Origin of the sequence: Mycobacterium sp. E2327 (assembly GCF_001672675.1) — a bacterium.
In the GTDB taxonomy this organism is placed as follows: domain Bacteria; phylum Actinomycetota; class Actinomycetes; order Mycobacteriales; family Mycobacteriaceae; genus Mycobacterium.
In genome coordinates, this window is record NZ_LZKE01000031.1 from 1 (window position 1) to 56608 (window position 56608).

Annotated in this window: 55 protein-coding genes, 2 tRNA genes and 2 pseudogenes; 33 read left to right on the forward strand and 26 right to left on the reverse strand. The window is 68.6% G+C overall.

Annotated features, from left to right (window positions below):
• Window positions 1-159 (reverse strand): annotated as a pseudogene (locus tag A5712_RS31745) (hypothetical protein); the annotation flags it as partial.
• Window positions 145-516, reverse strand: a pseudogene (locus A5712_RS31750) (PE family protein); the annotation flags it as partial. The pseudogenes A5712_RS31745 and A5712_RS31750, both read right to left, overlap by 15 nt.
• A 303-nt stretch (window positions 517-819) precedes the next feature.
• On the opposite strand from A5712_RS31750, the gene A5712_RS04130 reads away from it, so the two are divergent.
• The 10 genes from A5712_RS04130 to A5712_RS04175 all read left to right on the forward strand — a co-directional run bounded on the left by A5712_RS04130 (window position 820) and on the right by A5712_RS04175 (window position 11190).
• A complete protein-coding gene (locus A5712_RS04130; RefSeq protein ID WP_068187240.1) occupies window positions 820-1203 on the forward strand; it encodes a hypothetical protein in 384 nt (127 codons plus the stop codon).
• A 128-nt stretch (window positions 1204-1331) separates the two neighbouring features.
• Window positions 1332-1742, forward strand: a complete 411-nt coding sequence (locus A5712_RS04135; protein ID WP_068101726.1) for a hypothetical protein — start codon at window positions 1332-1334, stop codon at window positions 1740-1742.
• Between the two features lie 170 nt (window positions 1743-1912).
• Complete coding sequence (locus A5712_RS04140; RefSeq protein ID WP_156766406.1) at window positions 1913-2560, forward strand: sensor domain-containing protein; 648 nt, start codon at window positions 1913-1915, stop codon at window positions 2558-2560.
• Between the two features lie 167 nt (window positions 2561-2727).
• On the forward strand, window positions 2728-3996 hold the full coding sequence (gene egtA, locus A5712_RS04145) for an ergothioneine biosynthesis glutamate--cysteine ligase EgtA (RefSeq protein WP_068101731.1): 1269 nt from the start codon (window positions 2728-2730) through the stop codon (window positions 3994-3996).
• Window positions 3993-5288 (forward strand): ergothioneine biosynthesis protein EgtB, encoded by a 1296-nt coding sequence (gene egtB, locus A5712_RS04150; protein ID WP_068101734.1) that lies wholly within the window; start codon window positions 3993-3995, stop codon window positions 5286-5288. Before egtA ends, egtB begins: the two co-directional genes overlap by 4 nt.
• Window positions 5288-5986, forward strand: coding sequence for an ergothioneine biosynthesis protein EgtC (gene egtC / locus A5712_RS04155; protein WP_068101737.1), 699 nt, complete (start codon window positions 5288-5290; stop codon window positions 5984-5986). Before egtB ends, egtC begins: the two co-directional genes overlap by 1 nt.
• Window positions 5983-6948: an L-histidine N(alpha)-methyltransferase gene (egtD, locus tag A5712_RS04160; protein WP_068101740.1), complete on the forward strand. Its 966-nt coding sequence runs from the start codon at window positions 5983-5985 to the stop codon at window positions 6946-6948. Before egtC ends, egtD begins: the two co-directional genes overlap by 4 nt.
• Window positions 6945-8087, forward strand: a complete 1143-nt coding sequence (egtE, locus tag A5712_RS04165) for an ergothioneine biosynthesis PLP-dependent enzyme EgtE (RefSeq protein WP_068101743.1) — start codon at window positions 6945-6947, stop codon at window positions 8085-8087. The genes egtD and egtE overlap by 4 nt, the downstream gene beginning before the upstream one ends.
• Window positions 8088-8382: 295 nt before the next feature.
• Window positions 8383-9792: a PE family protein gene (locus A5712_RS04170; RefSeq protein WP_068101746.1), complete on the forward strand. Its 1410-nt coding sequence runs from the start codon at window positions 8383-8385 to the stop codon at window positions 9790-9792.
• 279 nt (window positions 9793-10071) lie between these two features.
• Window positions 10072-11190 carry a PE family protein gene (locus A5712_RS04175; RefSeq protein WP_068101749.1) on the forward strand — a complete coding sequence of 373 codons (1119 nt, stop codon included), beginning with the start codon at window positions 10072-10074 and terminating at the stop codon, window positions 11188-11190.
• Window positions 11191-11214: 24 nt separating this feature from the next.
• On the opposite strand, the gene A5712_RS04180 is transcribed toward A5712_RS04175, so the two are convergent.
• Both A5712_RS04180 and A5712_RS04185 read right to left on the reverse strand, forming a co-directional pair.
• On the reverse strand, window positions 11215-11904 hold the full coding sequence (locus A5712_RS04180; protein ID WP_068101752.1) for a methyltransferase domain-containing protein: 690 nt from the start codon (window positions 11902-11904) through the stop codon (window positions 11215-11217).
• A gap of 7 nt (window positions 11905-11911) precedes the next feature.
• Window positions 11912-13384, reverse strand: a complete 1473-nt coding sequence (locus A5712_RS04185; protein WP_068101754.1) for a glutamate--cysteine ligase — start codon at window positions 13382-13384, stop codon at window positions 11912-11914.
• A gap of 124 nt (window positions 13385-13508) precedes the next feature.
• Here A5712_RS04185 and glpK point away from each other — a divergent pair, with 124 nt between their 5' ends.
• Window positions 13509-15035, forward strand: coding sequence for a glycerol kinase GlpK (gene glpK, locus A5712_RS04190; protein ID WP_068101757.1), 1527 nt, complete (start codon window positions 13509-13511; stop codon window positions 15033-15035).
• An 84-nt stretch (window positions 15036-15119) separates the two neighbouring features.
• Here the strand turns inward: glpK and A5712_RS04195 are convergent, their stop codons facing one another.
• Complete coding sequence (locus A5712_RS04195; protein WP_068101759.1) at window positions 15120-15821, reverse strand: PadR family transcriptional regulator; 702 nt, start codon at window positions 15819-15821, stop codon at window positions 15120-15122.
• Window positions 15822-16032: 211 nt separating this feature from the next.
• On the opposite strand from A5712_RS04195, the gene A5712_RS04200 reads away from it, so the two are divergent.
• Entirely contained in the window at window positions 16033-16422 is a 390-nt protein-coding gene (locus tag A5712_RS04200) for a hypothetical protein (RefSeq protein WP_068101762.1), read from the forward strand.
• Here A5712_RS04200 and A5712_RS04205 read toward each other — a convergent pair.
• Complete coding sequence (locus A5712_RS04205; RefSeq protein WP_068101765.1) at window positions 16419-17276, reverse strand: RDD family protein; 858 nt, start codon at window positions 17274-17276, stop codon at window positions 16419-16421. The genes A5712_RS04200 and A5712_RS04205 overlap by 4 nt on opposite strands.
• A gap of 36 nt (window positions 17277-17312) precedes the next feature.
• On the opposite strand from A5712_RS04205, the gene A5712_RS04210 reads away from it, so the two are divergent.
• Window positions 17313-18305, forward strand: a complete 993-nt coding sequence (locus tag A5712_RS04210) for a stage II sporulation protein M (RefSeq protein ID WP_068101768.1) — start codon at window positions 17313-17315, stop codon at window positions 18303-18305.
• Between the two features lie 12 nt (window positions 18306-18317).
• Here the strand turns inward: A5712_RS04210 and A5712_RS04215 are convergent, their stop codons facing one another.
• The 5 genes from A5712_RS04215 to A5712_RS04235 are packed head-to-tail and all read right to left on the reverse strand — an operon-like array spanning window position 18318 to window position 23603.
• The gene (locus A5712_RS04215; protein ID WP_068101771.1) at window positions 18318-19640 is read right to left on the reverse strand and encodes a DUF58 domain-containing protein; all 1323 of its coding nucleotides are present in this window, start codon (window positions 19638-19640) and stop codon (window positions 18318-18320) included.
• The gene (locus A5712_RS04220) at window positions 19640-20710 is read right to left on the reverse strand and encodes an AAA family ATPase (protein ID WP_369830359.1); all 1071 of its coding nucleotides are present in this window, start codon (window positions 20708-20710) and stop codon (window positions 19640-19642) included. The genes A5712_RS04215 and A5712_RS04220 overlap by 1 nt, the downstream gene beginning before the upstream one ends.
• Window positions 20605-21747 carry a DUF4350 domain-containing protein gene (locus tag A5712_RS04225; RefSeq protein WP_068101777.1) on the reverse strand — a complete coding sequence of 381 codons (1143 nt, stop codon included), beginning with the start codon at window positions 21745-21747 and terminating at the stop codon, window positions 20605-20607. The genes A5712_RS04220 and A5712_RS04225 overlap by 106 nt, the downstream gene beginning before the upstream one ends.
• Window positions 21744-22397, reverse strand: a complete 654-nt coding sequence (locus A5712_RS04230; RefSeq protein ID WP_068101780.1) for a DUF4129 domain-containing protein — start codon at window positions 22395-22397, stop codon at window positions 21744-21746. Before A5712_RS04230 ends, A5712_RS04225 begins: the two co-directional genes overlap by 4 nt.
• A 12-nt stretch (window positions 22398-22409) precedes the next feature.
• A complete protein-coding gene (locus A5712_RS04235; protein WP_068101783.1) occupies window positions 22410-23603 on the reverse strand; it encodes a hypothetical protein in 1194 nt (397 codons plus the stop codon).
• Between the two features lie 121 nt (window positions 23604-23724).
• Between A5712_RS04235 and A5712_RS04240 the strand changes: the two genes are divergently transcribed.
• Together A5712_RS04240 and A5712_RS04245 are read left to right on the forward strand one after the other, a co-directional pair.
• Window positions 23725-24189 carry a GatB/YqeY domain-containing protein gene (locus A5712_RS04240; protein WP_068101786.1) on the forward strand — a complete coding sequence of 155 codons (465 nt, stop codon included), beginning with the start codon at window positions 23725-23727 and terminating at the stop codon, window positions 24187-24189.
• A 79-nt stretch (window positions 24190-24268) separates the two neighbouring features.
• The gene (locus tag A5712_RS04245; RefSeq protein WP_068101789.1) at window positions 24269-26443 is read left to right on the forward strand and encodes an FUSC family protein; all 2175 of its coding nucleotides are present in this window, start codon (window positions 24269-24271) and stop codon (window positions 26441-26443) included.
• Here the strand turns inward: A5712_RS04245 and A5712_RS04250 are convergent, their stop codons facing one another.
• The 3 genes from A5712_RS04250 to A5712_RS04260 all read right to left on the reverse strand — a co-directional run bounded on the left by A5712_RS04250 (window position 26444) and on the right by A5712_RS04260 (window position 29528).
• On the reverse strand, window positions 26444-28138 hold the full coding sequence (locus A5712_RS04250) for a selenocysteine-specific translation elongation factor (protein ID WP_068101792.1): 1695 nt from the start codon (window positions 28136-28138) through the stop codon (window positions 26444-26446). It abuts the gene before it with no gap.
• Window positions 28126-29415, reverse strand: coding sequence for an L-seryl-tRNA(Sec) selenium transferase (gene selA / locus A5712_RS04255; RefSeq protein ID WP_068101795.1), 1290 nt, complete (start codon window positions 29413-29415; stop codon window positions 28126-28128). Before selA ends, A5712_RS04250 begins: the two co-directional genes overlap by 13 nt.
• Window positions 29416-29433: 18 nt before the next feature.
• A tRNA-Sec gene (locus A5712_RS04260) sits at window positions 29434-29528 on the reverse strand.
• Window positions 29529-29547: 19 nt separating this feature from the next.
• Here A5712_RS04260 and selD point away from each other — a divergent pair.
• The 10 genes from selD (at window position 29548) to A5712_RS04315 (ending at window position 40881) form a co-directional block, all read left to right on the forward strand.
• On the forward strand, window positions 29548-30549 hold the full coding sequence (selD, locus tag A5712_RS04265) for a selenide, water dikinase SelD (protein ID WP_369830358.1): 1002 nt from the start codon (window positions 29548-29550) through the stop codon (window positions 30547-30549).
• 57 nt (window positions 30550-30606) lie between these two features.
• A complete protein-coding gene (gene fdh, locus A5712_RS04275) occupies window positions 30607-33906 on the forward strand; it encodes a formate dehydrogenase (protein ID WP_231981972.1) in 3300 nt (1099 codons plus the stop codon).
• The gene (locus A5712_RS04280; protein ID WP_068101863.1) at window positions 33881-34843 is read left to right on the forward strand and encodes a 4Fe-4S dicluster domain-containing protein; all 963 of its coding nucleotides are present in this window, start codon (window positions 33881-33883) and stop codon (window positions 34841-34843) included. Before fdh ends, A5712_RS04280 begins: the two co-directional genes overlap by 26 nt.
• Entirely contained in the window at window positions 34840-35925 is a 1086-nt protein-coding gene (nrfD, locus tag A5712_RS04285) for an NrfD/PsrC family molybdoenzyme membrane anchor subunit (RefSeq protein ID WP_068101804.1), read from the forward strand. Before A5712_RS04280 ends, nrfD begins: the two co-directional genes overlap by 4 nt.
• A 126-nt stretch (window positions 35926-36051) precedes the next feature.
• Entirely contained in the window at window positions 36052-37038 is a 987-nt protein-coding gene (locus tag A5712_RS04290; RefSeq protein ID WP_068101807.1) for an LLM class F420-dependent oxidoreductase, read from the forward strand.
• Window positions 37039-37216: 178 nt separating this feature from the next.
• Window positions 37217-38161, forward strand: coding sequence for an SRPBCC family protein (locus A5712_RS04295; RefSeq protein ID WP_068101811.1), 945 nt, complete (start codon window positions 37217-37219; stop codon window positions 38159-38161).
• The gene (locus A5712_RS04300; RefSeq protein ID WP_068101814.1) at window positions 38158-39327 is read left to right on the forward strand and encodes a zinc-dependent alcohol dehydrogenase; all 1170 of its coding nucleotides are present in this window, start codon (window positions 38158-38160) and stop codon (window positions 39325-39327) included. Before A5712_RS04295 ends, A5712_RS04300 begins: the two co-directional genes overlap by 4 nt.
• A 13-nt stretch (window positions 39328-39340) precedes the next feature.
• A complete protein-coding gene (locus A5712_RS04305; protein WP_068101818.1) occupies window positions 39341-39895 on the forward strand; it encodes a type 1 glutamine amidotransferase domain-containing protein in 555 nt (184 codons plus the stop codon).
• Window positions 39896-39994: 99 nt separating this feature from the next.
• Entirely contained in the window at window positions 39995-40684 is a 690-nt protein-coding gene (locus tag A5712_RS04310) for a HemK2/MTQ2 family protein methyltransferase (protein WP_068101866.1), read from the forward strand.
• A complete protein-coding gene (locus tag A5712_RS04315) occupies window positions 40681-40881 on the forward strand; it encodes a CDGSH iron-sulfur domain-containing protein (protein WP_068101821.1) in 201 nt (66 codons plus the stop codon). The genes A5712_RS04310 and A5712_RS04315 overlap by 4 nt, the downstream gene beginning before the upstream one ends.
• Here the strand turns inward: A5712_RS04315 and A5712_RS04320 are convergent.
• The 6 genes from A5712_RS04320 to A5712_RS04345 are packed head-to-tail and all read right to left on the reverse strand — an operon-like array spanning window position 40878 to window position 46478.
• Window positions 40878-41897, reverse strand: a complete 1020-nt coding sequence (locus A5712_RS04320; RefSeq protein ID WP_068101823.1) for an iron-containing redox enzyme family protein — start codon at window positions 41895-41897, stop codon at window positions 40878-40880. The genes A5712_RS04315 and A5712_RS04320 overlap by 4 nt on opposite strands.
• A 43-nt stretch (window positions 41898-41940) precedes the next feature.
• Entirely contained in the window at window positions 41941-44157 is a 2217-nt protein-coding gene (locus tag A5712_RS04325) for a SpoIIE family protein phosphatase (protein ID WP_068101826.1), read from the reverse strand.
• Window positions 44154-44726 carry a SpoIIE family protein phosphatase gene (locus A5712_RS04330; protein ID WP_082973261.1) on the reverse strand — a complete coding sequence of 191 codons (573 nt, stop codon included), beginning with the start codon at window positions 44724-44726 and terminating at the stop codon, window positions 44154-44156. The genes A5712_RS04325 and A5712_RS04330 overlap by 4 nt, the downstream gene beginning before the upstream one ends.
• Before the next feature lie 46 nt (window positions 44727-44772).
• Window positions 44773-45183 (reverse strand): anti-sigma regulatory factor, encoded by a 411-nt coding sequence (locus tag A5712_RS04335; RefSeq protein WP_068101868.1) that lies wholly within the window; start codon window positions 45181-45183, stop codon window positions 44773-44775.
• The gene (locus A5712_RS04340; protein WP_067157499.1) at window positions 45173-45562 is read right to left on the reverse strand and encodes an STAS domain-containing protein; all 390 of its coding nucleotides are present in this window, start codon (window positions 45560-45562) and stop codon (window positions 45173-45175) included. The genes A5712_RS04335 and A5712_RS04340 overlap by 11 nt, the downstream gene beginning before the upstream one ends.
• A 22-nt stretch (window positions 45563-45584) precedes the next feature.
• Window positions 45585-46478: an STAS domain-containing protein gene (locus tag A5712_RS04345; RefSeq protein ID WP_068101831.1), complete on the reverse strand. Its 894-nt coding sequence runs from the start codon at window positions 46476-46478 to the stop codon at window positions 45585-45587.
• Window positions 46479-46633: 155 nt separating this feature from the next.
• Here A5712_RS04345 and A5712_RS04350 point away from each other — a divergent pair, with 155 nt between their 5' ends.
• Window positions 46634-47002: an STAS domain-containing protein gene (locus A5712_RS04350; protein ID WP_231981968.1), complete on the forward strand. Its 369-nt coding sequence runs from the start codon at window positions 46634-46636 to the stop codon at window positions 47000-47002.
• Between the two features lie 15 nt (window positions 47003-47017).
• Here A5712_RS04350 and A5712_RS04355 read toward each other — a convergent pair whose 3' ends face one another.
• Genes A5712_RS04355 through A5712_RS04365 form a run of 3 tightly spaced genes read right to left on the reverse strand, consistent with a single transcriptional unit; the run spans window position 47018 to window position 49907 of the window.
• Entirely contained in the window at window positions 47018-48022 is a 1005-nt protein-coding gene (locus A5712_RS04355) for a hypothetical protein (protein WP_068101833.1), read from the reverse strand.
• Window positions 48019-49335, reverse strand: a complete 1317-nt coding sequence (locus tag A5712_RS04360; protein ID WP_068101836.1) for a peroxidase — start codon at window positions 49333-49335, stop codon at window positions 48019-48021. Before A5712_RS04360 ends, A5712_RS04355 begins: the two co-directional genes overlap by 4 nt.
• Window positions 49336-49346: 11 nt before the next feature.
• On the reverse strand, window positions 49347-49907 hold the full coding sequence (locus A5712_RS04365) for a hypothetical protein (RefSeq protein WP_068101872.1): 561 nt from the start codon (window positions 49905-49907) through the stop codon (window positions 49347-49349).
• A gap of 105 nt (window positions 49908-50012) precedes the next feature.
• On the opposite strand from A5712_RS04365, the gene A5712_RS04370 reads away from it, so the two are divergent.
• Entirely contained in the window at window positions 50013-50519 is a 507-nt protein-coding gene (locus tag A5712_RS04370) for a DUF6328 family protein (protein WP_068101874.1), read from the forward strand.
• Here the strand turns inward: A5712_RS04370 and A5712_RS04375 are convergent.
• The gene (locus tag A5712_RS04375; protein WP_068101839.1) at window positions 50487-51179 is read right to left on the reverse strand and encodes an HAD family hydrolase; all 693 of its coding nucleotides are present in this window, start codon (window positions 51177-51179) and stop codon (window positions 50487-50489) included. The genes A5712_RS04370 and A5712_RS04375 overlap by 33 nt on opposite strands.
• Before the next feature lie 141 nt (window positions 51180-51320).
• Here A5712_RS04375 and A5712_RS04380 point away from each other — a divergent pair, with 141 nt between their 5' ends.
• The 6 genes from A5712_RS04380 to A5712_RS04405 all read left to right on the forward strand — a co-directional run bounded on the left by A5712_RS04380 (window position 51321) and on the right by A5712_RS04405 (window position 55020).
• Window positions 51321-51632: a hypothetical protein gene (locus tag A5712_RS04380; RefSeq protein ID WP_068101842.1), complete on the forward strand. Its 312-nt coding sequence runs from the start codon at window positions 51321-51323 to the stop codon at window positions 51630-51632.
• Between the two features lie 65 nt (window positions 51633-51697).
• Complete coding sequence (locus tag A5712_RS04385) at window positions 51698-51970, forward strand: hypothetical protein (RefSeq protein WP_068101845.1); 273 nt, start codon at window positions 51698-51700, stop codon at window positions 51968-51970.
• 154 nt (window positions 51971-52124) lie between these two features.
• Window positions 52125-52421 (forward strand): DUF4193 domain-containing protein, encoded by a 297-nt coding sequence (locus A5712_RS04390; RefSeq protein ID WP_068101848.1) that lies wholly within the window; start codon window positions 52125-52127, stop codon window positions 52419-52421.
• A 53-nt stretch (window positions 52422-52474) separates the two neighbouring features.
• The gene (locus tag A5712_RS04395; RefSeq protein ID WP_197519290.1) at window positions 52475-53824 is read left to right on the forward strand and encodes a cytochrome P450; all 1350 of its coding nucleotides are present in this window, start codon (window positions 52475-52477) and stop codon (window positions 53822-53824) included.
• 265 nt (window positions 53825-54089) lie between these two features.
• Window positions 54090-54353 carry a hypothetical protein gene (locus A5712_RS04400; RefSeq protein ID WP_068101852.1) on the forward strand — a complete coding sequence of 88 codons (264 nt, stop codon included), beginning with the start codon at window positions 54090-54092 and terminating at the stop codon, window positions 54351-54353.
• Between the two features lie 76 nt (window positions 54354-54429).
• Window positions 54430-55020, forward strand: a complete 591-nt coding sequence (locus A5712_RS04405) for a restriction endonuclease (RefSeq protein ID WP_068101855.1) — start codon at window positions 54430-54432, stop codon at window positions 55018-55020.
• A 36-nt stretch (window positions 55021-55056) separates the two neighbouring features.
• On the opposite strand, the gene A5712_RS04410 is transcribed toward A5712_RS04405, so the two are convergent.
• Both A5712_RS04410 and A5712_RS04415 read right to left on the reverse strand, forming a co-directional pair.
• Entirely contained in the window at window positions 55057-56118 is a 1062-nt protein-coding gene (locus tag A5712_RS04410) for a hypothetical protein (protein ID WP_068101858.1), read from the reverse strand.
• 280 nt (window positions 56119-56398) lie between these two features.
• Window positions 56399-56472 (reverse strand) — tRNA-Pro (locus A5712_RS04415).
• Window positions 56473-56608 lie beyond the last annotated feature (136 nt).

Below are 56608 nucleotides of genomic sequence, written 5' to 3' on the forward strand. Positions count from 1 at the left end.
GATCCGGATCTCGGTGCTGTGCCGCGACACGAACAGCGCCAGGCCCCGCCCGTCCGGGACGCCCGGGTCGTGCCGGATCCGGCCGACCAGCGATTCGTCGACACCGGCGGCGGCCAGCGGCGTCGGCACGTCGACGAGCTTGACGCCGTTGGCGCCGTTGCCGATCAGCGGGCGCCCCAGCAGCAGCTCGGTGGGGGTATTGATCACCCCCAGCAGGCTCGCCAAGGGCGAGGCGTTGGCGGCCTCCGCGCCCGCGTACAACCCGCCGGCGCCGGCCAACGCCTCGACGAACTGGTTATGAAACGCTGCCGCCTGATCGCTGAGCGCCTGAAACTCCTGCGCGTGCGTGGAAAACACCGACGCGATCGCCGCCGACACCTCGTCGCCGGCGGCGGCCAGGACCCCTGTGGTCGGAGCCGCCGCCGCGGCCTTGGCCGCGCCGATCATCGACCCGATGCCCGCCACATCCGAAGCAGCCGACGCCACCACCTCCGGCACTGCGATCACAAACGACATCCCGCACCTCTCACTCGGTCGCGACAGACAAGGAACGTCCCGCACCTTCGCTCGCTGCACGAGCCGATGGAGGGTGATCAGGACCGATTCACGGTAACGCAGCGACGGCCGGATCGGCGGTTTAGCCAAGCCTCGGCCACGTCGCAAGCGCCGAGGTCGGTCGAGCGCCCCAGTGTCGGAGACCGCCGCGGCCGTTGGGTAGCGGGCCCAGGATTTGGCCAGGTAGAGCGGGGTTTTAGCTCATAGCTGCTACTTAACTAATGCATAGCCATAACTACTCTTGACGCACGCATCATTTGTCTCATGAGTGAAACATCTGAAACCCCAACTGTGCGGACAGCTACCGCAACCGAACCCGCGCCGGCGGCAGCGCCGGCGCTCTACCGGACCCCTCGGGTCTTCCTTGCCGCGGCATGGGTTGCCATCGTCGCCGGAGTCGTGTTCATCATCTCGGTGATCTTCTTCACCGGCATGGCGCTCGGGCATCACGGCCACGGCGGTCACCACCACAAGCACCACGCGGCGTTCATGCATCCGCACCGCTTCGGCCCCGGCGGTCCGGGCGGCCCCGGTGGCCCGGGCGGTGGTCCCGCGGCGGTCCAAGGCGGTGGGCCCGCTTCGGCGACCCCAGGCGCCCCGGGACCCAGCCAGATTCCGTCGTCCGTCGCTCCGTCCCGGACGCCGTAGTCCCGGCGGGTCGGTAAACCCATATCCGATGGCCCGGCGCTCGCACGAGCGCCGGGCCGCTCGATTCTCAGCAACAATTGCGTCTCGGACCTGTTATCGCCGTCGGCGACAGGGGCAGTATTCAAGGCATGACCCAAACACCCGAACCGTCAACGCAACCGACGCCGGCCGCCGCGGCCCCGCCCGCGTACGCGCCGGTCAAGCCTCCGAAGGTCTATGTGGCCGCCGCGTGGGTGGTGATCGTCGCCGGGATCGTTTTCATCCTCTCGACCGTCTTCTTCGCCGGGGCCATGGTCATGGGAATCAGCCATCACTGGCATCACTACAAGCATCATCACGGCATGATGTACGGCCCCGGCCCCGGCGGACCTGGTGGCCCCGGTGGACCGTGGCAGTACGGCGGGCAGTGGGGTCCGGGCATGGGCCCGTGGGGTCCGCCGCCGGGCGCCGGTCCAGGCGGTCCTGGTGGTCCCAGCCAGACACCGACACCCGGCGCGCCGGCGCCGGCGCCGAACACCCCGGGCAATCCGCGCCCGTAGGCATACGCGCCTTTTTTGAACCATTACAGAAACGCGGGGTCCAGTTCGTTCCGCCGCACCGAAAGTTGTTGGGCGGATTGCGGTTACGCGAAGGCCTCGAAGGGGGTCCGGGCCCGATAGTCGATGTTCGCCACCCGGCAGCCGCCCTGGCATGATCGAAACCCATGACCATGCGCATCGGCGCGGCGGTGATGACCTTCGGTGTGGCGGTCGGGGGAGCGCTGGCTGTTCCCGCGGCGGTCGCTCACCCGTCGGAGCCCGGGGTGGTGAACTACGCGGTCCTGCCGAAGGGATCGGTCGGCAACATCGTCGGCGGACCGATGGGCTGGGAGTCGGTGTTCACGCAGCCGTTCCAGGGCTATTCGGTCGACCTGCCGGTGTGCAACAACTGGGCCGATATCGGGCTGCCCGAAGTCTTCGACGATCCTGATCTCGCGTCGTTCAACGGCGCAACCACACAGACGTCGGCCAACGACCAGACCCACTTCGTCAAGCAGGCCGTCGGGGTGTTCGCCAGCAACGACGCCGCGGGTCGGGCGTTCCATCGCGTGGTCGACCGGACCGTCGGCTGCTCGGGCCAGACCACTGCGATGCATCTGGACAACGGCGTCACACAGGTGTGGTCGTTCGACGGCGGCCCGGCGACGGGCGGCGACGCGAACTGGACGAAGCAGGAGGCCGGCACCGACCGTCGGTGCTTCGATCAAACCAGGCTGCGTGAAAACGTGTTGTTGCAGGCCAAGGTCTGCCAGTCTGGCAACGCGGGACCCGCGGTCAACGTGCTGGCCGGGGCCATGCAGAACGCGCTGGGTCAGTAGCGTGGTTTTAGGACACTCGGGTGGTCCGTCGCGGAAAAGTCCGGCAGGACGGGAATATGTCGGTGCGATCTGCAAGATGAAGTAGTGGCGATTATTTCTCCGTCAGCGGCGCAACCAGCGGTCCGCCGGCCACGCCGGATCGGCCGGGCCCTCGAAGGGATAGTGATATGACGCCCGCGGCCGTCAGCACCGCCCAGGCCGAGATGGTCGACTCCTCCGCTGCCGCGACGTACATCGCCGAGACCTGCCTGTCCGATGCACCGCTGCGGTCCATCGGCCTCGAGCTCGAAGGGCATTGCCACGATCCGGCCGACCCGCATCGCAGGCCCGGCTGGGACGAAATCGCCGACGTGCTCGAGCACCTGCCCAAGCTGCCTGGCGGCAGCGCCGTCACGGTGGAACCCGGCGGCGCCGTCGAACTATCCGGTCCGCCCGCCGACGGGGTGCTGGCCTCCATCGATGCGATGAACCGGGACCAGGCCGTGCTGCGGTCGGCCTTCGCCGACGCCGGGCTGGGACTGGTTTTCCTCGGGGCGGATCCGCTGCGGCCCCCCAGGCGCATCAACCCCGGCGCGCGCTACCAGGCGATGGAACAGTTCTTCCACTCCAGCCGCTCCGGCGAGGCCGGCGCGGCGATGATGACGTCCACCGCGTCGATCCAGGTCAACGTGGACGCCGGGCCGCGGGACGGCTGGGCGGCGCGGGTCCGGCTGGCGCACGCCCTGGGCCCGACGATGATCGCCATCGCCGCCAACTCCCCGATGCTGGGCGGGGAGTTCACCGGCTGGGTCTCCACCCGGCAGCGGGTGTGGGGGGACATGGACTCGGCGCGGTGCGGGCCCATCCTCGGGGCCAGCGGTGACGACCCGGGCACCGACTGGGCGCGCTATGCGCTCAAGGCCCCGGTGATGCTGGTGCACAACCCCGAGGCCACGGCCGTCACGCGGTGGGTGCCCTTCGCCGACTGGGTGGACGGCCGGGCGTTGCTCGGTGACCGGCGCCCGACCGTCGCCGACCTGGAATACCACCTGACCACGCTGTTCCCGCCGGTCCGGCCGAGACAGTGGCTGGAGATCCGCTACCTCGACAGCGTGCCGGACGCCCTCTGGCCCGCCGTGGTGTTCACCTTGGTGACGCTGCTCGACGACCCGGCCGCCGCCGACATCGCGGCCGAGGCCGTCGAACCGGTCGCCACCGCCTGGGACACCGCCGCCCGGGTCGGCCTCCGCGACCGGCGGCTCTATGAGGCGGCCAACAAGTGCGTGGCGGTCGCGGCCGAGCGGGCGCCGGCGGAACTGACCGAGGCGATGCAGCTGCTGGTCAGCGGAGTCGAGCGGGGCCGATGTCCCGGCGACGACTTCTCCGACGAGGTGATCGAGCACGGCATCGAGGCCACGGTCTCCAGGGCCGCGCGCTGGCCGCAAGGGGGCGCGTGACTTCCCGGGAGAAGCTCGCCGACGACATGGCGCGGGCGCGGGCGCGGACGCTGCGGCTGGTCGAATTCGACGACGCCGAGCTATGGCGGCAGTTCGACCCGTTGATGAGCCCGCTGGTGTGGGACCTCGCGCACATCGGTCAGCAAGAGGAGTTCTGGTTGCTGCGCGGCGGCGATCCGTCCCGCCCGGGGATCCTGCCGCCGGCCGTCGAGGGCCTGTACGACGCCTTCGAACACTCCCGGGCCAGCCGCGTCGAGCTGCCGTTGCTGTCCCCCGAGCGCGCGCGGTCCTATTGCCGGACCGTGCGCTCGGCTGCGCTGGACGCCCTGGACGCCCTGCCCGACGACCCCGCGGGAGACGAAGCGGCGTTCGCCTTCGGGATGGTGGTCAGCCACGAAAACCAGCACGACGAAACGATGTTGCAGGCGCTCAACCTGCGCACCGGCGCGCCGCTGCTGCGCGACGGATCGGTGCTGCCGGCGGGTCGTCCGGGGCTGGCGGGAACGTCGGTGCTGGTGCCCGGCGGCCCGTTCGTGCTGGGGGTGGACGCCGCGAGCGAACCGTACTCGCTCGACAACGAGCGCCCGGCTCACGTCGTCGACGTGCCGGCTTTCCGGATCGGCCGGGTTCCGGTCACCAACGGAGAGTGGCGACAGTTCATCGACGACGGCGGCTACGACCAACCGCGGTGGTGGTCCGAGCGGGGCTGGCAGCACCGACAGACCGCGGGCCTCACCGCGCCGCAGTTCTGGGGTCCGGACGGCCGAACCCGCGCGCGGTTCGGCTACATCGAAGACATCCCCGCCGACGAGCCGGTGCAGCACGTCACCTACTTCGAGGCCGAGGCCTACGCGGCCTGGGCCGGCGCCCGGCTCCCCACCGAGATCGAGTGGGAGAAGGCCTGCGCGTGGGATCCGGCGGCGGGCGCCCGGCGCCGCTACCCGTGGGGAGAGCAGGAACCGTCGGAGGCCGTGGCCAACCTGGGCGGCCGCGCGCTGCGGCCCGCGCCCGTCGGCGCATACCCCGCGGGCGCTTCGGCGTACGGGGCCGAGCAGATGCTGGGCGACGTCTGGGAGTGGACCGCCTCGCAGCTGCAGCCGTGGCCGGGGTTCGTCCCGATGATCTACGAGCGCTACTCGCAGCCCTTCTTCGACGGCGACTACCGGGTGCTGCGCGGGGGGTCGTGGGCCGTCGAGCCGGGGATCGTGCGCCCCAGCTTCCGCAACTGGGACCACCCGATCCGGCGGCAGATCTTCTCCGGTGTCCGCCTGGCCTGGGACGTGGCCGACTGATGTGCCGTCACCTGGGCTGGCTCGGCGCCGACGTGAGCGTCTCGTCGCTGGTGCTGGATCCGCCGTGCGGACTGCGGGTGCAGTCGTATGCTCCGCGCCGCCAGAAGCACGGCCTGATGAACGCCGACGGTTGGGGCGTCGGGTTTTTCGACGGTGACACGCCGCGGCGCTGGCGCAGCCCGGCGCCGCTGTGGGGTGACGCGTCGTTCGACTCGGTCGCGCCGGCGCTGCGCAGCCACTGCGTCGTGGCAGCGGTGCGCTCGGCGACCGTCGGCATGCCGATCGAGGCCAGCGCGACGGCGCCGTTCACCGACGGCCGCTGGTTGTTGTCGCACAACGGCATCGTCGATCGCGGGGTGCTTCCGCTCACCTCGTCGGCCGAATCCGTTTGCGACAGCGCCATACTCGCGGCAACCATCTTCGAGCGCGGGCTGGACGCGCTGGCGGACACCATCGTCGAAGTCGGCTCGGCCGACCCCTTGGCGCGGCTGAACATCTTGGCCGCCAACGGCTCTCGGCTGGTGGCGACCGCGTGGGGCGACACCCTGTTCATCCTGCGCCGCGACGACGGGGTGGTGTTGGCCAGCGAACCGTACGACGACGCGCCCGACTGGGAAGACGTGCCGGACCGTCACCTGGTGGAGGTCAACTCGGAGGGGATTCAGTTGACCCCACTCAACTCGAAAGGATCTCGATGACGCTGACGCTGTCCAACCACCTGGCCGCCGACTCGGCGTATCACGCATTGCGTCGTGACGTGCTCGATGGCCTGCAGCAGACGCCGAAGTCGTTGCCGCCCAAGTGGTTTTACGATTCGGTGGGCAGCGACCTGTTCGACCAGATCACCCGGTTGCCCGAGTACTACCCGACCCGGGCGGAGGCGGAGATCCTGCGCGCGCGGTCGGCCGAGGTCGCGGCCGCCAGCGAGGCCGACACGTTGGTCGAACTGGGTGCCGGCACCTCGGAGAAGACTCGCCGGCTGCTGGACGCGTTGCGGGATCGGGGTTCACTGCGCGGATTCGTGCCGTTCGACGTCGACGCCGGCATGCTGTCGGCGACCGCGACCGCCATCCAGCGCGAGTACCCGGGCGTCGAAATCAGTGCCGTCTGCGGGGATTTCGAGGAACACCTGACCGAGATTCCCGGCGACGGGCGACGGCTGTTCGTGTTCCTGGGGTCGACGATCGGCAATCTCACCCCCGAGCCGCGCGCGCAGTTTCTCGCGACGCTGGCCGGGGTGATGCGGCCGGGGGACAGCCTGCTGCTGGGCACCGACCTGGTCAAGGACACCGACCGGCTGGTGCGCGCCTACGACGACGCCGCCGGTGTGACGGCCCGGTTCAACCGCAACGTGCTCGCGGTGATCAACCGCCAACTCGACGCCGACTTCGACATCGATGCCTACCAGCACGTCGCGCGGTGGAACACCGACGAGGAGCGCATCGAAATGTGGCTGCGGTCCGGCCGGAGCCAGCGGGTGCGCGTCGGCGCGCTCGACTTGACCGTCGATTTCGCGGACGGCGAAGAGATGCTGACCGAGGTGTCGTGCAAGTTCCGCCCGGACGGGGTGAGTGCCGAGTTGGCCGACGCCGGACTGCGCCGGATCCGATGGTGGACCGACGAAGCGGGCGACTTCGGGCTGTCGTTGGCCGTTAAGTGAGCCTCGGCGGTTCGCTGGCCGAGCGGTGGCGGGCGGCCCGCCCGCCCGTGGCCGGGTTACACCTGGACAGCGCCGCCTGCTCACGCCAGAGTTTCGCCGCCATGGACGCCGCCGCCAAGCATGCGCTGCACGAATCGGAGGTCGGCGGGTACGTCGCGGCCGAGGCGGCCGCCCCGCTGCTCGAGGCGGGCCGGGCAGCGGTCGCGACGCTGTGCGGCGTGCCCGACGCCGAGGTGGTGTTCACCACCGGCTCCCTGCATGCGCTCGACCTGCTGCTGGGCAGTTGGCCGGCCGAGCGGCGCACGCTGGCCTGCCTGCCCGGCGAGTACGGCCCCAACCTGGCGGTGATGGCCGCCCACGGGTTCGAGGTGCGGACCCTGCCGACCCTGGACGACGGGCGGCTGGCGCTCGACGAGGCGGCGTTCGACTTAGAGAGCGACCCACCTGATTTCGTGCATCTCACCCCGCTGGCCAGCCACCGGGGCGTGGTGCAGCCGCTCGCAATGGTGGCCAAGCTCTGCCGCCAGCTGGGCCTGCCGCTGGTGGTGGACGCCGCGCAGGCGTTGGGCCACATCGACTGCGCGGTGGGCGCCGACGCCGTGTATTCGTCGTCGCGCAAGTGGATCGCCGGACCGCGGGGCGTCGGTGTCCTGGCCCTGGGGCCCGAGCTGATGGATCGACTGACGCCGCGGCTGCCGGCGCCGCGCTGGGCGGCGCAACTGTCGGTGGCCCAGCAACTGGGGTTCGGGGAAGCCAATGTCGCTGCGCGCGTAGGGTTTTCGGTTGCTGTGGGGGAACATTTGGCATACGGACCGGAATCCGTCCGTGCCCGACTGGCGGAGGTGGGCGAGATCGCCCGCACCCTGCTGACCGATGTCGATGGCTGGCTGGTGGTCGAAGAGGCCGAGGAGCCCAGCGCCATCACCACGCTGGCCCCCACCGACGGCGCCGACCCCGAAGCGGTGCGGGCTTGGCTGCTCGCCGAGCGACGCATTGTGACCACCTATGCCGGGGTGGCGCGCGCGCCCCAAGAACTGTCCGGGGCGGTGCTACGGATTTCCCCGCACGTCGACGCCACCGCCGACGACCTCGAGACCTTCGCCGAGGCGCTGATCGCAGCGACAGCCGCGACGGGCTGAAAATACCGAACTCGTCAATTTCCACCCCAATTTTGACCGAAAGTACGGAAAAGCCTGTTCTTATTAGGCATGTGTGCGGTAGCTTTTGGCTTTAGCAGCACGCGGCGGATCACTCTTCGGAAATCTGCTCGCCGCTCGGCGATGGGGCCGGTGAAAGAGGTGCGGGATGAACTTCGCAATGTCACCGCCTGAGATGCTGCATGCCGCCTGGGACGAGCCGAACGGTGAATTGGCTTCGGCCGCCGTCACATTCGCCTTGCTCTGCCGTTTTCGGCGTGCGTGAAAGGAGACGGAGATGTCGTATGTGGTTACCGTGCCGGAAGCGGTGCAGGGTGCAGCCCAAGACCTGGCGGGTATTCGTGCCTCGCTGACGCAAGCCGCCGCGATCGGCGGGCCCACCACCGGGATTGCGACCGCCGCGGCGGACGAGGTATCGAACGCAATCGCTTTGGTCTTCGGCAGCGCCGGCCAGCAATTTCAGGCTCTGAACGCCCAGGCGCAGGCATTTCATGCGGAATTCGAAAGCCTGCTGAATGCCGGCGCCGCGGCATATGGCAGTGCCGAGGCCGTTAACGCCGGGCAGGTGCTGAGCAACGCGGTAGCCGGTGCTGCGCCGGCCGCCGCGGCCGTACCCGCCGCGACCTATCGAACCTTCAACCTTTTCAACGGCCTCCTGGACATCAATATCGGGACCGGTGGCATTCAATTCACAATCAGCACACCGGGGTTCACGCTGCCGGCGGTGCACGTTCCCCCGATCAGCGTCGCCCCCTTCAACCTGCCCCAGCTCACCATTCCGCCCGTGAACATTCCGGCCGGCGCGACGCTCGCGAATCTCACGGTGAGTCCGTTCAACCTGCCGCAACTGTCGATACCGTCGATCAATATCCCGGCCGGGACGACGCCCGCCAACATCACCGTGGGCGCATTCAACCTGCCGCAGATAACGACGCCCGACATTACGGTGCCGCCGATCAATCTGCCCGCGGTGACGATACCGCCCTTCCAGACGCCCCTGATTCAGGTTTCGAATTGGAGCCTCCCGTCGATAACCGTTCCCAGAATCGACCTTCCGCAAATACAATTCCCGGACATCAGCGTTCCGGGTAACGGCGCGACGGTGGTCACCCTGACAACCGGTAATATCCTTTTTCCGAACTACAACATCAACCTTGAATCGTTCGATATCAACGCGCCGTCACTCGGCTTCAACACGCAAGGGTTTATTTCCCAATTCGGTATCCCCAGTATTCAAATCGGCGCTCTGACTCTGCCGATCCTGAGCGTCAGCAACCCGAGCGGCGGCAATTATGTGTTCCCGTCCATCGGCCTTTCCGGCTTCACCATCCCGTCGGTCACCGTTCCGCCCATCGCCATCGGCGGTTTCACGCTGCCGCAGGTCAGCTGGCCGGCGTTCGCCACGGCACCGCTGACCATCCCGCCGATCGGTGTCGGCGGTTTCACGCTGCCCCAGGTCAGCTGGCCGGGTTTCGCCACGGAGCCGCTGACCATCCCGCCCGTCGGCGTCGGCGGCTTCAACCTGCCCGGTGTCGACATCCCCCAAATCACCGTGGCGCCCGTTCAGGAAGACCAGTTCACGATCCCGCCCATCCCCACCTGGTTGAACGGGCTGACCATCGAAGCGAACAACTTCATTTCGATCGTTAACGACGTCGCGGCCAGCCTGCTGGGCACGGGTCCCTAACCGGCCTCTGGGCGCCGCAAGCGTCGGCCGGCCTGTCACGCCGGCCGCAGTGCGCTCGCGCGGATATAGGTACTCGCCCTCTGGCGCTTTCTGGACTATTCCGCCGCAATTGTCCGGCCAGCGAATGTCCATTCTGAAAATAACCGTTTTCCTTGACCGAAGGTATGGAAATCGGTTGTACTCACTCATATCCGGTCGGTAGCCACTGGCCGCTGGTCCAGGGCTCGAGAACATTCGCCGGCCTCCGCTCGATGACGAGCCGTGAGAAAGGGGTGCGAGATGTCGTTCGTGATTGCAACGCCGGATCTGGTCCAAAGTGCGGCCGCGGACTTGGCGGGTGTGCGTTCGTCATTGGCCGCCGCGGTGACCGCGGCGGGTCCCACGACGGGGATAGCGGCTGCGGCTCAGGACGAGGTTTCGGTCGCGATCGCTTCGATGTTCGGCAACTTCGGCCAGGAATTCCAGGCGCTCAGCGCGCAGGCCCAGGCGTTCCATCAGGAGTTCGTCTCCTTGCTGAACGCCGGCGCGGGTGCCTACGCGGCCGCGGAGGCCTCCAACGTGGCGCAGGTGTCCGGCGCCGCGCAGGCGGCCGTTGCGGCGGCGCCCGTCCAGGACTTCAACCTGCTCGACGGCATCATCGACATCCAGACCGGGGCGGCGGGCACCTTGGTCACGATCGGCACACCGAGGATCGCCATACCGCCGGTGAGCATCCCTCAAATAAACCTCTCCGCTTTCGGCCTGCCGCCGATATCCATTCCGTCCATAAACATTCCGCCCTTCACGTCGCCGCCCATAAGCGTGAGTGCGTTCAGCCTGCCGCAGATAACCACGTCTGCCATATCGGTGCCGCCGATAAACCTGCCGGCGATAACCGTGCCGGGCTTCAGCCTCCCGCAAATCCAAGTTCCTGGAATCACCTTGCCTGCGGTAACTGTTCCGCAGATCAACTTCCCGCAGATACAATTCCCGGATTTCGAGGTGCTGGGGAACAATCAAACACTGGTCACGATCAACTCTGCGCTGCTTGGCACCATAAGCGTCAACCTGCAGAACTTCGACATAAACGCTTCGCTCGGCATGAACACGCCGGGATTTATTTCGGGATTCACCATCCCGCCCATTAACCTCGGGTCATTTACCATACCGCCGATTGGTCTCTCCGGCTTCACCATCCCGTCCATCGGACTTTCCGGCTTCACGATCCCGTCCATCACCATTCCGCCCATCGGCGTCGGCGGTTTCACGCTGCCGCCGATCAGCGAGCCCGGCTTCGCCCTGCCGCCGTTGACGATCTCGTCCATCGGCGTCGGTGGCTTCAGCCTGCCCAACATCTTCGTCCCCAGCGTCACCATCGAATCCGTTCCGCTCTTCCAGTTCGAGATCCCCCCACTGTGAGCGGCGCCGGCGCCTGACCAGGTCTCAGCCGGCCTTGTGCGCCGTCAGCAGGAAGGCCGGCAACTTCATCCGGCCCTTCTCGTCGCGGTCGTGCGGCGGGAATTCGAACGGCGCGTCGGCGATCGGCGGGATGTTCGCGTGGACGAAGGCGGGCCGGATCTCGTCGATCTCCCAGTACTTGCTCACCGCTTCGCGCAACTCGTCCTCGTCGACCTCGTTCGGCTTGGGCTCCATCTCGGCGGGGAAGGCGCCCTTGGCGAACACCAGGACGAAATACCCGGCGCCCGGCGCCGCAGCGCGGTGGATCGAGCGCAGGTAGCCGCCGCGGCCCTCGACCGGGAGCGAGTGGAACAAGGTCGAGTCCACGATCGTCGAGAAGCGTCCTTCCGAACCGGGTGGGTAGCCGGCGAAGTCGGTGATGTCGGCCTGCACGAAGCTCGCGGTGGACAGGCCCCGCTCGCGGGCCGCCTTGGTGGCGGCGGCGACGGCGGTCGGCGTGAGGTCGATGCCGACCACGGTGTAGCCCTGCGCGGCCAGCGCCAGCGACAGCTCGGCGTACCCGCACCCGGCGTCCAGTACGTCGCTGCGGAACTTTCCGGCCGTGATCAGCGCCGCCAACTCGGGCTGCGGCTCACCGATGTTCCACGGGGGCGGCCCCTGGAATTCGCCCTCCTCGCGGTACGCGCCGTCCCAGTCCATGATTTCGGATGACATGGTTCCCCTATTGATCCCAGGTGTGCACCGGCTCGTTGCTATGCATGTGTTCGCAGTACCGCCGCAGCATTTCGGCGAGCGCGGCGGGCCGGCTCATGCCGCCGGCTTCCAGCGTACGGACGGTGGACACCTGCCAGCTGGCGCCGTTGCGGCCTGCGCGGGCGCGACCCTCGATGACGCCGAGGAACCGGTCGCGCACCTCGGCGTCGACGCCCCAGCGGCGTAGCCCGTCGTCGGCGATCGGCAGCAGGGTGTCGAGCACCAACTCGCGCGCCGTCACCTTGCCCCGCCCGGGCCAGAGCAGGCGGGCGTCGATGCCGTGGCGCGCCGCCTCGAGGAAATTCTCCCGCGCCACAAGGAAACCCATCCGGTTCCAGAGCGGATCCTCGTCTTCGGACAGGCCGCGCAGCACGCCGTAATAGAAGGCGGAGTTGCCCAGCATGTCGATGACGGTCGGCCCGGCCGGCAACACCCGGTTCTCCAGCCGCAGGTGCGCGCGCCCGTCGACCACGTCGTACACGGGCCGGTTCCACCGGTACACGGTGCCGTTGTGCAGGCGCAATTCGGGCAGCTGCGGGGTGCGCCCGGCGGCCAGCTCGGCGACGGGGTCTTCGTCGGACACTTCGGGCAGCAGGGACGGGAAGTACTGGATGTTCTCCTGGAAGAGGTCCAGCACGGAGGTGATCCACCGTTCGCCGAACCAGACCCGCGGCCGCACCCCCTGGGCCTTGAGTTCCTCGGGCCGCGTGTCGGTGGACTGGGTGAACACCTCGATCCGGGTCTCCGACCACAGCTGGTGGCCGAAGAAGTAGGGGGAGTTGGCGCCCAGCGCCAGCTGCGGGCCAGCGACGATCTGGGCCGCGTTCCAGTTGGCGGCGAACTCCGCGGGGGCCAGCTGCAGGTGCAATTGCATGCTGGTGCAGGCGGATTCGGGTGCGATGGTGGCGGCGTTCCAGCTCAGCGGCTCCGGGCCGGAGATGTCGATCGGGATGTCCTCGCCGCGGGCGGAGAAGATTGAGTCGTTGAGGGCGGCATACCGCTTTGACTCGCTCATCCAGCCGTCGTCGAGGTGGTCGGGCATCAGCGTGGGCAGGATGCCGATCATCACGATGTGGGCGCCGCCCGAGTTGGCCTTGGCCTCGGCGTCATTGAGGCTGGCCCGCACCTCGGCCTCGAGGTCCAGCCCCGTGTGCCCGGGCAGCGGGCGGGGTGGCACGTTGAATTCGATGTTGTAGGCGCCCAATTCGGTCTGGAAAGCCGGGTCGGCGATGGCCTCCAGCACGGACCGGTTCGACATGGCCGGCTGGTAGTCGGCGTCGACGAGGTTGCACTCGATCTCCATGCCGGTGAGCGGCCGGTCGGAATCGAAGCGCGACTGGGCCAGCATCGTCTCGAAGACGTTCAGGCACAACCGCACCTTGCGCCGGTATTCCGAGCGTTGCGCGCGGTCATACGTGGTGCGCTTGACCTCTTCGCCCACAACGCCGATGCAACAGGTTTACCGGCGGCAGCGCAAGCGCGACAGGCTGACCAGTGCTGACGCCGGTCGGGTGGGTAGACCATGATGGACCTACAGGCGTCAATCACGGGTGGAGGAGAGCTAGTTGGCCGAGTCCGCTGAATTCGTAGCCGCAATCGATCAGGGCACCACCAGTACCCGCTGCATGATTTTCGATCACGACGGTGCCGAAGTTGCCCGCCATCAGCTCGAGCACGAGCAGATCCTGCCCCGCGCGGGCTGGGTCGAGCACGACCCGGTGGAGATCTGGGAACGCACGTCGTCGGTGCTGATGTCGGTGTTGAACCGGGCCAACTTGTCGCCGAAACACCTGGCGGCACTTGGGATTACCAACCAACGCGAAACAACGCTGGTATGGAACAAGCGGACCGGGCGGCCGTACTACAACGCGATCGTCTGGCAGGACACCCGCACCGACCGGATCGCGTCCGCGCTGGACCGCGACGGCCGCGGGGACGTGATCCGCCGAAAGGCCGGCCTGCCGCCGGCGACGTATTTCTCCGGCGGCAAGCTGCAATGGATTCTGGAAAACGTCGACGGGGTCCGCGAGGCCGCCGAGAGCGGTGACGCCCTTTTCGGCACCGCCGACACCTGGGTGTTGTGGAATCTCACCGGGGGCCCGCGGGGCGGCGCGCACGTCACCGACGTGACCAACGCCAGCCGGACCATGCTGATGAACCTGGAAACGCTGGACTGGGACGACGAGCTGTTGTCGTTCTTCGCCATCCCGCGCGCGATGCTGCCGGCGATCGCGGCGTCCTCTCCCGTCGAGCCCTACGGGGTGACGTTGGATACCGGGCCGCTCGGTGGCGAGGTGCCGATCACGGGAGTCCTGGGCGACCAGCACGCGGCGATGGTCGGTCAGGTGTGCCTGGCCGAGGGCGAGGCGAAAAACACCTATGGCACCGGCAATTTCCTACTGCTCAACACCGGCGAGACGATCGTGCGCTCGGACAACGGCCTGCTGACCACGGTCTGCTACCAGTTCGGCGACGCCAAACCCGTGTACGCGCTTGAGGGTTCGATCGCGGTCACGGGCTCGGCGGTGCAGTGGCTGCGTGATCAGCTCGGCATCATCAGCGGCGCCGCGCAGAGCGAGTCGCTGGCCCGTCAGGTCCCCGACAACGGCGGGGTGTATTTCGTTCCGGCGTTCTCCGGGCTGTTCGCCCCCTACTGGCGATCCGACGCCCGCGGCGCGATCGTGGGGCTGTCGCGGTTCAACACCAACGCGCACCTGGCGCGGGCGACGCTGGAGGCGATCTGCTACCAGAGCCGGGACGTGGTGGACGCGATGAAGGCGGATTCCGGTGTGCGCCTTGAGGTCTTGAAGGTCGACGGCGGCATCACCGGCAACGACCTGTGCATGCAGATCCAGGCCGACGTGCTGGGCGTGGACGTGGTGCGGCCGGTGGTCGCCGAGACGACCGCGCTGGGCGCCGCCTATGCGGCGGGTTTGGCCGTCGGGTTCTGGGCCGATCCGTCGGACCTGCGGTCGAATTGGCAGGAGGACAAGCGCTGGACGCCCAACTGGGACGACGAGCAGCGCGACGCCGGATACGCGGGTTGGCGCAAGGCCGTGCAGCGGACCCTGGACTGGGTTGATGTGTCCTAACGCCTCCACCGCGAGCGTGCGTGTTTGTACGCCGACACTCCGGTACGACCGTACATCTGCGCACGCTCGCGGTGGAAAAAGGGGTTAGTCCTCGCCGAGGATGCCGTAGACCTCGCGGCGGGCGTTGTTGATGATCTCGACGATGCGCTGCTGCTGCTCGGCGGTGGCGGTGTGCGCGGATTGCGCGACCGCGCCGAACAACTGGCCCATGGCCGCGCGCAGGTTGACCGCACCCGGGTCGGCGCCCTCGGCGATCTCGTCCCACGGCTTGGTCTCGATCTTCTCGGCCGCCGCGCGTCCCTCGTCGGTCAGCTCGAAAAGCTTTTTGCTGCCGTCGGTTTCGCTCGCGCTGATCAGGCCCTCGTCGTCGAGCAGTTGCAGCGTCGGGTATACCGACCCGGGGCTGGGCCGCCAGATTCCGTTGCTGCGCTCGGCAATCTGCTGGATCATCTCGTAGCCATGCATCGGCCGCTCGGCCAGCAGGGCCAGGATGGCCGCGCGCACATCGCCGCGGCGTCCGCGGCCGGAGCCGCCACGACGTCGTCCGCCGCGACGGCCGCCGGGGCCGAAGCCGAAGCCCGGGCCGAACCCGGGACCGAATCCCGGCCCGAACCCGGGGCCGAAGTGGTCACCGGCGTGGTCGCGCAGGTGTTCGCGGAATTCCCGCCGGGCCTGACGCCTGGCGTCGTGCAGGGCGCGGCGGTCAACCGGGCCGGGTCCGAAGCCGAATCCGAAGCCGGGCCGGCCCGCGAAGGGGCCCTCGGGGGGAGTGAATGGGTTACTCATGGTTGGTAGTTCCTCTCGATGGTTTGTGGGTAACGCGCCGGTCGCACGCTACGTCATATCACGATATATCGGAAACTAACGCGATGCAACGAGATATTCCGATAACTCCGGCATGGGCGGCAACGAAATCGCGTTGACCTGCGAAAAGCGAATTTTGACCCGGCGTCCTCGCGCGGTTTGCATCCCCCGGGCCGCGGGTAGCACCTGAGGGATGAACGCTGATAACAACCTGACGGTGGGCGGCGGGACGCAAAGCGCGACCGACCCCACCCGGGGCGGCGACGCCCAAGGTCGCAACGCGTGGCCGTGGGTGAACTGGGGGTTGGCGCTGGCGACGGTGCCGGCGGCGGCCATCGTGATGCTCTTCGCGCTCGGTGCGGTGATGAGCACCGCCGGGTGTGCGGACCGGAGCTGTCCCGACCTGGGGCGCGGCGGCATCGATTTCGGCGTCGCGTTTTATGGCGCGCCGGTGGTGGCGTTCGTCGTCCTGCTGATCTCGTTCTTCACCGCAAAGCGCCGCGGCGGCATCGCGGTTCCGCTGGTGGGTTGGGCGCTGCTGATCGCCGACGTCCTGCTGATGGCGGCGGCGGTCTCCGGCTAACCGGGCGGCGCGAAGCCGCCGGGATCGGTCTGCGGCCACGGCTGTTGCGGGGGCGGTTGCGACCAGGGCGCGGCCGGTGGCGGCCAAGGGCCCGCAGGCGGCATCGAGGGCAGTTGGGGACGCAGCCGGGCCAGTTCGCGGCGGTGCCGCTCGGCGAGCACCGCGGCGAGTACCAACTCCGGCGGGGCCCCCGGTGGTGGTGGCGGTGCGATGCGCGACACGACGTCGCCGGCGATCCGGTAGGCCATCTGCACACGCAAGTGGGCATCGAGTTGCGGTGCGCGGGAGAGGAATTGGCGCGCCACCTCGGCCTGGCCGGGGTCCAATCCCGACAGCTGCAGCGAGGACGCCCACCACGCCAACGACGGCGGCATCACCGGCGGCGGGCTCAACCGGGGGCCGCGCTCGCTCACGACGACCGTGCCGGCGAAGACGTCGCCGATGCGCTTGCCCTTCGGGGAGAAGATGCTGCAGATCACCGCCGGACTCCCGGCGAGCATCCAGATCTCCACCACCGACGCCAGCGCCCGAAACAGCGCCTGCCGGAAGCGTTCTGGGCCGCCGTCCTCGGACACCACCCGCAGGCCCAGCGCCATCTTGCCCACCGACCTTCCCCGCGTGGCGGTTTCGAACGCCAACGGGTAGCCGACGACCACCAACACCGTGAAGATGAGCAGGACGGCGGTGCTCAGCGCGGAGTCGAACTGGGTCAGGGTGGCCGCCCACAACATCAGGCCGAGCACGTAGCAGATGAAGATCACCGTGATGTCGATCAGCGCGCTGGCCGCCCGCACCGGCAACTGAGCGATCTGCACGTCGAGCACCACGGCGTCCCCGGTCACCACCTCCGACATAACACCGAACGGTACAGGCCGATTAGGCTGCGCAGGGTGGACGTCGACGCATTCGTGCTGACCCATCGCGGTACGTGGGACCGGCTCGACCAGTTGGTCAAGAGGCGCCGGTCGTTGACGGGCGCGGAGGTCGACGAACTCGTCGAGCTTTACCAGCGGGTCTCCACCCATCTGTCGATGCTGCGGTCGGCGTCGTCGGATTCGCTGCTCATCGGTCGGCTGTCGAGCCTGGTCGCGCGGGCCCGCTCCGTGGTGACGGGCGCCCATGCGCCACTGAGCAGCACGTTCGTCCGCTTCTGGACGGTGTCGTTCCCGGTGGTGGCGTACCGCACCTGGCGGTGGTGGTTGGGCACGGCGGTGGCGTTTTTCGCCGTCGTGGTGATCATCGCGATGTGGGTGGCCGGCAATCCTGAGGTGCAGTCGGCCCTCGGAACGCCAAGTGACATCGACGAATTGGTCAACCACGATGTCGCGTCGTACTACAGCGAACACCCCGCCGCCGCGTTTGCGCTGCAGGTCTGGATCAACAACTCGTGGGTGGCCGCGCAGTGCATCGCCATGTCGGTGGTGTTGGGGTTGCCGATCCCGATCATCTTGTTCAACAACGCCGCCAATCTCGGGTTGATCGCCGGGCTGATGTTTCAGGCCGGCAAGGGCGGCGTCCTGCTGGGCCTGCTGATCCCCCACGGGCTGCTGGAGCTGACGGCGGTATTCCTTGCCGGCGCAACGGGGATGCGGCTGGGCTGGTCGGTGATTTCGCCGGGCGATCGCCCCCGCGGGCAGGTGCTGGCCGAGCAGGGCCGTGGCGTCGTCTCGGTCGCCGTCGGGCTGGTCGGTGTGCTGCTGGTCTCGGGCCTGATCGAGGCGCTGGTGACGCCGTCACCGCTGCCGACGTTTATCCGGGTGGGCATCGGGGTCATCGCCGAGGCCGCGTTCCTGTCCTACATCGTGTATTTCGGCCGGCGCGCGGCGAAGGCCGGCGAGACCGGCGACGTCGAAGACGCGCCCGACGTGGTGCCGACCGGCTGAGCCCACCGAAACTTACAGTCTCCCGGTGGCTTTCATCGCCAGATAGCGGTCGGCGAGGGCGGGCGCGATCTCGGTGGGCGGGGCGTCGACGACCTCCACGCCGCCTCGCCGTAGCCTCGTCGCGATCGCGCCCCGGTCGTTGCGGGAGCGTTCGGCGGCCGCGGCGTCGTATACCGCGGCCGCGTCCGAGCGCCCGGCGGCCATCTGATCGACACGAGGGTCGCCGACGGCGGCGATCATCACGTGGTGCTTGGCCGACAGCTGCGGCAGCACCGGCAGCAGGCCCTCGTCCAAGGCGGTCGCGTTGAGGTCGGTCAACAGCACCACTAGCGACCGCCGCCGGGTGCGCCGCAGGATGGTGGCAACCATTGCGCGCCAATCTGATTCGACCAGCGCCGGCTGGACCGGGGCCATCGCATCGACCAGCTGGGCGAGCAGCTCGGTGCGTGACGCGCCGAACACGCCGGCCCGGCTCACCCGGTCGTGGGCGAGGAAGTCGACGTGGTCGCCGGCCCGCGACGCGAGCGCGGCCAGCAGCAGCGCAGCGTCCATCGCCCAGTCCAGCCGGGGCCAGCCCGCCGGGTCGGAGGCGGTGGGGTCGACGCCGACGCGACCCGCCGCCGTGCGCCCGGTGTCGAGCGCGATCACCACGCGCCGGTCGCGTTCGGGGCGCCAGGTGCGGACCACCACGTCGGCGCGCCGGGCCGACGCGCGCCAGTCGATGGAGCGCACGTCGTCGCCGACGACATACTCACGCAGCGAATCGAACTCGGTTCCCTGCCCGCGTATCAGCGTCGGCAATAGGCCGTCGATCTCGCGCAGCTTGGCGAGCCGCGACGGCAGGTGCTTGCGCGACAGGAACGGCGGCAGCACCCGGACCTGACCCGGCACCGACCGCGAACCCTGCCGCCCGGCCAGCCCCAGCGGCCCGATCGACCGCGCCGTGACCGCGGCCGCGCGCTGATCGCCGCGCCGAACCGGCCGCAGCCGGGTCTCCAGCGGCTGCGCCTGCCCGGCCGCGATGTCGACGGCGTGCATGCGCGGCTCGGCGCATGCGCTGGGCGGCCAGGCGTCGCGGATCTGGCCGCGGAATCGCCGACGGCCGTCGTTGTGCACCTGCAGCGTGACATGCACCGGTTGCGCGAGCCGGGCCGAACAATCCGCCGAACGGGTATAGCGCAGCGCACGGGTGCTGGCCGCCAGCGCGGCATCGACGACCACCAATGCCAGCAGCAACACCAGCAGCACCACGAAAGCCCTTGTGGGCCAAGGCGATACCGCGATAGGCAGGACGCAGATCAGCGCCAGCAGCCCGGTGCGCCCAGTCAGGATCACTAGCGTGGCACCGGCACCGACGCCAGGATTCCGTCGAGCACGCCGTCGGGCGTCGCCCCTTCGAGCTCGGCCTCGGGGCGCAGCATCACCCGGTGCCGCAGGGTCGGGCGGGCCATGGCCTTCACGTCGTCGGGGGTGACGTAGTTGCGGCCGGACAGCCAGGCCCACGACCGCGCGGTGCCCAGCAGCGCCGTCGCACCGCGCGGCGACACGCCCAGCTGCAGGGCGGGCGACGAGCGGGTGGCCCCGACGATGTCCACGATGTAGCCCAGCACCTCGTCGGCGACCAGGACCTGTTGCACCGCCTTGCGCCCGGCCGCGAGCTCGTCCGGCCCGGCCACCGGGTTGATCTCCGACAGGTCGCGGGGATCGAAGCCGTGCGCGTGCCGGCCGAGGATGGCGATCTCGGCGTCGCGCGACGGCAGCGTCACGTTGAGTTTTAGCAGGAACCGGTCGAGCTGGGCCTCGGGCAGTTGGTAGGTGCCCTCGTACTCGATCGGGTTCTGGGTTGCGGCGACGATGAACGGGTCGGGCAGCGGCTTGGCCTCGCCCTCGACGCTGACCTGACGCTCTTCCATCGCCTCGAGCAGCGCGGCCTGCGTTTTGGGTGGGGTGCGGTTGATCTCGTCGGCCAGCAGCAGGTTGGTGAACACGGGGCCCGGCCGGAACACGAACGCGGCGGTGCGCGCGTCGTACACCAGCGAGCCGGTGACGTCGCCGGGCATCAGGTCGGGAGTGAACTGCACCCGCTTGAACTCCAGCTGCAGGGCGGCCGACATCGCGCGCACCAACAGCGTTTTCGCCACGCCCGGAACACCTTCCAGCAGCACGTGCCCGCGGCACAACAGCGCGATCACCAGGCCGCTGACGACCCCCTCCTGCCCGACGACGGCCTTGGCCAGCTCGGACCGCAACGCCAACAGCGCCTCGCGCGCCGCCTCAGCGGTCGGGGTTTGTGATTGCGTCACGTTCGTGTGACCTGCCTTTCGATGTCGTCGAGCGCACGGGCCAGTTGTAGCAGGTCGTGGTCGGTGGCCGGCGGTGGCCCGAACAGGTGGTAGGAAACGAATCCCGCGTCGGCGCCACTGCGCCGGGCCACGGTCGCCACCACCGCGGGAGCCGGCGCGCCCGGGCCCAGGCCGAGCCGGGGCAGCAGTCGCTGAATCGTGGCGGTGCGCAACGCCGCGGCGGCGCGGTCGCGGGCGCGCCGGGACCGGTAGAGCCGGCCGCGGCCCTCGACGGTCTCCGACGCGCGCACGACGACGGGTAATTCCTCGGCCACCAGCGGGCCCGGCCGGCTGCCCTTCCACAGGGCAACCAGCAGTACGACGACGCACAGCTGCCATACGATCCAGGTCACGTTTTCCGGGATCAAATCGGAAACACTTGACGGGGAAGACGTTTCACCCTCGACGCGGTGGGGCGCGTACCAGATTAGCCGGGGCCGTGCGCCCGCGAGGTTCATCGCCAGGGCGGCGTTACCGGCCTGCAGCAGGCTCCCGTTGGTCATGAAGTCGGTGCTGCCGACCGCCGTGACGATCCGCCCGTCGTCGCGGTACCGGATGAGTATCCCGTCGTAGCAGCTCGTCATGGCCCGGTTGTCGGTCGCCCGGTAGGTGTCGCTGGGCCCGAATCGCACCGTTCCGGCGCGGTTCGCCTCTCGCAGTGAGCAATTCGGGCTCTTGTCGAATGCCATGCTGCCGGCCGACATGCGCACCCCGGGCATCAGCTCCTCCCGGGTGCGCACCGTCGGTTCCACCAGCAGCAGATCGCCGGGGGCGTTGCCGAGCCGGTCCAGCAGCGCGGTGTCGGTGAGGTATTGGCTCTGCGCCACCAGGATCTGCGTGCCCGGCCGGGCCGCGCGTTCGACGTCGGCGACGGTGTCGGCCACCACCACCTCGACGCCGCCGTCGCGCAGTAGCGTCACCAGCGCGCGCGCCCCGTCCGGCTCGGTCGATTTCGGATCCATCCGGGCGCCGGGGCGCGGTGCGGTCAGGTAGGCGCTGACGCCGGCGATGACGGCGAGCGCGACGATGGTGAGGACCACCCAGGCCCATGTTCGCCAGCGCCGCAACGGCATTGGCGCCACCGGACGCGTCGCCGTCATCGGACCTGCGCCCAGGAGTCGGTGGCCTCGGGCGGGCCGGCCGCCGGCGCCGCGGCGGGCGAGCGCGAGCGCAGATGGTCGTCGAGGGCGGCGATCATTCGATAGCCGGCCTCGGTTCCGGGCCGCTCGCCGTAGGTCACGTCGTTGAATGCCGTTGCGGCGTCGGATAATTCGCTGCCCAGGTGCGGCAGGGCCGCGCCTGCGTCCCGGGCCAGCTCGTTGGCGGTGCGGCCGGGCGCCGGTTCCAGCACGCCGGTCTCCTCGAGTTGGCGCGCGACGGCCCGCAGCCGATGCCGGATCGCCGCCGACCAGTCGCCCCGCGCGGCATAGCTTTCGGCGGTGGCGCGGTGCTGCGCAGCGGTGAGCTGGGAGGCCTCGAACAGCTGGTAGTCGCCGCCGCGGTTGGTGCGCATGGTGCGTCGTGCGATACGGATGGCGACCACGACCGCGATGGCCAGCAGGATGAGCAGCACGCTGGTGGTGAACCATCCGCCGGGTATCGAGGCGGTCTTGTCCAGCAGCCGGTAGATCAGTTCGTTGACCCACTCGGCGAATTGTTGGGCGGCCGAGCCTTTCGAATAGATCGGCTTGCCCAGCTCTATCTGGGCGGCCTGATGGGCGGCATCGCGGTCGATGTCGATGGAGGGCACGGTCAGTTGGTCCTACACCGGCCGGGTCAGCCAGAGGTTGTCGGTGGACGCGGCCGCGTAGGGGTCGCCCGCGGCGCCGGTCTGCAGCACCAGGTCGAACGCCTCGGCCCGCATGCGGCGGTCGGTGTAGAGCAGCGTGATGACCCCGGCGTTGAACGGCGCGATGATGATTTGGCCGATGGCCGCCCCGACCGACGCGATCGCGCTGCTCAGCAGCAACCCCCCGGTGGACGGGGTCCCGCCGCTGACCAGCAGCACTTGACCGACGATGCTGAACGGCAGCGCGACGGCGTTGCCGATGAAGGACGCGACCACAAACGTCAGCGTCCGGATGCCCAACACCCGCCAGAAGCCGCCACGGACCAGCCTGAACGATCGGGTGATCGCCTCCATGACGGGCAGCCGCTCCAGCACGATCAGCACCGGCGCGAACAACACCATGGTGTAGAGGTAGACCAGCGCCACGATCGCCGCGAGCACCAGCGGGAAGCCCAACAGGACTGCCAGCGCCGGGACGCCGGCGACCGCCAACAGCGCGATGATCACCGCCACCAGCCCGAAAAGGGCCGCCACGGCGACGCCTTCCAGCAGCGCCAACCCGAGCAGTGGGAGCAGCCGCCCCCGAATCTTGACCCAGGTTTCGCCGATGGTGATCGGCGCTCCAAACACCGCCCGCCCGACGATGACGGTGAGCATGCCGGACAGCAGCATGCCGCCGAGCCAGGTGACGATCATCCCCGCGGCCATCGAGCCCAGCCACGCTCCGACGACGCCGCCGCTCAGCTCGCTGGAGCGTGCGACGGTGATCCTGCCGTAGGCGGCAAGTGGCCCGAACGTCGCGAGCATGGAGACGAGCTGCATGACCACGACCACCATCGCGGTCAGCCCAAGCGTCGCCCGGGGGTTGGCCCGGACGAAGCCGACCGCGCCATTGAAGATGTCGCTGAGCGTCAGCGGCCGCAGCGGAATGATCCCGGGCTTGAGTGCCCCGGGAACCAATTGCGGCGGGCCGTATCCCGGTGGCGACCCGTAGCCCGGTGGCGACCCGTAGCCCGGCGGGGGGCCGTAGCCCGGCGGGGGGCCGTAGCCGGGCGGCGGCGCGCCGTACCCCGGTGGGGGGCCATACCCGGCCGGCGGGTAGCCGAGCGGTGCGTATTGGCCGGGCGGGGGGAACCCCGGATAACCGGGCGGCGGCAGCGCGTTCACCGGGTGCTGTGTCCTTCAAGGCCTGCGCGGCCGGGCCCGTCGTTCGTCATGGGCTCCATCCTGTCGGCGGTCCGGGCATTTCTCAATCTCGACCGGCGCCGCAGCGCGTAGCGTCTCAGCCATGGCGGAATTGAAATCCCGGCTGCGGGACGACCTGACGCAGGCGATGAAGGCCCAGGACAAGCTGCGAACTGCGACCCTGCGCATGCTGCTGGCCGCGATCCAGACTGAGGAGGTCTCCGGCAAGCAGGCGCGCGAGCTCACCGACGACGACGTCATCAAGGTGTTGGCCAGGGAATCGCGCAAGCGCGCCGAGGCGGCCGAAATCTACACCCAGAACGGTCGCGGTGAGCTCGCCGCCAACGAGCACGCCGAGGCCCGGGTCATCGACGAGTACCTGCCCACGCCGCTCACGGAAGCGGAGCTGGCCGACGTCGCCGACACCGCGATCGCACAGGTCGCCGAGGAGATCGGCGAGCGGCCGGGCATGAAGCAGATGGGCATGGTCATGAAGGCGGCCACCGCGATCGCGGCGGGGAAGGCCGACGGCGCGCGGCTGTCGGCCGCGGTGAAGGAACGCCTGTAGGGCCAATTGCTCTGCGGTGAGCCGGAATCCGCGGTCGCCCGCAACGACTCCACGCCCACAACGGCTCTATCATCCGGTAATGCTGATCCGGGTCCCCTCGATCCGGCAAACGTTGGAGCAGTTGCGCACCGAGGATCCGGAGCGCGACGCGCTGAAACGGGCCGTCCGGGCGGCGATCATGGTGCCGATCACGGCCGGCGTCGCCTTCGCTGTAGTGGGCGGCACCGTGACACCGCTGTATGCGCTGCTCGGCGCTTTCTGGCTGCTGGTGGTCACCGAGTTTCCCGGCAACCGGCAGCAGCGCGCGGTGGGTTACCTCGGCTTGACCGTCAACGGAATCGTCCTGATCTCCGTCGGCACCTTGGTCGCCCCAATCCCCTGGCTGGCCGTGGCTCTGATGTTTCTGCTCGCGATCGCGGCCACCCTGGCCAGCTTGCTCAGCACGACGGTCTCCGCGGGTCAGCGCGCGACCCTGTTGTGTTACGTCTGGCCGGTCTGCACGCCGACCGGGCCCATCGGCGAGCGGTTGCTGGGTTGGCTTATCGCCGTCCTGCTGTGCGTGCCGGCGGCGTTGTTCTTCCTTCCGCCGCGGCACTACGGTGCCCTGCGCCGGCACGTCCGACAGGTGTGCACGGCGCTGGCCGACCGAATCGAGGGCGCCGGTTCGGCCGAAGACGTGAGCGCGGCCATGGACGCGTTGCGGGCGAACTTCCTGGCCGCCAGCTGCCGGCCGGTCGGCCTCAGCGCCGGCAGCCGGGCACTGGTACGCGTCGTCGACCTTCTCGAGCTGGTCGCCGACCTCGTCGACGACGACACCGGGAGGACGTTGGGGACGCTGAACCCGCCTGCCGTCGAAATCCTGCGATGCTGCTCCCGATTGCTCGACGCAGCGCAACTCGCCGATCGCGCCACAAATCGCGCCACCCTGGACGAGGTGCTGGCCCAATTGCGGTCGCTGGCGCGGCGCAATTACCGCGACGACGTGGTGCTGATTCTCGACGCACCGGACGACGAGGCTGCCGGTGTGACGGGGCGACAGCTGCTGGGATGCCGAAGTATCACGACGACCATCGCCTTGATCGGCAGGGTCATCGCGGCGGCCGCCGCGGCCGACGCGCGGCCGGTGTGGGCACGGGCCCTCGGCCTGCAGCTGCCGCCCACCGGATTCGCCGACCGGCTGGCGTCGGAGACCGCCGCCGGCACGGCGGCGGCGGCAGCGTTCCTGGCCACCCGTTCCGTCGCGGCGCACAACGGCCTGCGGATGGGGGTCGGGTTGGCCCTGGCGGTCGCCGTCACTCATCTGCATCTGGTGGAGCACGGCTTCTGGGTTGTGGTGGGAACGATGCTGGTGCTCAGCAGCAGCGCGTTGACCACCAGAACCAAAGTCGTTCAGGCGGTTGTGGGTACGACGCTGGGGATCATCGTCGGCGGGCTGCTCGTCGGGGCCGTCGGTCCGGAACCCGTGGCGCTGTGGCTGCTGGTCCCGATCACCATTTTCGGGTCGACCTACCTGCCGCGGTTCGTTTCGTTCACCATCGCCCAGGCCGTGGGGGCGTTGAGCCTGCTGGTCATCCTCAATCTCACCGCACCCGCCGGCTGGCGCGTCGGCCTGCTGCGCATCGAAGACATCGCGATGGGCGCGGCCGTCGGCCTGGTCGTGTCGCTGCTGCTGTGGCCCCGGGGCGCCACGGTTGCGGTGTCGGCCCTTATTCGGGCGGCGGTGGACGTCAACTTGCGCTACCTGCGGGCGGCCGTGCTGCGGGTCACCGAGGGTCGCTCGGAAGACAGCGACTCCGAACTCGCCGCCCTCAGCCACGATGCCCTCGTGTGCAGCCGAAGAGTGGATGACGCTGTGCGGCATTATCTTTCGGAGACGGGTAGCGGGGCCGACCTGCGCACTCCAGTGGTGCGGGCGGCCAACCGGGCCACGTGGTTGCGCCTCGCGGCGGACATGATCGCCGACATCAGGACGCTGCCCCCGAGTGGGTCCTATCCCTCCGCCCGGGCCGTGCTGGAGGCCCACTTGGAGTTCGTCACCGAGCGGTTCTCAGCGTCCAGCGACACGACCGGTCGGCCGATGGCCGGGGAAGTTGCCACGGCTTTGCGAGCCGAGAGGGCCGGCGAAGCCAACGCGGTCGAGGCCGCGCAGCCATTCGTCACGGTGGCGGCCACCCTCGGCGAACTCGAGTTGATACCGCTCGGGCAAGCCGAACTGCCTTCTTCCACAAAGGTTTCCATCACCAGCCAGAGTTGATCAGGCCATCGTCCGGGTGCCGTCGCCGGCCCGCCTGGTGACACGCCGGTCGTCGAGCCGCTCGAGCAGTGGCACGGCGACGCGACGGGTGGTGCCCAGGGCGCGCCGGGCCTCGCTGACGGTGAACGGCTGCGGCAGCTTCGCCAGGACATCGGCCGCCCGATCGAACGCGTCGGGACCCAGCACCACGCCGTCGGCGATCCGGGCCAGCCGCCCGGCGCGCACGGCGGCGGCCAGCTCCCGGGGGCCGAGCTTGAGGTCGGCCAGTTCGGCGGCCTCCGGCGCGCGAAACGGCTCGGCGGCCAGCCATTCCTCGATCGAACGCACCGCCTTGTCGACGCGGGCCGGCAGGCCCGCACCGGGCGGACGGACCAGCCCGTCGGCCACCTCCAGGCCGGTGCCGGCGAGCAGCGGCGGCAGCAGTTCGGCGGCGGGCAGCCCGGTGCGTTGCCGCAGCGTCTCCGGGGGCATGCCCGCCGCGACGTCGTTCTCGCCCGCCCACTGCCGCACCGCCTCGGTCGCGCGGTCGCGCCGCTCGGCCCACCACTGCGGGTCCACCACCCAGTCGCCCACCCGCTGCCCGCGCGCCGGCAGGCCCATCGCGCGCAGGTCGCTCGCCCGCGCGCAGTCCGGCGGGCGGACCCGGCCGGCCGCCAGCTCTGCAGCGCGTTCGCGCGCCGCGCCCCGGCGGCGCAGCCCGGGCGGCCGGACGTCGAGCACTTCGATGCCCGCCGCGATCCGATGCTCCCCGGGATCGCGCAGCAGCCCGACGTCTCCGACCCGCAACGGCAGCGGGCTCGCCAGCCGCAGCCGCGCCGCGGCGGCCCCCAACGCGCGCACCTGCACCGGCACGGCCGCGGATCCGACGTGCAGCACCAGCTGGCGGTGCAGCGTGCCGGCCGACCGCAGGCCGACGTCGATCTCCGCGGTGTCCAGCCACACGCCCGGCGTCCGGACGGTGTCCCCGCGGCCGATGTCGTGGCGGTCCACGCCCCGCAGGTTCAGCGCCACCCGCGCCACCGCGCCGACCTCGATTTCGCTGCGGCCCAACGACTGCAGCCCGCGGACCGTCAGGCGGCGGCCGGCGTGTTCCAGCTCGTCGCCCACCCGGATGGTGCCCGCCGCCAGCGTTCCGGTCACCACCGTGCCCGCCCCCCGGACGGTGAATGACCGGTCGACCCACAGCCGCACGTCGGCGTCGCGGTCCGGCGGCGGCAGCCGGTCGATCAGCGCCGCCAGCCCCGCGCGTACCCGCTCCAGGTCGGTACCGATCGCGACGGGCACGTCGCCGAGCGAGGTGGCGGCGAACCGTTCGCGCGCGTGCTCGATGGCCGGACCGGGATCGGCGAGGTCGGCCTTGCTGATCACCAGCAGCCCGTGCCGGACCCCGAGGGCGTCGAGCGCCGCCAGGTGTTCCTCGGACTGCGGCATCCAGCCCTCGGTGGCGGCGACGACGAACAAGACGGCCGGCACCGGGCCGACTCCCGCGAGCATGTTCGCGACGAACCGTTCATGGCCGGGCACGTCGACGAACGCGACCTGACGGCCGCCGACCTCGGTCCACGCGAAGCCGAGGTCGATGGTCAGGCCCCGGCGCCGCTCCTCGGCGAGCCGGTCGGGCCACATGCCGGTGAGCCGGTGCACCAGCGTCGACTTTCCGTGGTCGACGTGCCCGGCCGTGGCTACGACGAACATGCCCGCACCGCCGCCGCCAGCAGCTCGTCGTCCTCCGGCGCCACCGTGCGCAGGTCGAGCAGGCAGCGGCCGGATTCCAGGCGGCCGACGACGGGCGGGCTCCCCGCGCGCAGGGCGGCGGCGTACGACTCCGGCAGGCTCACCGCCGCGCTGGGCAACTCGACGCCCGGCGCACCCCCGCCGCCGACCGCGGCGACGCAGTCCACCGCGACGGCTCCCAAGTCTTGGGGCAGCCGGTCGGCAAGCGATTCGGCGCGGGCCCGCAGCCGCGCCACGTCGGCATCCAGCGCCTGGGCCACCGGTGGGGGCGGGCCCGTCAGCGTGGCCTCCAGCGCGGCGAGGGTGAGCTTGTCCACGCGCAGGGCGCGCGCCGCCGGATGCCGGCGCAGCCGCTCGATGAGCTCACCATCGCCGAAGAGCAGGCCGGCCTGCGGGCCGCCCAGCAGCTTGTCGCCGCTCGCGGTGACCAGGCTGGCGCCGTCGCGCAGCATCGACGTGGCGTCGGGTTCGTCGGGCAGCAGCGGGTGCGGCGCCAGCAACCCGGACCCGATGTCGACCACCAGCGGGACGTTCAGGTCCTTCAGCTGTGTGACGCCGACGGCCGAGGTGAACCCGGTGACGTGGAAGTTGGACGGGTGCACCTTGAGCACGAAACCGGTGTCGGGCCCGATCGCGTCGACGTAGTCGCGCAGGCTGGTGCGGTTGGTGGTGCCGACCTCGCGCAGCCGCGAACCGGTGGACGCCAGCAGCTCGGGAATGCGGAAGCCGTCGCCGATCTCCACCAGCTCACCGCGGCTGAGCACGATCTCCTTGCCCGGGGCCAGCGTCAGGGCGGTCAGCAGCAGGGCGGCGGCGTTGTTGTTGACGACGTGCACGCCGCCCGCGGTGGGCACCGCGCGCGCCAGGGCGGCCAGCGCGCCCCGGCCGCGGCGCGCGCGCCGGCCCGTCGCCAGGTCGAACTCGACGTCCGTCGTCCCGGCCGCGGCGACCACCGCGTCGACGGCGGCCCGCGACAGCGGCGCCCGGCCTAGGTTGGTGTGCACGACCACGCCGGTGGCGTTGAGGACGGGCCGCAGGCTCGACGCGGTGGCCGGAAGGGCGGCGACGGCGTGCTCGGCGACGCGCTCGGGCTCGATCTCCCCGGCACGGGCCCGTCGCTGCGCCTCCACGATCACCGACTTCACCAGTGCGCGGCCCAGCACGCGTTGCGCCTCGACCAGGCGCGGATCGGCGAGCAGGACGTCGGTCGCGGGCACCCGTCGGCGCGGGTCGCTCATGTCAGGCTCGGGGGAGTATGGCGGAGGCGGACGGGAATCGAACCCGCCAGCGGCAGCGTCTGCCGTTCGACGGTTTTGAAGACCGCGCCGGTCACCAGACCGGACACGCCTCCTCGGACCATGCCAGCAATTATGGACTTCGTGACATATCGACTGACCCAGTACGCCCACGGCGGCGGGTGCGCGTGCAAGATCCCGCCCGGTGAACTGGAGGACATCGTCCGCGGACTCGGGCCGGCCGCGCCGCGCGACCCGCTCGGCGAGCTGCTCGTCGGGCTCGACCACGGCGACGACGCCGCGGTGGTTCGTGTCGAGGGCGGCACGGCGCTGATCGCGACGACGGACTTCTTCACCCCGGTGGTGGACGACGCCTACGACTGGGGCCGGATCGCCGCCACCAACGCGCTGTCCGACGTGTACGCGATGGGCGGGCGCCCGGTGGTCGCGGTGAACCTGCTGGGTTGGCCGCGCGACGTGCTGCCGTTCGAGCTGGCCGCCGAGACGCTGCGCGGCGGGCTGGACGTCTGCGGCCTGGCCGGCTGCCACCTCGCCGGCGGGCACAGCGTCGACGACCCGGAGCCCAAATACGGGCTGGCCGTCACCGGGGTCGCGGACCCGAACCGGTTGCTGCGCAACGACTCCGGCAAACCCGGCACGCCGCTTTCGCTGACCAAGCCGCTCGGCATCGGTGTGCTGAACAGCAGGCACAAGGCCACCGGGGAGCGCTTCGAGCAGGCGATCGACGTGATGACCACCCTCAACGCCGACGCGGCCGCCGCGGCACTGGCGGCGGGCGCCGAATGTGCAACGGACGTAACGGGTTTCGGCCTGCTGGGCCACCTTTACAAGATGGCGCGGGCCAGCGGCGTCACGGCGGTGATCGACTCGGCGGCGGTGCCGTATCTGGATGGCGCGCGCGAGGCGCTGGCGGCCGGCTACGTCAGCGGCGGCACCCGGCGCAACCTCGACTGGGTGGCGCCGCACGCCGACCTGTCCGCGGTCGGCGAGGACGAGGCCCTGCTGCTCGCCGACGCGCAAACCTCCGGCGGTTTGCTGATCGCCGGCGAGATCCCGGGTGCGCCCGTCATCGGGGAGCTGGTGCCCCGCGCCGAGCACCCGATCGTGGTGCGCTGAGCGGGCGGGGTTTCGGAAGGGCGCACTAGGCTTAGGGGCATGGCCCCAAAAAAGACGATGCGCAAGCTTTTCCTGGAGTGGCCCGTCGTGCGTCAGCTGCGCTCGGGAGACAAGCTCGGCCGCGGGTCGGCCGTCACCTCGAAACAGACCCGCGCCGTCGCGCCGCGCACGACGACGGCCGACCGCGTGGTCCAAAGCATCTGTCCGTACTGCGCCGTCGGCTGTGGGCAGAAGGTGTACGTCAAGGACGACCGGGTGGTCCAGATCGAGGGCGACCCGGACTCACCGATCTCGCGAGGCCGCTTGTGTCCCAAGGGTGCTGCCAGTGAACAGCTGGTGAACTCGCCAGGCCGGCAGCTGAAGGTCCTCTACCGCGCTCCGCGAGCGACCGAGTGGCAGCCGCTCGAGCTGGACACCGCGATCGACATGGTGGCCGACCGCTTCGTCGAGGCGCGCCGCCATTCCTGGCAGGACATCGACAAGAAGGGACATCCGCTGCGGCGCACCATGAAGATCGCCGCACTCGGCGGGGCCACCCTCGACAACGAAGAGAACTACGTCATCAAGAAGCTCTTCACCGCCGCCGGCGCGATTCAGATCGAGAACCAAGCTCGTATTTGACACAGCTCCACGGTTCCCGGTCTGGGGACCTCCTTCGGGCGCGGCGGCGCCACCCAAACACTGCAAGACATGGCCAACGCGGACTGCATCGTCATCCAGGGCTCGAACATGGCCGAGTGTCACCCCGTCGGCTTCCAGTGGGTCGAGGAGGCAAAATCGCGCGGTGCCAAGGTGATTCACGTCGATCCGCGGTTTACTCGCACGTCGGCGGTGTCGGACAAGCACATCCCGATCCGGGCCGGCTCTGACGTGGTGCTGCTCGGGGCGCTGATCAACCACATCATCTCTGCCGAACTGTGGTTCAAGGAGTACGTCGTCGCGTACACCAACGCGGCGACCCTGATCAACGAAAATTACCGCGACACAGAGGATCTGGGCGGTCTGTTCTCCGGTTACGATCCCGAAACGGGGCAATACGACCAATCGACCTGGGCCTATGCCGGACAGGAAGAGGACGAACACCGTCAAGAGCACGGCGCCAGCGCGTCCGCCCGAGCGGCCGGCGACGTGCACGGCAGCGGCGGTCCGCCCTTGCCGCACGCTCGCGTGCTGCGCGACGAGACCCTGCAGCATCCCCGCACGGTGTTCCAGATCGTCAAACGACATTACGCGCGGTACACGCCGGAGATGGTGCGCGACGTCTGCGGCATCAGCGCCGAGGACTTCGATTACCTGGCCCGCTCGATCGTCGAGAACTCCGGACGTGAGCGCACCACCTGTTTCGCCTACGCCGTCGGCTGGACTCAGCACACGCTGGGAGCCCAATTCATCCGCACCGCAACGATTCTGCAGTTGTTGCTCGGCAACGTCGGTCGCCCGGGCGGCGGGATCATGGCGCTGCGCGGTCACGCCACCATCCAGGGGTCGACCGATATTCCGACGTTGTTCAACCTGCTCCCCGGCTACTTGTCGATGCCGAAGGCCGGCGTGCACGACACGTTCCGTGAGTACATCGAAGCGGTCGGGCCGAAGAATCAGAAGGGTTTCTGGGCCGACGCGGACACCTACTTCGTCAGCCTGCTCAAGGCGTGGTGGGGAGACGCCGCCCGGGCGGACAACGACTGGGCCTACGACTATCTGCCGCGGCTGTCCGGCCCGCACGGCACGTACCAGACGGTCATGTCGATGCTCGACGACGAAGTCGACGGGTACTTCCTGCTCGGCCAGAACCCCGCCGTCGGCTCGGCGCACGGCCGGTTGCAGCGCATGGGGATGTCGCGCCTGAAATGGTTGGTGGTGCGCGATCTCAACCTCATCGAGTCGGCCACCTTCTGGAAGGACGGCCCGGAGATCGCCTCCGGCGAGCTGAAAACCGAAGACATCGAGACCGAGGTGTTCTTCTTCCCGGCGGCGACGCACGTCGAGAAGGCCGGATCGTTCACCCAGACCCAACGCCTCGTCCAGTGGCGCCACAAAGCCGTCGACCCGCCCGGCGACTGCCAGAGCGAGCTGCAATTCTTCGTCGAGCTGGGCAAGCGAATCCGGCAGCGGCTGGCCGGGTCGACCGACGAACGCGACCGGCCGCTGCTGGACCTGACCTGGGATTACCCCACCGACGAACATGGAGAGCCCGACCCCACCGCAGTGCTGGCCGAGATCAGCGGCTGCTACCTGACCGGGCCCAAGGCCGGCCAGCCCGTGCCGGGATACACCGAGCTGGGGGCCGACGGGTCGACGTCGTGCGGCTGCTGGATCTACTCGGGCGTGTATGCCGAAGGGGTCAACCAGGCCGCCCGGCGTGCGCCGCTCGGAGGTCCGAGTCCCAGCCAGTCCGAGTGGGGCTGGGCCTGGCCGGCCGACCGCCGCATCCTGTACAACCGCGCATCGGCCGACCCTGATGGCAAACCGTGGAGTGAGCGCAAGCGCTACATCTGGTGGGATGGGCAGCGCGCCCGTTGGGTGGGCGACGACGTGCCCGATTTCCCCGTCGACCGCGCCCCACACGTCCGGCCGGATCCGGACATCGGCGGCCCGGATGCGCTGGCCGGTGACGACCCGTTCATCATGCAGGCCGACGGCAAAGCCTGGCTGTTCGCCCCGAAGGGGATGGTCGACGGGCCGCTGCCCACGCATTACGAACCGCAGGAGTCCCCGGTCGCCAACGCGCTGTATCCCCAGCAACGGAACCCGGCGCGAATCACGTTCCCGCGCAAGGACAACCTGAGCGCGCCCAGCGCCGGGGAGCCCGGGTCCGACGTCTATCCGTACGTGTTCACCACCTACCGGCTCACCGAGCACCACACCGCCGGCGGCATGAGCCGGTGGCTGCCCTACCTGTCGGAGCTGCAGCCGGAGATGTTCTGCGAGGTGTCCCCTGAGCTGGCCGCCGAGCGCGGCCTGGAGCCCTACGGGTGGGCGACGATCATCTCGCCCCGCTCGGCGATCGAGGCCCGGGTGCTGGTCACCGAACGCGTTGCGCCGCTGGTGATCAACGGCCACACGGTGCACCAGATCGGGTTGCCGTACCACTGGGGCGTCGGCGGCGACGCCGTGGTCAGCGGGGACGCGGCCAACGACTTGCTGGGCGTCACACTGGATCCCAACGTGCAGATTCAGGAGTCGAAGGCCGGGTCGTGCGACATCCGGCCCGGCCGCCGGCCGCAGGGCGAAGAGCTGCTCCGCCTGATCGCCGAATACCAATCTCGCGCGGGCGCCACCGCCGAGACCGGAAATGTCCGACTGAGCGACGCCGTCGGGGAAGGGGGAGCCGATGGGCCAGCTGAGCGGACCGACTGACCCGGCCGCCGAAGCCGGTTGGGCAGTTCCCAAGCCGCGCAAGGGATTCTTCACCGACACCTCGATCTGCATCGGCTGCAAGGCTTGCGAGGTCGCCTGCAAGGAATGGAACCGCAACCCGCGCGACGGGGAGCTGGAGCTGCTGGGTTCGTCCTACGACAACACCGGAGCGCTGGGCGCCAGCACATGGCGGCACGTCGCGTTCATCGAGCAGGGCCGCGACCGCATCGCGCAGGCGCGCGAATCCGGTCGGGCGCTAATCGATTTGGGCATGCCCGCCGTGCCGGCACCTCCGGACACCAGCCCGCCGGACACGCCGGAGTTCCGCTGGCTGATGTCGTCGGATGTGTGCAAGCACTGCACGCACGCCGGATGCCTCGACGTCTGCCCGACGGGTGCGTTGTTCCGCACCGAATTCGGCACGGTCGTCGTCCAGGCCGACGTCTGCAACGGGTGTGGCACGTGCGTCGCGGGGTGCCCGTTCGGGGTGGTCGAGCGGCGCAGCGACGGCACCTTCACGACGCCGGCGCAGCGACCGGGTTCCCCAAGCGAGAAACCGGTTTCCGGGGTGGCCCAGAAGTGCACCCTCTGCTACGACCGCCTGGTCGAGGACCAGACACCGGCGTGCGCCCAGACCTGCCCGACCACCTCGATCAAGTTCGGCAATCACGACGACCTGGCGGTCACGGCGCGGGAGCGGGTCGCCACGTTGCACGCCCAGGGGCTGACGGAGGCCCGCCTCTACGGCGCCAACGAGAACGACGGGGTGGGCGGCACCGGCTCGATCTTCCTGTTGCTCGACGAGCCGGAGGTCTACGGGCTGCCGCCCGACCCTCGGGTGTGCACGGCCGACCTGCCGGAAATGTTCAAGCGGGCCGGCCTCGCCGCGGCCGGCATGTTCGGCGCGGCGGTGCTGGCGTTCTGGAGGAGCAGGTGACCACCTCGGAATTCGACAGCGTGCGCCCTCCCGAGCCGACGGGCGGCCGACGACGCAACGGAAAGGGCAAGGGGCGCAAGGGCGGTGCCGACGGCTCGCGCGAGATGCCGATGGTGCCCGAAGCGGAGTTCAGCTCGTATTACGGACGCCCGGTGGTCAAGCCCGCGCCGTGGGGACACGAAGTGGCGGCATACCTGTTCCTGGGCGGCGTCGCCGGTGGGTCGGGTCTGTTGGCGGCCGGCGCGCAGCTCACCGGTCGGAACAAGCTGCGCCGCAACACCCGGCTGTCCGCCCTGATCGCGGTGATGCTGGGCGCGGTCGCGCTGGTGAAGGACCTTGGCCGGCCCGAGCGTTTCGTCAACATGCTGCGCACGATCAAGCTGACCTCGCCGATGAGCGTCGGATCCTGGATCCTGAGCTCCTTCAGCGCCGGGATCGGGTTGGCCGCGGTCGCCGAGATCGACCGGATGACCGGCGAGCGCATCCCGCTGGGCCCGCTGCGGCCCGCGCTGCGCGCCGTGGAAGGTCCGGCCGGTTTGGAAGCCGCGCTCTTCGCGCCGCCGCTGGCCGTCTACACCGCGGTGCTGCTCAGCGACACCGCAACCCCGACGTGGAACGCCGCCTATAAAGACCTGCCGTTCGTGTTCGCGAGCTCGGCGACCCTGGCCGCGTCGGGATTGGCGATGATCACCACCCCGGTCGCCGAGGCCGGGCCCGCCCGCACCCTGGCGGTCATCGGGGCGGTGAGCGATCTGGTCTCCGCCAGGTTCACCGAACACCGGATGGACCCGGTGACCAGGGAACCGTTGCACCACGGCAGGCCGGGCCGGCTGCTGGCGTGGAGCGAACGGCTCGCGGCCGCAGGCGGTTTGGGCGCATTGCTCGGCGGGAAACACCGCGGCGTCGCCGCCCTGTCCGGGATGGCGCTGCTGACGGCCTCGGCAATGCTGCGGTTCGGGTTCTTCGAGGCGGGGCTGGAGTCGACCCGCGATCCCCGCTACACGATCGAGCCGCAGAAGCGCAGGCTGGCGGCCCGCCGGGCGGCGGGCGTCACGGGAGACTCCATCACCACCGCGGATTAGCCGTTTGCGCCCGCGAGCGTCCGCGAACCGAGCCAGGCTGCGAGTTTCGGCACCGGTTTTCGCAGTGTGGTTGGGCTCGCGAACGTAAAGCGTTACGTCCGCGAACGCGTGGGTATCCAGGTGGCTATGACGAATTTTGGCTACACTTTGATGACCGAGCAGAGTGGACCCAAAGACCTTGTGCGGCATGCAGTTTCAGCCGAAGATCGCGGGTTCGACTTCGAGGTGTGCAGTGACCATTTCTCGCCCTGGCTGACGTCGCAGGGGCACGCGCCGAACGCCTGGGCGGTGCTGGGTGCGGTGGCGCACGCCACCGAACGGGTGGACCTGTACACCTACGTGACCTGCCCGACGATCCGGTATCACCCCGCGATCGTCGCGCAGCAGGCCGCCACCGTGCAGATCCTGTCCGACGGCCGGTTCACCCTCGGCCTGGGCAGCGGCGAGAACCTCAACGAACACGTCGTCGGCAGGGGCTGGCCCACCGTCGAGCGTCGGCAGGACATGCTGCGTGAAGCCATCAAGATCATCCGCGAGCTGTTCGGCGGCGAGCTGGTGAACTGGCGCGGCGAGTACTTCCAGGTGGACTCGGCGCGGTTGTGGGACGTGCCGGACGTCCCGATCGGCATCGGGGTCGCGATGTCCGGGGCGAAGGGCGTCGAGAGGTTCGCCAAGCTGGCCGAACACCTGATAGCCGTCGAGCCCGACGCCGACCTCGTCCGCGAGTGGCACGCCGCGCGCCAGGCCGCCAACCTCGCCGGCGGCGGTCGGGTGGTCGGCCAGATCCCGGTGTCGTGGGATCCCGACCGGGATGCCGCCATCCAGCGCGCGCACGACCAGTTCCGCTGGTTCGGCGGCGGCTGGAAGGTCAACGCCGACCTGCCGACTCCGGCCGGTTTCGCCGGCGCGACCCAGTTCGTGCGGCCCGAAGACGTTGCCGAGTCGATTCCGTGCGGTCCCGACCTGGATGCGATCGTCGAGGCGGTCCGACCCTACTGGGAGGCCGGATTCACCGACATCGCGCTGGTCCAGATCGGCGGCGAGACGCAAGACCTCTTCCTCAAAGAGGCCGCCCAGCCTTTGCTCGACGCGCTGCGCGATGCGGCCGGTTGATCACAAGTTTGGGCCGTTTCTGCCCGGGTATCCGACAGCCAACGTGGGCTTCGGGCGACCATCGGCAGTTTGACGCATCAACAGGGGCTTAGGGCCGGGGCGGGCGTAAAACCGGCAAATCTGCTGTGCAGCAGCCGTTTTGTGCCCGCTTGTGCCAGGCCTGGCAAGGGAGTCGACAATGAACGATCGATCCGGCAACACTACGGCGCCGCTGGTAACGGCGCTCGCCGGCGCCAGCTTCGGGCTGGGTCTGGCCGAGCTGGTGGCGCCCCACAAGGTTGCTGCGATCGCGGGCGTGGACGACACGCGCCGGGCCCGCCGGGTCATCCGCGCGCTCGGCGCCCGCGAATGCGGCCATGGCGCCGCGTTGTCGGTCGGCTCGGACCGGCTGGTTTGGACGCGGGTGGCCGGCGATGTCCTGGATGTGGCGTTGCTGCTGGCCGGGGTAGCGGCCCGCGGCCGCGGGCGTCGGCGCCGGGGCGCGATTTCGGCCGCCGTCCTCGGTGGCATCGGGGCGGTCGACCTTTACGCCGCGCTGCGCGCCGCCCGCGATGGCGGCGCGCGCCACGCCAACGGCGCGCGCAACCGAACCGTGCGCGCCGCGGTCACGGTCCGGCGCCCACCCGAGGACGTGTACCGCTTCTGGCGCGACTTGGAGAACCTGCCCAGCTTCATGCACCACCTGCAATCGGTCACGGCCGGCGACGACGGCCGGTCACACTGGGTCGCCAGCGCGCCGGTCGGGCAACCGGTGCAATGGGACGCGCAGATCACCGAGGACCGACCCGGCGAGCGGATCGCGTGGCAGTCGCTGCCCGGTTCGGCGATCCAAAACGGCGGCAGTGTCCAGTTCACCCCAGCCACCAACGGCGACGGAACCGAGGTCCGGGTCCAGATCGGCTACCAGATGCCGGGGGGCGCCGTCGGCAAGGCCGCCGCGACCCTGCTCGGCGAATCACCCGATCAGCAAGTCAACGACGACCTTCGGCGGTTCAAGCAAATCCTGGAGACGGGACAGGTGCTGCGCTCGGACGGCTCGCCGGAAGGCACCGCCTCGGCCCGGCAACTGCATCAGCAGCCCGCCCAGCCGAACGGTCACAACGGAAAAGGAGCCACCGCATGAAGGCCACGATCTGGGCAGGACGCAACAGCGTTGAGGTGAAATCGGTTCCGGACCCGACGATTCTCAACGAGCGCGACGCCATCGTGCGCGTCACCTCGACGGCGATCTGCGGTTCGGACCTGCACCTCTACGACGGCTACATCCCGACCGTCAAGCACGGGGACGTGCTGGGCCACGAGTTCATGGGCGAGGTCGTCGAGGTCGGCAAGGCGGTGCCCAACCTCGCCGTCGGCGACCGGGTGGTGGTGCCGTTCCCGATCGCGTGCGGGGCCTGCTCGGCCTGCGAACGCGACCTGTATTCGCTGTGCGAGAACTCGAACCCGAACGCGGGCATCGCCGAGAAGTTCATGGGTCATTCCCCGGCGGGGCTCTTCGGGTATTCGCACATGCTCGGTGGATTCGCCGGTGGCCAAGCGGAATACGCCCGGGTGCCGTTCGCCGACGTGGGACCGCTTCGGGTCGAAGACGACCTCACGGACGATCAAGTGTTGTTCTTGTCGGACATCTTGCCGACGGGCTACATGGGCGCCGAGATGTGCGACATCCAACCCGGCCAGGTCGTGGCGGTGTGGGGCGCCGGTCCGGTCGGGCTGTTCGCGATCATGAGCGCGTTCCTGCTGGGCGCATCCAAGGTCATCGCCATCGACCGGGTGCCCTATCGACTCGAGCTGGCCGAAAAGATCGGCGCGACAACGGTCAACTTCGACGAAACGCCGGTTCTCGCGGGGCTTCAGGACATCACCGCCGGGCGGGGGCCGGATCACTGTATCGATGCGGTCGGGATGGAGGCGCGCAATGGGTCCACCCCGGTGGACGCCTACGATCGGGTGAAGCAGGCGATGCGGCTGGAAACCGAACGCCCGCATGCACTTCGGGAAGCAGCGATGAGTTGCCGCAATGGCGGCACCATCTCGATCGTCGGGGTCTACGGCGGCCTGATGGACAAGTTTCCCATCGGCGCGATCATGAACCGGTCGCTGACCATCAAGACGGGCCAATGCCACGTGCAGCGCTACATGCGGCCCCTACTGGAACGGATCCGGAGCGGCGACATCGACCCGACCGTCATTATCACCCACCATCTCGGGCTCGATCAGGCGCCGCACGGCTACGAGATCTTCAAGCACAAGCAGGACGGCTGCACCAAAGTCGTCCTCCATCCGTGAAGGAGGTATCGCGATGTCAAATGAGTTGCAAGGGACAAAGATTGCCATCCTGGCGGCGGACGGCGTGGAGAAGGTGGAACTGGAGCAGCCACGTGCGGCCCTGGAGGAAGCCGGCGCCGAGGTCGAGGTGCTGTCGCTGAAGCCGGGCGAAATCCAGGCTCGTGACCACGATCTCGAGCCCGCGGGCACCTTCCCCGTCGACCGCGCGGTGTCGGACGCGTCGGTGGGCGACTTCGGCGGCCTGGTACTCCCGGGCGGCACGGTGAACCCGGACAAGCTGCGTCTGGACGAGGCCGCGGTCAAGTTCGTCCGCGACTTCGTCGTCTCCGGCAAGCCGGTCGCCGCCATCTGTCACGGACCGTGGACGTTGGTGGAGGCGGGCGTGGCCGTGGGGCGCACGCTGACCTCCTATCCCAGCATCCGCACGGACCTGCGTAACGCCGGCGCCCATGTGGTGGACGAAGAGGTGGTGGTTGACGGCAACCTGATCACCAGCCGCTCACCGTCGGACCTGCCGGCGTTTTGCGAGACCATCGTCAAGCAATTCGCCCACGGCAGTGCGGGATAGCCGCCGCCGGACCGTTTTAACCCGCAATTTTGCGGGCATTACACAGGTCAGGCCGTGATCGCCACGGCGATCTATGTCTGGCTGAGCGAAAGGCCCACGTTGACAACAACCTATCCCGAGCCCGCGATCTCGGTTGCGCACAATGTGTACCGGCCCCAAGAGGATTCCCGATTGCTGGTCGACGCAATGCACCACACCGCCCTCATTCCGGGACGACGGGTCCTCGACCTTTGTACGGGTAGCGGATTCGTCGCCATCGCCGCGGCCGAGATGGGCTGTGCCAGCGTGACCGCCTGCGACACCTGCCACCACGCGGTGCGTTGTTCGCGCGGTAACGCCGCCCTGGCCGGTGTGGAAGTGGACGTCCGCCAGGGATCGTGGACCGAAGCCGTCGACTGGGCGCCGTTCGACGTGGTGGTGGCCAATCCTCCTTATGTCCCGGCCCCGCCCGCCGGAGTTGCCGAGCCCGGCCGCGGGATCGCCGGACCCTCGTGGGCCTGGGACGCGGGCCTCGACGGGCGCCTGGTCCTGGATCCGCTGTGCGAGGCGGCGCCAAAATTGTTGTGCGACGGCGGATCCCTGCTGCTGGTGCACTCGGCGCTCGCCGGCGTCCAACAATCCCTGGACCGCTTGAAATGGGCCGGCCTGAGGGCCGAAGTCATCGCGTCCAAGTGGATTCCGTTCGGTCCCGTCATGTCGGCTCGGGCCGAGTGGCTGGAGGAGACCGGTCGGATCCCGCGCGGGCGCCGGGAAGAGGAGCTCGTCGTGATCCGGGCGGACAAGCCATGACCACCACGCGGGTACAGGTGGTCGCCGGAGGGCCCGTGCTGGTATCCGGACCGGTGCGGGTGGAGACCCCCGGTGGCGATGTCGTCGAGTCCGACCGTTTCATGGTGGCGATCTGCACCTGCCGGCGCAGCGATGATTATCCGTTGTGCGACACCAGCCATCGCCGCTGCCGAGGCGTCAAGAAGCAGACGAGCTAGTCCAGGGTCCTGCGCAACGACGTTTGGCCCTGCTTCCACGCCCCGATGAGCTTGTCCGCCAAGCGGTTTTCCACCGCCGCGTGCGCGCGGATTCCGAAGACGACATCGGTTTCCAGGTGCGGTTCCCGTGCCACGAGGTCGCCGACGACGTCGATGCGCACCACCTGTTCATGCACCGCGTCGGCCTCGACGTGCTCGCTGTAGAACTCCACGCAGGCCGGCGGCGCATCCATCCTCTGCAAGGCCTGCACCATTCGCCGCGATCCCGGAGGTGACGTGATCTCCGTCGAGGCGAAATGCCCGATCGCGGCGCCACGCAGCCGACGGTGCAACCCGAATAGCGACATGAGATTCACCACGGCCAACGCCTCGGCGGGGACGGCGTCGAGGTAGCCCAGATAGGTCGCGTCCAGACCGGCCGCCGTCAACAGGTCCGCGAAGAGTTGCTGGTGCAGGCGCGGGCCCTGGCCTGCGCCGTACTCGTCGAACTCCACGGCGACGAAAGCTGCCTTCGCGGTGCCCATCAGCCGCGGGATCGCCCACGCGTGCGGGTCGCCCTCTTTGAGGTGGTACAGCGACCGGTGCACGAAGTACTCGCGCATCTGCTGCCAGGTTCCCGAGTCGCGCAGGAAGTATGACGGCCCGTCACCATCGGCGGGCTCGATGGAGATCGCCTCCATCTCGGCTTGCGCCGTTTGGCCGGGGTCGATGGGACCGACATCGCGCCGCACCCCCGCCAGGAACACGCGTTCCAGTTCCGCGCGCAACCGCAGCAGCGCGGGATTCCACTCCCAGGTGGGGTCGACGCCCGCGAAACCGCGGTAGTGCAGCTCGTAGCACATGCACAAGGCGAGCTGAAGATCCAAGCCGAAGGGGTCGGAGTCCCGCACGGACGCGCCGATGCGGGTGAGGTTGTCGTGTGCGGGGGGTCCGGCCAGCGCACGCTGGACGGCCGTAGACAGCGGTCCGTGCGCCGCAGGCAGGGCGGGCTCGACCGTGATTGATGCGCGAGTCACGCCGATGACTACCCGAGAATCGGGCCAGGCAAACGAAGGCCCGTCAGCCCGGGGGTTCCGAAATTCGGAAGGTGTTCTCGATGGTTGTGCCCTCCGGGCTGTTGCGCACTTCCATCGTGTCGCTGATCGCCCGCATCAACACCAGGCCGCGCCCGCTGTTGCCCGGGTCGGCGGCCGGCGTCTTCCACGAACCGTCGTCGGTCACCCGCGTCCGGATTCGGCCATCGGTCAATTCCGCATCGAGCAGCATCGTTCCGACCCGGTGTCCGCGGTAGGCATGCTCGACGCAGTTGGTGCAGGCTTCGTTGACGACCAGCACGATGTCGGCGGCCAGCGCGTTCGGAACCTCGGCGGCGCGCAGCCACGTGGCCAACCGGTGCCGGATGTCGACCAATTGGTCTGCGACGGCTTCGCTTTCGATGCGCAGCCGCGTCGGCCGATGCCGATATATCACCATGGCGACGTCGTCGTCATACCCCGACGCGGGGGCCAGCGCACGGACGACGGTCTGTGGGACGGCCTCCAGCGGCAGCTTCGTCGTCTCAAGCAAAACGTCTGCGGCGCGGGCGATTCCGATGTCGATCGACTCGTGTTTGCGCTCGACCAGGCCGTCCGTGTACAGCATCAGCGTCGAGCCCGCCGGCAGCACCCGGGATGCCTGCGGCCGCGGTTCCGCCCGGCGCACCGCGAGCGGCACCGAGGCGGCGTCGGTCACCACCGTCGTGGTCGCGGGCCGCGGACCCGCGACCATCGCGGGCATGTGGCCGGCGTTGCTGTATTCCAGGACGCCGGTCTCGGTGTCCAGGATCGCGAGAAAGACCGTGGTGCAGTAGGCATTCGGGATGAGCGACGCCGCCAGGTCGAGCTGTTCGAGCACGAGCGCCGGCTGGGCGCCGTTGATCAACAGCGCGCGCGCCGAACTGCGTAGCTGGCCCATCACCGCGGCCGCCGGCAGGCCGCGGCCAACGCAGTCGCCGACGACGATGCCGATGCGGTTGCCGCCGATCGGCAGCACGTCGTACCAGTCGCCCCCGATTTCCAAGGGCAGGACGGCCGGCTCGTAGCAGACGGCGAAGCCGGCGGGCGGCTGCACCGTGGGTAGCATGGCGCGCTGCAGGGTCAGCGAGGTTTCGCGCGCGCTTTCGAACTGGCGCACGTGCTGCATGGCCAGGCTCAGGTGGCCGATGAGCACCGTGACCAGTAGCCGGTCTTCGGCGCTGATCCAGCGGGGTGTCAGCAGCTCCAGCCAGAGCGCGAGGTCTCCCGTGTTGGACAGCACCGCCACCAATCCCTGTGCCTTGCCGGGATTCTGGGGCCTGTCCACCGTCTTGGCCGTCAGCGGCAGCTGGTGGCGCGCGTCCTGGAACGTGTCGCGCAGCCAGGGATCCAGTTCGCGCCAGGAGGATTCGGCGGGTTCGCCCGCCACCTGAACGGTCGGTTCGCCCCCGCCGGCGGGCCACGAGACGGCGATCACCCGCTTGACGTCGATCGCCGTCCGGCATTCGTCCAGGGTGATCGACAGCAGCTCGGCCATGCTCTTGGCCACGGCCACCGCTGTCGCGAGCCGCAGTACCGCGCTCTCGCGGGCGGCGAACGCGCGCTCCGCGGTGATGTCCCGGATTGTGCCCACGTAGACGTCCCGGTCGCTGCCGGCCTCCTTGACCGCGTTGATGCTGACCATCACCCACGCGAGATGTCCGTCCCGATGCCGAATCGGGGTTTCGTATGCGGCGCTGCCGTTGCTGCGGACCAGCGCCTGCTGCTCACGCGCGGTCTTCCTGTCGACCAGCCACGGGTGGGGCCACCGGTATGGCAGACCGTCGGCGGGATAGCCGAGGATTTCGATGAAGGCGTTGTTCACTTCGACCACCGAGCCCTCGTGGTCGGCGACGAAAAAGCCCTCCTGCAGCGAATTCACCAGCGCCGTACGGAATTTGTCGCGATCGGCAAGCCCCTCGGCCCGGGCCCGCTCTTGCGCGAAGCGCCTGGTTCCGTCGAGGAATCCGCGGGTCGCGACGTCCAGGGGGGCCAGGGTCTGCAACAGGAATTCCAGGGCGACGGGGGCGTCGACTTGGTAGTCCTGACAGGTGTCGAGAACCAGCCGAACGTGGTGCTCGATGATTTCGAGCACGCTGATGTCTTCCTCGAGGGCGCGGCGGCCGAGCTCGTGGCCGACGGTCAGGACGTCCTCGTCGCGGGTGTCCAAGTAGCTGCGCAGTGCGGCGCCGTACTGGGCGTGGAAGTCGTCGTTGCCGCTCATCTCGATGCTCCCCGGTGACGCGCCGCAAGCACCATGGCATCGTCGATCTCCTTGGCGTGCTTTCCCAGGAGTTCTTCGGCGATGTCCACGGCGGTGGCAGCGAAGTCGATGTGATCCAGGTAGTCCTCGGCGATTCCGTCGGTGCTCATCACGAGCAGGTCGCCCGGGCGGATCGGAACCACCTGGGCGGGCCTGATTTCGGGCATGCGGTAGCCGACGATGCCCCCGGTGAGGCGCGCGGTCGATCGGATCTGGACACCGGTCGGCGCCTTGGCCACCAGCTGGGCGGTGACATTGCCGACTCCCGTCCACGTCAGGGTGCGGGCCGCAAAGTCCACCCTGGCCAGGGTCATGGCGACCCCCCTGGTGCCCTCCAGCATGCGGTGGCAGAGCTGGACCAAGACCTCGAGCCGCTCGGAACCCGAGCGCTTGACCGCGTCGACGGCGCGCAGCGCGGCGGACGCGGCCTCCGGACCATGGCCGAGGCCATCCACCACGCCGAACAGGGCGGCGTGACCGTCGATGTCGACGGCGACCCCTCGGTCGCCGGACGTGAACTCACTGGGCATAGGGCGACCCGCCCGTGCCCACTCCATCGGACCCAGCCGGCCATGCTCATGCACGGGCTGGCACCCACTTCCACATCTCGATGACCGTGCCGTGACCAAGTTTCGAATCCACGATCAAGCGGTCCATCAGGCGGCGGGCGCCGGGCAGGCCCATCCCCAGCCCGCGACCGGTGGAGTAGCCGTCCTCCAGCGCGCGCTCGATGTCGGCGATGCCCGGCCCGTCGTCCTCCGCGCGCACCACCAGGGCCGTGCGTCCGTCCCGTTCGGCCACGGCGATCCGGACGGCACCGCGCCCGGCGTAGCTGGTGATGTTGCGGGCTATTTCGGAGATCGCCGTGGCGATCATGGTCACGTCGGTCAGCGAGAAGCCGAGATCGAGAGCGAGCTGGTGTCCGGCCTTGCGGGCGGCGACGATGTCGTCGGAGTTGCGGATGTCGACGACGATGTCACCCGCCACCATCGCGCCCGATCGTCGATTTCCCCACTCCGCCTTGGCGATTCAGCAGCGCGAGGCCCTCTTCGAGATCCAGTGCGGTGTTCATGTCGTCGAACTGCAGGCCCAGTTGCACCATCGCGAAGGCCACTTCCGGTTGCAGGCCCACGATCACGGTGTCCGCGCCGCGCAGCCGGGTCATGTGGGCGATCGTTCGCAGCGAGCGCGCGGCGAACGAGTCCATCACGTCGATGGCGGTGACGTCGACGATGATTCCCTGCGCGCGGAACCGGCTGACCCTTTCCATCAGGTCGAAGCGAAGGCGTTCGGCGTCGGAGTCGGTGAGCGCCGACTGCACCGAAGCGATCAGAATCGCGCCCTGTTTCAGGATCGGTACTGGCATGGGGGGCTCGTGCTAACGGTGGCTATCCGGTCTGCTCGCCGGTACGCGTTACTTCGTAACCGAGCAGCCGTTCGGCTTCTTCGATGCCGCCCTGCAGGTCGCCGACGGCGTTCATCTTGGACAGGTCCAGCCCGATGGTGACGAGCGTCAGCGCGATTTCCGACGACAGGCCCGTGATGATCACGCTGGCGCCCATCAACCCCGACGCGTCGACCGTCTGCACCAGGTGGTTCGCCACCGTGGAGTCGATGGTGGGCACACCGGTGATGTCGATGACGACGACTTTCGCGCGGTTCGCGCGGATCGCCCGCAGCAGCTGTTCGGTGACCTGGCGGGCTCGCTGGCTGTCCAGCACGCCGATGATCGGCAGAATCAGCAGTTGCTCGCGCACCTGCAGCACCGGCGTCGACAGCTCGCGGATGGCCTCCTGCTGCTGGCGGATGATGCGCTCGCGTTCCTGCACGAACGACACGGCCACCGTGTTGGCGATGCGGTTGGCCGCCGGCTCGTACGCGTCGAGGACTCGGTTGAGCATTTCGAAGTCGGTCTGATACTTCTCGAACAGCGACCGGGCCAGCACGTCGCGGAGCAGCAGCACGATGCCGACGACCTCGTCGGTTTCCACGCCCCGGGGGATGATGCGTTCCGACAGGTCGCGCGCGTAATCCTGCAGCGCCTCGACGCTACCGGTCTCGAGCACCTCGACGTAGCTGTCGTACACCGTCGTCGCCTCGGAGAAGATCTCCTCCGGTGTCATGGCGGTGAGCAGCTCGGCCTCGGTGATCCTGCGGGCCCACTCCTCGCGCAGCACGGTGCGGTTCTGGCGCAGGTGCTGGACCAGCTGGGGCAGCAGGCCCTCGCTGACCGTCTGCGCGGCGGTGCTGGTGGTGCCTAAGTCCAACGGCGAATCTGACATCTGGCCTCCCGTGTGCCGCGTCGCGCTCCGCAGTATGCCTATGGGGAGACTAGCCTGGATAATCGCGCCCCAACTGTCGAGGGCATATTCTTCTCGCAGTTCGCATGGCAGGCTAGGCTTGCACCACACTCAAGGCCCGGGACAAAGGATCGCCATTGTCAGCTCCTGATTCGATTACCACGCTGGTTACCGACCACGATGGGGTGTCCGTGGTCAGCGTCAGCGGCGAAATCGATCTGGTCACCGCCCCGGCGCTCGAGCAGGCCATCAGCTCCGTGCTCGCGGACGGTCCGACGGCACTGGTCATCGACCTTTCCGCGGTGGAGTTCCTCGGCTCGGTCGGTTTGAAGATCCTGGCCGCGACGTACGAAAGACTAGGCAAATCCATCGAGTTCGGTGTCGTCGCGCGCGGGCCGGCGACCAGGCGGCCGATCCACCTCACCGGTCTGGACAAGACCTTCCCGCTGTACCCGACGCTGGACGACGCGTTGACCGCCGTCCGGGACGGCAACAGCACCCGCTGACGCGCCTTCGCGGCCCTATTGCATCAGCGAGAAGTTTCGCCAGAAGTTCGCCAGGCTCTCGGTGCCGCCGAAGAGCGTCGTGAAGTTGGTGGAGTCGACCAACACGATGTCGCCGGCCCGATCCCCGTCGGGCGGCATCCAGATCAGGGCATTGAATTCCGTGTTGCCGGTCTCGGTGAAGGGATGTGGCCGCGTGGGGTCGATTCGTTGGCGCCCCAGCACGCGCAGGGCGGCACTTTCCGGCGCCGTCAATTCGTAGTGCGGCAGGTGGGGATGGAAGTTGAAGGTGGTGACTTGGTTTAGCAGGCCGGGCGCGTCGAGGTCGCGGAAGCCCGTCAGCGGCGCGATCTGGCCGTCGGTGGCCGCCGGCCGCAGGCCCCACTTGTTGTAGACGGGTACGTCGAGGGCCTTCATCAGGGAGCGGGTGTATTGGCTGAAGCGCTGTTGGCGGGGGACCAGCGGGTCGCCGTGGTGCAGGAACTCCATCTGGCGCTGTTCCGCGTCGTCGGTGAAGCCGACGTCGTGGTGCGGCGCCAACAGCAGGCAGGTGCCCTCGCGCTGCAGCCAAGCGCGAATCGCCTCGACCTCCTCGGGCCGCGCCTCTTCCTGCCCGAGCACGTGGTCGAGCCCGAAGACCATGAGGGTGTCGGTGTCGGCCAGCACCCGCTCGTCGATCGGTAGGTGATAGCCGGCCTGGTCGATGCGCTGGAAGACCGCGACGGGGTGACCGGTCACCTCGCCGGCCAGTCGCTGGAAGTGCAGCGTCGAGCGGTGGAACAGCTCGAGCGTCCCGGCGATGCCCTGCAGAAAATGGGCGTCGTCCCATTCCGGCGTCTCGTAGTTCGGCCAGGCCACCCGGCGAACCTCGGTCATCGTGGAGAACCGATTGTCCAGCGCGGCGGGATCGCGTTGTGCCTCCCAGGGGTAACTCCAGGTCCAATAGATGCTGATGCGGCGCCGACCCGGGGTGTGCGCTCGGGATACGTGGTTCTGGTTGTAGGTGCGTGCAGGTGGGCTCACGGTGTCCTCGCAAGGTACTTCAGGCCGTTGATGCCGGGAAGGAAGAAGTAGGCGCCGCCCGTGAGGGTGGTGAAGGCCGGCAGCCCCTTGAGAACTTTTCGGATCGGACGCTTCGGAATCTTGTATTCCAGTGTGCCGTCCTGTGTTCCGCAGATCGGGTCGCGTTCGTTGCCGAGCTCGTGAAAGTTGCGATCATTGATCCACACGTTTTGCGCGAACTCGAACTGGCGGACCAGGCTGGCGCAGATGATGAACGCGGCGATGCCCCGGTCCGCGCCGTCGTCGTCGGCGCCCTCGGGAAGCGCCTCGCCGTAGGTGGCGCCGCGGCGGATCATCCGGCGCCGGTTCATGTTGACCGTCGTGTCGCGCGGATTCAGCCGTCGCGCATGGGAACCCAACGGCACCGCGTACCCGAAGGGGTCCATCTCCTTGTAGTTGAAGTCGTTGTTGCGCATGGGGTCCGCGCCGAGTTCGGGGTCGTCGCGCTCGGGCGACAGGACGAGCGGGGCGCCGCTGCGCCACCGTCCCATCAGCTTGGCGGCGAGGAGTTCTTGCCCCTCCGATGTTTGCGCCTGCGACGCCAGGTAATCGCGGAACAGGCCGACATGCTCGCGCAGGCGCCGGTACGCCATGTAGCTGCCGTTGCGCGAGAGTTCCTCGGGCTGCGGCAGCTTGGGGACGACACCCTCCTCGTCGGGGTAGCCGAGGATGAACTCGCCCGGCTTCAGTGGCCCGCCCGATCCGGGTGTCGGCTCCTCTCCGCTTCCCTCGATCACCGGTTGCGACAGCCGGTCCCGGAACCCGAAGTGGTCGTGGGCGTAGTCGAAGGGTGGCGTCGCATTCAAGTCCAGGAAGGACAGCACGCGCACGCCCGGACACCGCGCGACGAGGTCGGCGTGCACCGCGGTGCAACGCCGGCGCTCGGCGTCGTTGCGCGCGAACAGGATCGCGATCGCGTGCAGGTCCTCGCCGGCCAAACCGCCCACCCAGTTGCGCGGGTGGTTGGCTCCGGTGTCGCCCAAGATGTCGGCGCGCGCCGCCATGCCCTCGCGAAACTCGTCCGGGAAGGTGGCCAGCGAATCGTCGGGAACTCCCAACGCCCGCAGCCCATTCCAGGTGAAGGCGAGCGTAACCCACCGGTCGGTGCTGTCCATCGTCCGCCGGACGTCCGACGCCGACTGGGCCTTGTCCACCAGCTCGCTCAGCCACGCTCGTCCGCCCGCCGGGCTGTCGAACGACAAGAATTCGTAGCGCCCCGTCATCGCCGGTGTACGGGTCACGAGGATGTGCTGGATGTTGTCTAACTCAAGCATGCGCCGAGCATTTACTGCATCTGGTCGAGCATGTCGGAGAAGGCGGCCTTGAGGCGCAGCGCCTTTTTGATCTCGTCGGCGGTGACGTAGGGGTACTCCCCGTACTCCAGGAAGCTTGGGAACTGGTGCTCACGTACGAACTTGATGAAGGCGTCCGGGTTGGTCTGCCAATCCTCCGGAAAGCCCTCGAGGTTGGTGAAGACGGTGGTGACGCCGGATTGCGAGAACAGCTTTATCGCGTCCTCGGTGTACTTGTCGAAATCGGTGTCGAAGATCCCTTGGTATTGGAAGTGCAGTCCGAAGCCGACGTCGAAAAGGACCCACCGCAGGTAGTGGAGGCGCAGCGGGGCCAACAGGTCGGGCTGGGACTCGATCGCCGCCTGGATCGTCTTGCCGTATTCGCGGATCACGTCTTCGCGCCCGGGCTTGACCTTGGCGATGATGGAGAAGCCGTAACAGGCGGGCGTCCGTGGAAAGACGGGGCCGTAGCGGCCGCGCTGCAATTCGAAATATCCCTCCGCGGGGATGGCCATCGCGGCGGGTTTGCTCCATTCGTGGTCGATGGTCGGCATCGTGTTCTCCCCGTGGTCGGACCTGTCGGGTTGATTCTTCACCGCGGCCCGGCCCTTCGGAAGGTCGTTGGCCCGCAAATCACTCCCGGTGGGATGATCGGTGTCATGGGTGACGACGTCGATCATCCGGAAGATGACCAGCAGTGGGATCGCAGCCAGCGCGGCGAGACCGAAATCGAACGGCTGGACCGCAATTGGAACAGCCTGCTGCAGGAGCTGCGCGTCGTGCAGACGGGCGTCCAGCTGCTCACCGGCTTCCTGTTGACGCTGCCGTTCCAGCAGCGCTTCGACGTTCTCGCCGAACCCATGCGGATTGTGTACCTGGTGACCGTCGGCTGTTCGGTGGGCGCGACGGTGCTGCTCGTCGCCCCGGTCGGCATTCACCGGCTGCTGTTCCGGCGGCACCGCCTCCAGGTCCTGGTGTCGGCAGCGCACCGATGCGCCTACGCCGGGCTCGGGCTGCTGGGCACCGCCCTGACCGGGGTGACGGTCATCGTTTTCGACTCGGTTGCCGGGCGCAGCGCCGGGCTGATAGCGGGAGCTTGCGCGCTGGCGCTGTTTGCGTTCTTTTGGTGGCTCTTACCGCTCATGCTGCGCACTCGCGGTATGTAGCGCCCCGATCGGGGTGGAGTCCAGATGCTCGAGAAGATCCTGCGGATCCGTGAAAATCGGTGACGCGCCGGCCGACTCCAACTCGGCGCGGGAGATGCCGCCGCTCAAAAGTCCGATGCACGCCAGTCCCGCGGCCCCGGCGGCGTGGGCATCCCACACGGCGTCGCCGACGAACACCGCGTGGTCGGCGTCAACCCCGGCCCGGTCGAGCGCCACCTGCACAATGCCGGGGTCGGGTTTGGCGGTGTCGACGTCGCGCGACGATGTCTTCGCGGTGATGACGTCGTCACAGTCGAGCGTCTTGAGCAGGGTTTTGAGTTCGTCCTCGGGTGCCGAACTGGCCAGCACCACTTGCAGTCCGAGCGCGGCGACGCGCTGCAGCAGCTCCCGGGCGCCGGGCAAGGGGGCCAGCAGCGGGGTGGCCTCGCGGTAGTAGCGGCTGTGGGCGTCGCTGAGCCGGTCCTGCACGTCGTCGGGTGCGTCATTGGACAGCGTGCGCACCAGCGTGTCGCCGTCCATGCCGATGCAGCGGTGGATCTTCCAGGCCGCGACCGGCATGCCTTCGGCGTCGAAGGCGCGCTGCCATGCGTAGACGTGCAGATAGTTGGAATCGACGAGGGTTCCGTCCACGTCGAACAGGACGGCGGGGGGTTTGCGCATTCGCGTGGCATACCCGCGGTGGGGCCGGCTGACACGAGCGTCGTTTGGCCTATGGGGGCGGCGGGTAGCCCTCGACGAGGCTTCGGCACGATTCGCCATGCGAACAGCACTGGTACAAAAGCGTTTTCACGAGGAGAAAATTTGCGAACCCCGAAAAGCGACCCGGTTGACCACCACCGTACTTCTCGCCAGCATGCCGGCGAATCGTTGACGCACGCCGCCAATGCCCCCGGCCTCGCGTCGGCGGCCGTCGCGGTGGTCGCCCTGGTGATCGGGCTGTACGCGTTGGCGACCGGGCACCTCCTGGTCGGTTCGATGGTCGTGCTGCTGGCCGCCGTGTCGGGTGCCGCGGGCGTGGCCTGGCTGTTGCAGACGCACCGTAAGGTGCGCGCGGCCGAAGTGCGCTGGCAGGCAATGCATTCCGACGAGCCCGCACCGCCGCCCAGCAGTTGACCGTCGCCCGGCCGAGCCGCCGCCGAAATGTTTAATTTTCGGTCTGACCGGGCATAAGTGGGCGCATGTTCGACACGTCCGGTCCGCTGCATCCCAGCGTTGGGGGCCGCGTGGCTGCCGCCATCTGGGCGGTCGGTCTGGTGGTTGGCGTTCTTGCGCTGGTCACCGGGCATGCGGGGGCGGCGATTGTGGCGCTGCTCCTCGCCGTCGGGGCGCCCTGGGTTGGCCTGGCTTTCGTTTCGCGGAGCCAGCGCCGAGCCTTCAACGTCGCGTTATTTCTCCATGGCACGACAGCCGACGGCTCCGCGGCGCACGCCAAGACGCCGATCGCCTGCTGAATCGGCCCTCCACGGCCATGGGAGGTGCTCAATTGTCGCCCGCGCAATTTTTTGAGCCGATTAGGTGTTATCGACACGTGATCGGGGTACCGACTCAGCCACGGGTGAGTACAGGCAAGTGCGTCAACCCGTCGTCCAGCAGGGAGGAACAGCCATGACGACCACCAGCGATTACGACGCACGCCGCATACCCGACGCCGAGACCCAGGATGCGTCCGCACTACGCGAACTCGCGGCCACCGGTACACCCACCGCGGTTGTCGACGAGGACCCAAACGATGTGGTCTTCTTCGAGCTGCCGGGGGCGGATCTTTCCGGCGAGGAATTGTCGGTGACCGTGATACCCCAGCAGTCCGACGAGTTCACGTGTTCGAGCTGCTTTCTAGTGCAGCACCGCAGCCGGTTGCGCCCCTCGAGCTCGGGTCTTCCGGTCTGCGCAGACTGCGCGTAACGCCGTCGCGGGCGGCCTTGACCATCTAGGCCCGCCGTGTTTCGGTCGTCAGCGTGGCCTTGAGCCGTCCGCCCGGCCTACCGGCTCCACACATACTTCGGCCGCTGTTCGCCGCGGCGTACGCGGCCGCCTATCTTGTCGGCGGCGAGCGGCGGATGCTGCGGGTGATCCGCCGATACGGACCGATCATGACCATGCCCGTGCTCAGCCTGGGCGACGTGGCGATCGTGTCCGACCCCGAACTGGCCAAGCAGGTCTTCACCGCCCCGCCGGACGTGCTGCTCGGCGGTGCGGGCGTCGGACCGGCGGCTGCCATCTACGGCTCCGGGTCGATGTTCGTGCAGGAGGAACCGGAGCATCTGCGCCGGCGCAAGCTCTTGACGCCCCCGCTGCACGGCGCGGCGCTGAGCAGTTACGTACCGATCATGCAGAACTGCGCCCGCGCGGCGATGCACAGCTGGCCCGTTGACCGCCCGTTCGAAATGCTGAAGGCGGCGCGCGCGCTGACGCTGGACGTGATCGTCAGGGTCACCTTCGGCGTCGATGATCCCGAAGAGGTCCGCCGGCTCGGCCGGCCCTTCGAGCGCCTGCTAAACCTCGGTGTCTCGGAGCAGTTGACCGTCCGCTACGCGCTTCGTCACCTCGGTGCGTTGCGGGTGTGGCCGCAGCGGGCGCGGGCCAACGACGAGATCGACGGCGTCGTGATGCCGCTCATCGCACGACGGCGCGAAAACCCCCGCCTGGACGAACAGCCCGACATTCTCTCGCTGCTGATGTGCGCACGCGGCGACGACGGGAAACGGCTGTCCGACAGCGAGATTCGCGACGACCTGATCACCCTGATGTTGGCGGGTCACGAGACCACCGCGACGACGCTGGCCTGGGTCTTCGACCTGCTGCTGCACCACCTCGACGCGCTACGACGGGTACAGACCGAAGCCCTGAGCGGTGAGGAAGCCTTTACGACCGCGGTGATCCACGAGACGCTGCGGGTCCGGCCGCCGGCGCCCTTCACGGCACGCGTTGCGGCACAGCCGTTTCCGATCGGTGGCTATGTCGTGAAGGCGGGCACCCGGATCGTCGTCCACATCATCGCGATCAACCGCAACCCGCATACCTACGAGCACCCCAACGAGTTCCGTCCGGAGAGATTCCTCGGCACCCGACCCGAGACCTACGCGTGGGTGCCGTTCGGGGGCGGCGTCAAACGGTGTCTGGGGGCCGCATTCACGATGCGTGAGCTCATCACCGTGCTGCACACGCTGCTGCGCGAGGGGGAGTTCAGCGCCGTCGACGAGGGGCCGGAGCGGATCGTGCGGCGCTCCATCATGCTCGCACCGCGCAACGGCACCAGGGTTCGGTTCCGTCCTCTCGAGCCACGTCGTGCGTGCCCCGACCCCTAGGTTGCCGCAGCCAGCCGCTCAAAGCTGCCTCGGGATTTTGGCTTGTCGGCGCCCTTTCCAAGGTCCGGGACTCATACACTTGGCTCCGGACGGATCGGGGCGGTTTCTCCAATTCTTTTGGGGCGGGGGACGATGAGATGACGTTGGCAGCCGTGCAAGGTGCCGCATCCGCTACGCCGTGGTGGCTTCCACTGTTCACGGCCGGGGCCGGACTCGTGGGTACCCTGCTGGGCGGCTATCGGAAGCGGGCGTAATCGTCGCCGAGATGCGTTTGCTGCTACCGAATCACATCGCAAGGCTGGCAGGATTGGCCGCTTCCGTGAACTTCACTCAACAGCTCTACGCGGCCCTTCCGATGGCCAACCGAATACAGCCGAGCGATGTCAGCGCCGTAATGAACCGATTTATCAACGCGGTCCGGGCGGAGCTTGGCATGGATGAGTTCCTGCCATTGAAGGTCAGGCTGGAGGATCTCGAGCAGAGGATAGGCGCGGCCGTCGACCCGGCGGGGGCCGACATCACCTCCTGATAGCTAGCCTGCGCCGAATTGTCATAGCTATCCGATACTTTCGTCGCACGAGTCCACGCAGCCAATCCGAGGAGCAATGGAGATAATCGCCGGGTCCTTGCTGCTGTTGGGATTCGCCGTCCCCTGGTATTTCGCCCAGCACGCCACCGGTAGCGTCCCGGCGGGATTTTCGGCCGGTCTGGGCGGCCTCGCCCTGACCGTCCTCGCCCTGCTGTGGCTGGGTGGTCGACGGGACCGCTACAGCGTCGGGCGCCAGCGACGGCGTGACCTGCGATACGCCGCGTCGGACCTGGCGGCCATCGACCAGATGTCGGGCGTCGAGTTCGAGGAATTCGTTGCGGCACAGCTTCGGACGGTGGGATGGAGCGTCGCGCACACCGCCAGCACGGGCGATTACGGTGTGGATCTGATCGCGAAGCGGGACGGCGCGTGCATGGCGGTCCAATGCAAAAGGCAGGCGAAGGCCGTCGGGGTGGCCGCCGTCCAGCAAGTGGTGGCCGGGGCCCTGCACCACCGGTGCAACCAGACGGTGGTGGTGACCAATCAGGGCTTCACGAAGGCCGCCCGCCAGTTGGCGACCACCCACCGTTGCCGTCTCGTCGGGCGCGAGCAGGTGCAGATCTGGGCCCGGGCCGATCGTCGGCGGGTCCAACCCGAACTGGGTTAGCCGCCGCGTGCCATGATCTGCGCCGCCTGTTATCGGCTACTTGGGCGCGATACGGCCGTTGACCGCGGCGGTGGGTTGGGTATTGAGGACCTCGCGAGGATCAGCCGGAACTGCCCGGCCGTCGACGTCCTCGTTTGCAGGCGGTCGCGTCGTGTCCTCCTTGGTTTCGGGGAGGGCGTCCCAATACCAGAAGTCCGGCCCAGGCACCGAAGCGGAAATGAACAAGAAAATTACGAGCGGGAAGAACATGCCCAAGACAACCGCAAAGAATGCCGCTACGCCGCCGGGCACAGAATTGTTGGAAATGAGACTGGCGTGCAAAGGCGCTACCAAGGCCATGCCGGCCGTCAACACCACTACGCAGATGACGGGTCCTCGTCGCAAAAGTCGCGCTACCTTGGACTCGTCGCGGTCGTCCCACTTTCCATCAATTCTTTTGCGTCGAACACGGTAATAGCCTGCGGTCCGGACGTAGATTATCCGGGCGTCAAGAGCCATGCTCAACCCAAATGTCCACCAAGCTACGGCCTTCAAGGAACTCGGCGCATGGACGCCAAGGCCGCCCATCAGGTCGTAATAACCGAGCGAACCCCGCGTCAACAGCAGCGATACCGTGGCAATGGCGACGAACACGAGGAAGTTGCCCAGATGTATCAGGGTTCTGCGGTCCTGAGCGCCGTTTTCCTGGGCGTTCCGGCCAATGTTTCCGTCCACCGCGTGAGCCATCATCCAGACCAGTCCGGCGACCGCGACGACGAAGCCCACGCCCAGCATGCCGTTTGCGGTCGTTCCCTGCGTCCAGCCGGTGCTGCAAGCGACTTTTGCCGAGCCCTGTATGACCTGGTCGCCGGATTTAGCCGGGGCTTGCGCCGTGATACCGACAAACTGATTGCAAGCCAGTGCCAGAACCAGCAACCCTGGCGCAAATAGCGCGACCGCGTGCAGGATTTTGTCCTCTCTCCGTTCTCTGCCCAGCAAGAAGGCGATCGCGGAGATCATGAAGCCGGTCAGCAGAGCGGCAAAGCCCGCGTCGGCCGGAGCGGCGGCAATAAAACTCACCAGGACGTTGTCGCCCCGACAGTGCTCGTCAAAATTCATTACGCCATCCCTTCGTGCTCAGATGGCTGCTCGCAGTCGCCGCGCGGTCAGATCGTGGGCACTAGCGGGCCGGCCAATTCCGTGACGGTTCCAGCAGTCGCCGACCTGACTAATACTTCAGCTACGTATGGGGGGCCGATAGCGTAGTCAGCTACTCGGGTTCACGAAATTGAGCGCCGCTCCGTGATTCCTACGCGCAGGCCGTCGATGATCGCCGCCGGTGATATCGCGTTCGCGAATCGACTGGTGGTCCCGGCGCGACGCCGGACGGCAATAACAGTCGGGGTGGCGGGATTTGAACCCACGGCCTCTTCGTCCCGAACGAAGCGCGCTACCAAGCTGCGCCACACCCCGCTTGAAGCTTCGACAGCCTATCGCACCGGCACGCCGCCTGACGAAACCGCTGGCTATGGGCTAGTGTCGTGAGTCGTTAATTCGTCGACAGTAGTTTGCGACGGACTCCAGGATTTGGTCGGCGGTCTTGGTCCAG

Excerpts from the sequence above, each read along its gene's own strand:
- A5712_RS04130 (WP_068187240.1), top strand. The coding sequence starts at position 820 with ATGAGTGAAACATCTGAAACCCCAACTGTGCGGACAGCTACCGCAACC.
- A5712_RS04135 (WP_068101726.1), top strand. The coding sequence starts at position 1,332 with ATGACCCAAACACCCGAACCGTCAACGCAACCGACGCCGGCCGCCGCG.
- A5712_RS04140 (WP_156766406.1), top strand. The coding sequence starts at position 1,913 with ATGCGCATCGGCGCGGCGGTGATGACCTTCGGTGTGGCGGTCGGGGGA.
- egtA (WP_068101731.1), top strand. The coding sequence starts at position 2,728 with ATGACGCCCGCGGCCGTCAGCACCGCCCAGGCCGAGATGGTCGACTCC.
- egtC (WP_068101737.1), top strand. The coding sequence starts at position 5,288 with ATGTGCCGTCACCTGGGCTGGCTCGGCGCCGACGTGAGCGTCTCGTCG.
- egtD (WP_068101740.1), top strand. The coding sequence starts at position 5,983 with ATGACGCTGACGCTGTCCAACCACCTGGCCGCCGACTCGGCGTATCAC.
- A5712_RS04170 (WP_068101746.1), top strand. The coding sequence starts at position 8,383 with ATGTCGTATGTGGTTACCGTGCCGGAAGCGGTGCAGGGTGCAGCCCAA.
- A5712_RS04175 (WP_068101749.1), top strand. The coding sequence starts at position 10,072 with ATGTCGTTCGTGATTGCAACGCCGGATCTGGTCCAAAGTGCGGCCGCG.
- A5712_RS04180 (WP_068101752.1), bottom strand. The coding sequence starts at position 11,904 with ATGTCATCCGAAATCATGGACTGGGACGGCGCGTACCGCGAGGAGGGC.
- A5712_RS04195 (WP_068101759.1), bottom strand. The coding sequence starts at position 15,821 with ATGAGTAACCCATTCACTCCCCCCGAGGGCCCCTTCGCGGGCCGGCCC.
- A5712_RS04200 (WP_068101762.1), top strand. The coding sequence starts at position 16,033 with ATGAACGCTGATAACAACCTGACGGTGGGCGGCGGGACGCAAAGCGCG.
- A5712_RS04205 (WP_068101765.1), bottom strand. The coding sequence starts at position 17,276 with ATGTCGGAGGTGGTGACCGGGGACGCCGTGGTGCTCGACGTGCAGATC.
- A5712_RS04225 (WP_068101777.1), bottom strand. The coding sequence starts at position 21,747 with ATGACGGCGACGCGTCCGGTGGCGCCAATGCCGTTGCGGCGCTGGCGA.
- A5712_RS04240 (WP_068101786.1), top strand. The coding sequence starts at position 23,725 with ATGGCGGAATTGAAATCCCGGCTGCGGGACGACCTGACGCAGGCGATG.
- A5712_RS04245 (WP_068101789.1), top strand. The coding sequence starts at position 24,269 with ATGCTGATCCGGGTCCCCTCGATCCGGCAAACGTTGGAGCAGTTGCGC.
- A5712_RS04250 (WP_068101792.1), bottom strand. The coding sequence starts at position 28,138 with ATGTTCGTCGTAGCCACGGCCGGGCACGTCGACCACGGAAAGTCGACG.
- selA (WP_068101795.1), bottom strand. The coding sequence starts at position 29,415 with ATGAGCGACCCGCGCCGACGGGTGCCCGCGACCGACGTCCTGCTCGCC.
- selD (WP_369830358.1), top strand. The coding sequence starts at position 29,548 with ATGGACTTCGTGACATATCGACTGACCCAGTACGCCCACGGCGGCGGG.
- A5712_RS04280 (WP_068101863.1), top strand. The coding sequence starts at position 33,881 with ATGGGCCAGCTGAGCGGACCGACTGACCCGGCCGCCGAAGCCGGTTGG.
- A5712_RS04290 (WP_068101807.1), top strand. The coding sequence starts at position 36,052 with ATGACGAATTTTGGCTACACTTTGATGACCGAGCAGAGTGGACCCAAA.
- A5712_RS04295 (WP_068101811.1), top strand. The coding sequence starts at position 37,217 with ATGAACGATCGATCCGGCAACACTACGGCGCCGCTGGTAACGGCGCTC.
- A5712_RS04300 (WP_068101814.1), top strand. The coding sequence starts at position 38,158 with ATGAAGGCCACGATCTGGGCAGGACGCAACAGCGTTGAGGTGAAATCG.
- A5712_RS04305 (WP_068101818.1), top strand. The coding sequence starts at position 39,341 with ATGTCAAATGAGTTGCAAGGGACAAAGATTGCCATCCTGGCGGCGGAC.
- A5712_RS04315 (WP_068101821.1), top strand. The coding sequence starts at position 40,681 with ATGACCACCACGCGGGTACAGGTGGTCGCCGGAGGGCCCGTGCTGGTA.
- A5712_RS04325 (WP_068101826.1), bottom strand. The coding sequence starts at position 44,157 with ATGAGCGGCAACGACGACTTCCACGCCCAGTACGGCGCCGCACTGCGC.
- A5712_RS04330 (WP_082973261.1), bottom strand. The coding sequence starts at position 44,726 with ATGCCCAGTGAGTTCACGTCCGGCGACCGAGGGGTCGCCGTCGACATC.
- A5712_RS04340 (WP_067157499.1), bottom strand. The coding sequence starts at position 45,562 with ATGCCAGTACCGATCCTGAAACAGGGCGCGATTCTGATCGCTTCGGTG.
- A5712_RS04345 (WP_068101831.1), bottom strand. The coding sequence starts at position 46,478 with ATGTCAGATTCGCCGTTGGACTTAGGCACCACCAGCACCGCCGCGCAG.
- A5712_RS04360 (WP_068101836.1), bottom strand. The coding sequence starts at position 49,335 with ATGCTTGAGTTAGACAACATCCAGCACATCCTCGTGACCCGTACACCG.
- A5712_RS04365 (WP_068101872.1), bottom strand. The coding sequence starts at position 49,907 with ATGCCGACCATCGACCACGAATGGAGCAAACCCGCCGCGATGGCCATC.
- A5712_RS04370 (WP_068101874.1), top strand. The coding sequence starts at position 50,013 with ATGGGTGACGACGTCGATCATCCGGAAGATGACCAGCAGTGGGATCGC.
- A5712_RS04375 (WP_068101839.1), bottom strand. The coding sequence starts at position 51,179 with ATGCGCAAACCCCCCGCCGTCCTGTTCGACGTGGACGGAACCCTCGTC.
- A5712_RS04385 (WP_068101845.1), top strand. The coding sequence starts at position 51,698 with ATGTTCGACACGTCCGGTCCGCTGCATCCCAGCGTTGGGGGCCGCGTG.
- A5712_RS04390 (WP_068101848.1), top strand. The coding sequence starts at position 52,125 with ATGACGACCACCAGCGATTACGACGCACGCCGCATACCCGACGCCGAG.
- A5712_RS04400 (WP_068101852.1), top strand. The coding sequence starts at position 54,090 with ATGCGTTTGCTGCTACCGAATCACATCGCAAGGCTGGCAGGATTGGCC.
- A5712_RS04405 (WP_068101855.1), top strand. The coding sequence starts at position 54,430 with ATGGAGATAATCGCCGGGTCCTTGCTGCTGTTGGGATTCGCCGTCCCC.
- A5712_RS04410 (WP_068101858.1), bottom strand. The coding sequence starts at position 56,118 with ATGAATTTTGACGAGCACTGTCGGGGCGACAACGTCCTGGTGAGTTTT.